Annotated in this window: 59 protein-coding genes (1 of these 59 only partly in view); 49 read left to right on the top strand and 10 right to left on the bottom strand. The window is 50.7% G+C overall.

The genetic code is table 11. The features are described from left to right. The 9 genes from IEX98_RS20575 to IEX98_RS20535 form a co-directional block, all read left to right on the top strand. A protein-coding gene (locus tag IEX98_RS20575) for a HelD family protein (protein WP_188891090.1) crosses the window boundary here: on the top strand, positions 1-1356 show its 3' portion. 741 nt of this gene lie to the left of the window's left edge; 1356 of the gene's 2097 nt are visible here — the last part of the coding sequence; the start codon falls outside the window, past its left edge; it ends in the stop codon at positions 1354-1356. A gap of 107 nt (positions 1357-1463) precedes the next feature. Further along, positions 1464-2174, top strand: coding sequence for a DsbA family protein (locus IEX98_RS20570; RefSeq protein WP_188891089.1), 711 nt, complete (start codon positions 1464-1466; stop codon positions 2172-2174). A 6-nt stretch (positions 2175-2180) separates the two neighbouring features. Continuing rightward, positions 2181-2645: a disulfide oxidoreductase gene (locus tag IEX98_RS20565; protein WP_188891088.1), complete on the top strand. Its 465-nt coding sequence runs from the start codon at positions 2181-2183 to the stop codon at positions 2643-2645. 112 nt (positions 2646-2757) lie between these two features. Next, positions 2758-3444, top strand: a complete 687-nt coding sequence (gene modB / locus IEX98_RS20560; RefSeq protein WP_188891087.1) for a molybdate ABC transporter permease subunit — start codon at positions 2758-2760, stop codon at positions 3442-3444. Positions 3445-3512: 68 nt separating this feature from the next. Then, positions 3513-4349, top strand: a complete 837-nt coding sequence (locus IEX98_RS20555) for an EcsC family protein (protein WP_188891086.1) — start codon at positions 3513-3515, stop codon at positions 4347-4349. Next, entirely contained in the window at positions 4336-5439 is a 1104-nt protein-coding gene (locus IEX98_RS20550) for a nitric oxide synthase oxygenase (RefSeq protein ID WP_188891085.1), read from the top strand. Before IEX98_RS20555 ends, IEX98_RS20550 begins: the two co-directional genes overlap by 14 nt. A 3-nt stretch (positions 5440-5442) precedes the next feature. Beyond that, positions 5443-6624, top strand: coding sequence for a DUF3900 domain-containing protein (locus IEX98_RS20545; protein WP_188891084.1), 1182 nt, complete (start codon positions 5443-5445; stop codon positions 6622-6624). Between the two features lie 98 nt (positions 6625-6722). Next, positions 6723-8009, top strand: a complete 1287-nt coding sequence (locus IEX98_RS20540; protein WP_188891083.1) for a hemolysin family protein — start codon at positions 6723-6725, stop codon at positions 8007-8009. A 204-nt stretch (positions 8010-8213) separates the two neighbouring features. After that, complete coding sequence (locus IEX98_RS20535; protein WP_229692296.1) at positions 8214-9002, top strand: undecaprenyl-diphosphate phosphatase; 789 nt, start codon at positions 8214-8216, stop codon at positions 9000-9002. Between the two features lie 22 nt (positions 9003-9024). On the opposite strand, the gene IEX98_RS20530 is transcribed toward IEX98_RS20535, so the two are convergent. Beyond that, positions 9025-9645 carry a TetR/AcrR family transcriptional regulator gene (locus tag IEX98_RS20530; RefSeq protein WP_188891081.1) on the bottom strand — a complete coding sequence of 207 codons (621 nt, stop codon included), beginning with the start codon at positions 9643-9645 and terminating at the stop codon, positions 9025-9027. Positions 9646-9824: 179 nt separating this feature from the next. Between IEX98_RS20530 and IEX98_RS20525 the strand changes: the two genes are divergently transcribed. The 3 genes from IEX98_RS20525 to IEX98_RS20515 all read left to right on the top strand — a co-directional run bounded on the left by IEX98_RS20525 (position 9825) and on the right by IEX98_RS20515 (position 13143). Next, complete coding sequence (locus IEX98_RS20525; protein ID WP_188891080.1) at positions 9825-12047, top strand: MMPL family transporter; 2223 nt, start codon at positions 9825-9827, stop codon at positions 12045-12047. 172 nt (positions 12048-12219) lie between these two features. After that, positions 12220-12798 carry a hypothetical protein gene (locus IEX98_RS20520; protein ID WP_188891079.1) on the top strand — a complete coding sequence of 193 codons (579 nt, stop codon included), beginning with the start codon at positions 12220-12222 and terminating at the stop codon, positions 12796-12798. Positions 12799-12873: 75 nt separating this feature from the next. Continuing rightward, positions 12874-13143, top strand: a complete 270-nt coding sequence (locus IEX98_RS20515) for a hypothetical protein (protein ID WP_188891078.1) — start codon at positions 12874-12876, stop codon at positions 13141-13143. 62 nt (positions 13144-13205) lie between these two features. Here IEX98_RS20515 and IEX98_RS20510 read toward each other — a convergent pair whose 3' ends face one another. Then, positions 13206-13829 (bottom strand): DedA family protein, encoded by a 624-nt coding sequence (locus IEX98_RS20510; RefSeq protein ID WP_188891077.1) that lies wholly within the window; start codon positions 13827-13829, stop codon positions 13206-13208. Between the two features lie 192 nt (positions 13830-14021). Here IEX98_RS20510 and IEX98_RS20505 point away from each other — a divergent pair, with 192 nt between their 5' ends. The 20 genes from IEX98_RS20505 to add all read left to right on the top strand — a co-directional run bounded on the left by IEX98_RS20505 (position 14022) and on the right by add (position 38293). Next, complete coding sequence (locus tag IEX98_RS20505; protein WP_188891076.1) at positions 14022-14270, top strand: hypothetical protein; 249 nt, start codon at positions 14022-14024, stop codon at positions 14268-14270. A 105-nt stretch (positions 14271-14375) separates the two neighbouring features. After that, positions 14376-15782 (top strand): MDR family MFS transporter, encoded by a 1407-nt coding sequence (locus tag IEX98_RS20500; protein WP_188891075.1) that lies wholly within the window; start codon positions 14376-14378, stop codon positions 15780-15782. Positions 15783-16393: 611 nt separating this feature from the next. Further along, positions 16394-18355, top strand: coding sequence for a copper amine oxidase N-terminal domain-containing protein (locus IEX98_RS20495; RefSeq protein ID WP_188891074.1), 1962 nt, complete (start codon positions 16394-16396; stop codon positions 18353-18355). Positions 18356-18974: 619 nt separating this feature from the next. Continuing rightward, positions 18975-20555 carry a PucR family transcriptional regulator gene (locus IEX98_RS20490; RefSeq protein WP_188891073.1) on the top strand — a complete coding sequence of 527 codons (1581 nt, stop codon included), beginning with the start codon at positions 18975-18977 and terminating at the stop codon, positions 20553-20555. A gap of 43 nt (positions 20556-20598) precedes the next feature. Further along, positions 20599-21924 carry a 5'-deoxyadenosine deaminase gene (locus tag IEX98_RS20485; protein WP_188891072.1) on the top strand — a complete coding sequence of 442 codons (1326 nt, stop codon included), beginning with the start codon at positions 20599-20601 and terminating at the stop codon, positions 21922-21924. A 46-nt stretch (positions 21925-21970) separates the two neighbouring features. Continuing rightward, positions 21971-23089: an XdhC family protein gene (locus tag IEX98_RS20480; RefSeq protein ID WP_188891071.1), complete on the top strand. Its 1119-nt coding sequence runs from the start codon at positions 21971-21973 to the stop codon at positions 23087-23089. Next, complete coding sequence (locus IEX98_RS20475; RefSeq protein ID WP_188891070.1) at positions 23010-23603, top strand: nucleotidyltransferase family protein; 594 nt, start codon at positions 23010-23012, stop codon at positions 23601-23603. Before IEX98_RS20480 ends, IEX98_RS20475 begins: the two co-directional genes overlap by 80 nt. A gap of 195 nt (positions 23604-23798) precedes the next feature. Further along, positions 23799-24938 carry a BMP family ABC transporter substrate-binding protein gene (locus IEX98_RS20470; RefSeq protein WP_188891069.1) on the top strand — a complete coding sequence of 380 codons (1140 nt, stop codon included), beginning with the start codon at positions 23799-23801 and terminating at the stop codon, positions 24936-24938. 114 nt (positions 24939-25052) lie between these two features. Then, the gene (locus IEX98_RS20465) at positions 25053-26591 is read left to right on the top strand and encodes an ABC transporter ATP-binding protein (RefSeq protein WP_188891068.1); all 1539 of its coding nucleotides are present in this window, start codon (positions 25053-25055) and stop codon (positions 26589-26591) included. Further along, positions 26588-27703 (top strand): ABC transporter permease, encoded by a 1116-nt coding sequence (locus IEX98_RS20460; RefSeq protein WP_188891067.1) that lies wholly within the window; start codon positions 26588-26590, stop codon positions 27701-27703. Before IEX98_RS20465 ends, IEX98_RS20460 begins: the two co-directional genes overlap by 4 nt. A gap of 16 nt (positions 27704-27719) precedes the next feature. Further along, positions 27720-28649 carry an ABC transporter permease gene (locus IEX98_RS20455; RefSeq protein ID WP_188891066.1) on the top strand — a complete coding sequence of 310 codons (930 nt, stop codon included), beginning with the start codon at positions 27720-27722 and terminating at the stop codon, positions 28647-28649. 40 nt (positions 28650-28689) lie between these two features. Next, positions 28690-29598, top strand: coding sequence for an FAD binding domain-containing protein (locus IEX98_RS20450; protein WP_188891065.1), 909 nt, complete (start codon positions 28690-28692; stop codon positions 29596-29598). Between the two features lie 9 nt (positions 29599-29607). Next, positions 29608-31902: a xanthine dehydrogenase subunit D gene (gene pucD / locus IEX98_RS20445; protein ID WP_188891064.1), complete on the top strand. Its 2295-nt coding sequence runs from the start codon at positions 29608-29610 to the stop codon at positions 31900-31902. Positions 31903-31909: 7 nt separating this feature from the next. Continuing rightward, the gene (locus tag IEX98_RS20440) at positions 31910-32407 is read left to right on the top strand and encodes a (2Fe-2S)-binding protein (RefSeq protein WP_188891063.1); all 498 of its coding nucleotides are present in this window, start codon (positions 31910-31912) and stop codon (positions 32405-32407) included. Then, the gene (gene uraD / locus IEX98_RS20435) at positions 32404-32901 is read left to right on the top strand and encodes a 2-oxo-4-hydroxy-4-carboxy-5-ureidoimidazoline decarboxylase (protein WP_229692295.1); all 498 of its coding nucleotides are present in this window, start codon (positions 32404-32406) and stop codon (positions 32899-32901) included. The genes IEX98_RS20440 and uraD overlap by 4 nt, the downstream gene beginning before the upstream one ends. Before the next feature lie 50 nt (positions 32902-32951). Beyond that, entirely contained in the window at positions 32952-33329 is a 378-nt protein-coding gene (uraH, locus tag IEX98_RS20430) for a hydroxyisourate hydrolase (protein ID WP_188891061.1), read from the top strand. Positions 33330-33340: 11 nt separating this feature from the next. After that, on the top strand, positions 33341-34726 hold the full coding sequence (locus IEX98_RS20425; RefSeq protein WP_229692294.1) for an allantoinase: 1386 nt from the start codon (positions 33341-33343) through the stop codon (positions 34724-34726). Between the two features lie 8 nt (positions 34727-34734). Further along, complete coding sequence (allC, locus tag IEX98_RS20420) at positions 34735-35979, top strand: allantoate deiminase (RefSeq protein WP_229692293.1); 1245 nt, start codon at positions 34735-34737, stop codon at positions 35977-35979. Continuing rightward, entirely contained in the window at positions 35976-37223 is a 1248-nt protein-coding gene (locus IEX98_RS20415; protein WP_188891059.1) for a pyridoxal-phosphate-dependent aminotransferase family protein, read from the top strand. Before allC ends, IEX98_RS20415 begins: the two co-directional genes overlap by 4 nt. A 38-nt stretch (positions 37224-37261) precedes the next feature. Next, positions 37262-38293 carry an adenosine deaminase gene (gene add, locus IEX98_RS20410; protein WP_188891058.1) on the top strand — a complete coding sequence of 344 codons (1032 nt, stop codon included), beginning with the start codon at positions 37262-37264 and terminating at the stop codon, positions 38291-38293. Positions 38294-38345: 52 nt separating this feature from the next. On the opposite strand, the gene IEX98_RS20405 is transcribed toward add, so the two are convergent. Together IEX98_RS20405 and IEX98_RS20400 are read right to left on the bottom strand one after the other, a co-directional pair. Beyond that, positions 38346-38939: a hypothetical protein gene (locus tag IEX98_RS20405; RefSeq protein WP_188891057.1), complete on the bottom strand. Its 594-nt coding sequence runs from the start codon at positions 38937-38939 to the stop codon at positions 38346-38348. A 140-nt stretch (positions 38940-39079) separates the two neighbouring features. Then, positions 39080-39280 (bottom strand): hypothetical protein, encoded by a 201-nt coding sequence (locus IEX98_RS20400; RefSeq protein ID WP_188891056.1) that lies wholly within the window; start codon positions 39278-39280, stop codon positions 39080-39082. Between the two features lie 256 nt (positions 39281-39536). On the opposite strand from IEX98_RS20400, the gene IEX98_RS20395 reads away from it, so the two are divergent. Both IEX98_RS20395 and IEX98_RS20390 read left to right on the top strand, forming a co-directional pair. Continuing rightward, positions 39537-40181 (top strand): response regulator transcription factor, encoded by a 645-nt coding sequence (locus IEX98_RS20395; RefSeq protein WP_188891055.1) that lies wholly within the window; start codon positions 39537-39539, stop codon positions 40179-40181. A 90-nt stretch (positions 40182-40271) separates the two neighbouring features. Next, positions 40272-40619, top strand: coding sequence for a c-type cytochrome (locus tag IEX98_RS20390; RefSeq protein WP_229692292.1), 348 nt, complete (start codon positions 40272-40274; stop codon positions 40617-40619). A 95-nt stretch (positions 40620-40714) separates the two neighbouring features. On the opposite strand, the gene IEX98_RS29370 is transcribed toward IEX98_RS20390, so the two are convergent. Further along, complete coding sequence (locus tag IEX98_RS29370; protein ID WP_268237838.1) at positions 40715-40846, bottom strand: hypothetical protein; 132 nt, start codon at positions 40844-40846, stop codon at positions 40715-40717. Positions 40847-41033: 187 nt separating this feature from the next. On the opposite strand from IEX98_RS29370, the gene IEX98_RS20385 reads away from it, so the two are divergent. From IEX98_RS20385 to IEX98_RS20365, 5 genes are all read left to right on the top strand, one after another. After that, positions 41034-41399 (top strand): ArsR/SmtB family transcription factor, encoded by a 366-nt coding sequence (locus IEX98_RS20385; protein ID WP_188891054.1) that lies wholly within the window; start codon positions 41034-41036, stop codon positions 41397-41399. 100 nt (positions 41400-41499) lie between these two features. Continuing rightward, positions 41500-42516 (top strand): TIR domain-containing protein, encoded by a 1017-nt coding sequence (locus IEX98_RS20380; protein WP_188891053.1) that lies wholly within the window; start codon positions 41500-41502, stop codon positions 42514-42516. Beyond that, on the top strand, positions 42513-42689 hold the full coding sequence (locus IEX98_RS20375) for a hypothetical protein (protein ID WP_188891052.1): 177 nt from the start codon (positions 42513-42515) through the stop codon (positions 42687-42689). Before IEX98_RS20380 ends, IEX98_RS20375 begins: the two co-directional genes overlap by 4 nt. A gap of 124 nt (positions 42690-42813) precedes the next feature. Then, on the top strand, positions 42814-43584 hold the full coding sequence (locus tag IEX98_RS20370) for a metallophosphoesterase (protein ID WP_188891051.1): 771 nt from the start codon (positions 42814-42816) through the stop codon (positions 43582-43584). 62 nt (positions 43585-43646) lie between these two features. Further along, the gene (locus IEX98_RS20365; protein ID WP_188891050.1) at positions 43647-43919 is read left to right on the top strand and encodes a HesB/YadR/YfhF family protein; all 273 of its coding nucleotides are present in this window, start codon (positions 43647-43649) and stop codon (positions 43917-43919) included. Positions 43920-43988: 69 nt separating this feature from the next. Here the strand turns inward: IEX98_RS20365 and IEX98_RS20360 are convergent, their stop codons facing one another. Together IEX98_RS20360 and IEX98_RS20355 are read right to left on the bottom strand one after the other, a co-directional pair. Continuing rightward, entirely contained in the window at positions 43989-44630 is a 642-nt protein-coding gene (locus IEX98_RS20360; protein WP_188891049.1) for a metal-dependent hydrolase, read from the bottom strand. A 96-nt stretch (positions 44631-44726) separates the two neighbouring features. After that, positions 44727-45038 (bottom strand): hypothetical protein, encoded by a 312-nt coding sequence (locus tag IEX98_RS20355; protein WP_188891048.1) that lies wholly within the window; start codon positions 45036-45038, stop codon positions 44727-44729. A gap of 201 nt (positions 45039-45239) precedes the next feature. Between IEX98_RS20355 and IEX98_RS20350 the strand changes: the two genes are divergently transcribed. The 3 genes from IEX98_RS20350 (at position 45240) to IEX98_RS20340 (ending at position 47583) form a co-directional block, all read left to right on the top strand. Next, entirely contained in the window at positions 45240-46223 is a 984-nt protein-coding gene (locus IEX98_RS20350; RefSeq protein ID WP_188891047.1) for a nucleoside hydrolase, read from the top strand. A gap of 2 nt (positions 46224-46225) precedes the next feature. Beyond that, a complete protein-coding gene (locus IEX98_RS20345; protein WP_188891046.1) occupies positions 46226-46738 on the top strand; it encodes an acyl-CoA thioesterase in 513 nt (170 codons plus the stop codon). A gap of 266 nt (positions 46739-47004) precedes the next feature. Then, positions 47005-47583, top strand: a complete 579-nt coding sequence (locus IEX98_RS20340) for a hypothetical protein (protein WP_188891045.1) — start codon at positions 47005-47007, stop codon at positions 47581-47583. 73 nt (positions 47584-47656) lie between these two features. On the opposite strand, the gene IEX98_RS20335 is transcribed toward IEX98_RS20340, so the two are convergent. After that, entirely contained in the window at positions 47657-48160 is a 504-nt protein-coding gene (locus IEX98_RS20335) for a C40 family peptidase (protein ID WP_188891044.1), read from the bottom strand. Between the two features lie 265 nt (positions 48161-48425). Here IEX98_RS20335 and IEX98_RS29575 point away from each other — a divergent pair, with 265 nt between their 5' ends. Continuing rightward, the gene (locus IEX98_RS29575) at positions 48426-48602 is read left to right on the top strand and encodes a GNAT family N-acetyltransferase (protein WP_188891043.1); all 177 of its coding nucleotides are present in this window, start codon (positions 48426-48428) and stop codon (positions 48600-48602) included. Positions 48603-48684: 82 nt separating this feature from the next. On the opposite strand, the gene IEX98_RS20325 is transcribed toward IEX98_RS29575, so the two are convergent. Further along, positions 48685-48903 (bottom strand): hypothetical protein, encoded by a 219-nt coding sequence (locus IEX98_RS20325; protein ID WP_188891042.1) that lies wholly within the window; start codon positions 48901-48903, stop codon positions 48685-48687. Positions 48904-49014: 111 nt separating this feature from the next. Here IEX98_RS20325 and IEX98_RS20320 point away from each other — a divergent pair, with 111 nt between their 5' ends. Genes IEX98_RS20320 through IEX98_RS20310 form a run of 3 tightly spaced genes read left to right on the top strand, consistent with a single transcriptional unit; the run spans position 49015 to position 52698 of the window. After that, the gene (locus IEX98_RS20320) at positions 49015-50127 is read left to right on the top strand and encodes a GerAB/ArcD/ProY family transporter (protein ID WP_188891041.1); all 1113 of its coding nucleotides are present in this window, start codon (positions 49015-49017) and stop codon (positions 50125-50127) included. Continuing rightward, positions 50114-51559: a spore germination protein gene (locus IEX98_RS20315; RefSeq protein WP_188891040.1), complete on the top strand. Its 1446-nt coding sequence runs from the start codon at positions 50114-50116 to the stop codon at positions 51557-51559. The genes IEX98_RS20320 and IEX98_RS20315 overlap by 14 nt, the downstream gene beginning before the upstream one ends. After that, entirely contained in the window at positions 51556-52698 is a 1143-nt protein-coding gene (locus IEX98_RS20310; protein ID WP_188891039.1) for a Ger(x)C family spore germination protein, read from the top strand. Before IEX98_RS20315 ends, IEX98_RS20310 begins: the two co-directional genes overlap by 4 nt. Positions 52699-52743: 45 nt before the next feature. Here IEX98_RS20310 and IEX98_RS20305 read toward each other — a convergent pair whose 3' ends face one another. Further along, complete coding sequence (locus IEX98_RS20305) at positions 52744-53580, bottom strand: M15 family metallopeptidase (protein ID WP_188891038.1); 837 nt, start codon at positions 53578-53580, stop codon at positions 52744-52746. 209 nt (positions 53581-53789) lie between these two features. Here IEX98_RS20305 and IEX98_RS20300 point away from each other — a divergent pair, with 209 nt between their 5' ends. Genes IEX98_RS20300 through IEX98_RS20290 form a run of 3 tightly spaced genes read left to right on the top strand, consistent with a single transcriptional unit; the run spans position 53790 to position 57116 of the window. Further along, positions 53790-54488: a winged helix-turn-helix domain-containing protein gene (locus tag IEX98_RS20300; protein WP_188891037.1), complete on the top strand. Its 699-nt coding sequence runs from the start codon at positions 53790-53792 to the stop codon at positions 54486-54488. After that, on the top strand, positions 54485-55966 hold the full coding sequence (locus tag IEX98_RS20295; protein ID WP_188891036.1) for a sensor histidine kinase: 1482 nt from the start codon (positions 54485-54487) through the stop codon (positions 55964-55966). Before IEX98_RS20300 ends, IEX98_RS20295 begins: the two co-directional genes overlap by 4 nt. Further along, positions 55959-57116: a hypothetical protein gene (locus IEX98_RS20290; protein ID WP_188891035.1), complete on the top strand. Its 1158-nt coding sequence runs from the start codon at positions 55959-55961 to the stop codon at positions 57114-57116. Before IEX98_RS20295 ends, IEX98_RS20290 begins: the two co-directional genes overlap by 8 nt. The last annotated feature ends 319 nt before the right edge of the window (positions 57117-57435 follow it).

Genomic DNA, 57435 nt, shown 5'->3' with positions numbered 1-57435 from the left:
GGAGTACTGCCGGAGCTTGGGGTAGGAGATATTCAACAGACGACGTTCGCGGACTGGGCGCTTGAGCTTCTGGAGCATGAAGTATCGCTCGCCAGCACGGCGGATACGCTTAATTATTGGTTCGAGCAGCACCGCACGGCAGAGGAGGCTGCGAATTCATCCGGCAGGCTGAAGGGATCGTTATCGTTCAAAGCGATCGTCGACCAGCGTATTGCCGAGACAGCAGACCGCATCGTACCGGTCATTCCGTTCGAGCCGCTTCCGGGGCTAGTGCTGAAGCCCGAGCAGATGCAGGAGTGGTATGACACGGATTATGGCGAAGAGACGCTGATGAAAAAACGCGACCGGCTGGCGAGCCGTATTCGCCGCTGGTTTGAGTCGGAGCTGAAAACCCGTGGAATCGCGGATAAAAAAATACGAGCCAAAGCTTCTGCCAAGCTGAACGCTTTCTTGAAGAAAATCCCTTCCTATACGGCCACTCAGCTGTATATGACGTTATTTCATGGAAAACAAGCATCCCCTGAGGTTCCGAAAGGTGTAGCGGCAGCAACGTGGTCCCGCTTGAAAGAAGGCAGAGTTGAAGGGGAGGATTTGGCTCCGCTTGCCTATATTCATTTGCGTCTGCGCGGTTTGCAAACACCGACGTATGATCATATCGTCATTGACGAAGCACAAGACTACTCACCTTTCCAACTGGAGGCGCTCCGGCTTTGTCAGACAGCGCCATCCATGACGGTGCTTGGCGACTTGCAGCAGGGGATTCACGACTATGCCGGTATCCAAAGCTGGAAGGAGCTTACGGCGCTGTTTGAAGAAGAGCGCACGGGCTACTTTGAATTGAATCGCAGCTATCGTTCAACGATGGAAATTATCGAATTCGCCAACCGGATTTTGGGTGCGATGGGCGGCGGCGTAAAGCCGGCTGTGCCTGTATTCCGCAGCGGCGATCCTGTGCTTGTTGAAGCTATCGAACCTGTCAGTTGGGCATCTGGCATCATCTCTACTGTCCGGGAATGGCAGAGCAGCGGTCTCTACGAGACGATTTCCGTCATTGGGAGAACAGCCGGACAATGCGAGATTATCTATGAAGCACTTAAAGCCGAAGGGCTGGAGCCTTCGCTCGTGCAAAGCAAGCAGCCGGAATACGGAGGCGGGTTGTCGGTCGTACCGGTCTATTTGTCGAAAGGGCTGGAGTTCGATGCCGTACTTATCGCGGACGCGGATGCCGACAGCTACGCCGATCATGACGCTAAGCTGCTCTATGTCGGCTGTACGAGAGCACTCCACAAATTAAAGCTGATTCATAGCGGGAAATTAACGGCATTAATTGCTCCAGAGCAGTTGACAACCGAATAATAAATTTGACAGTATTAAGACAACTCCTTTAGGCATATTGACTTTAAAGTGACTTGTAACTAAACTTGCTACAAAGCGCTATAATCCCGTGTCCAGGAAGGAATTGAATGGCATTGAGCAAACCGAAAAAAAAGCAATATCGTCCCAATCCGAATAAGCAATCGAAAGAGGCACAGCGAAAAGGATCGAACAAATCGCTTATTTTTCTGACATTGGCTTTTGTGGCAGTCATTGCTGTCATCATCATCGGCCTAAATCAGCAAAGCAAGCCGGCTAGTTTCGACTATGCTTCATTGCCAACGCAAGGAAGCACGGAAGCACCGGTCAAACTCGTCGAATTCGGCGATTTCAAATGTCCGTCCTGCCAATTTTTCGCACAAAATATTAAACCGCAGCTGGAGAAGGATTTCATCGATACCGGCAAAGCTTCACTTTCTTTCGTGAATTACACGTTTATCGGCCCGGATTCGGAGACAGCAGCGCTGGCTGCCGAAGCGGTTCATCAGCAAAATCCGGAAGCGTACTGGACTTACTACAAAACGTTATATGACAAACAGCAGGATGAACGAATTGAATGGGCAACACCGGAGCATCTTGTTCAACTGGCGAAGGATGCCAACCTGCCGATCGACTTTGATAAGCTGCGCAGTGACATCGACAACAAGACCTATAAGAAAAGAGTGGACAAGGATAACGAGTCTGTTCGTCCGTTGAACGTAACGGGTACGCCGACGCTGTTCATCAACGGCAAGAAGTATACCGGTTCCATGGATTACGCATCGATTAAAGCGACGATCGAAAAAACGCTGAAGGGGTAATATCCATTGAGGTATGAATCTTGGAGTCAAAGGACCGGCCTGTACTTTGCTTGGCTGGTATCGCTCGTAGCGACCGGAGGCAGTTTGTATTTCAGCGAAATCGAAGGTTTTATACCATGTGATTTGTGCTGGTACCAGCGTATATTCATGTATCCGCAAGCGATTATTCTAGGCATTGCCGCCTATCGCGGCGACCGTCGCATCGTTTGGTACACGCTGCCGCTCAGCTTGATCGGCGGACTGATTTCCCTGTACCACAACATCGAAATATGGTTTCCGAAGCTTGGCGAGGTTGCGCCTTGCCGTTCCGGCATTCCTTGCAATCAAGACTATCTCAATTGGCTGGGCTTTATTACGATTCCTCTGATGGCGCTTGTTGCATTCATCCTGATTACGATCTTCCTGCTGCAGGCGCGCGAAAGAGCGGAGCTGCAGGAAGAGCAAGAGGAAGAGCAAGAACAAGCAGAGTAACAAAATGTTCATAATGTAGGAGAAAACAGCTTCGAATGAGCCAGGCATGCTGGCTGTTCGGAGCTGTTTTCATCTATAATAGACCTATTCTACTAAATAAATATCGGAGTGAATGCGTTTGTCGGATTGGACATGGGAACAATGGACGGAGCCGCTGCTCCTATCGCTGCGCATCGCTTTGGTCGCCAGTGTTATCGTGCTTGCGCTCGGAACGCTGGTCGCTTGGCTGATGACAAGAAAACCGCAGCGCGGCGCACTATGGCTTGAGACGTTGTTCATGATGCCGCTGGTTCTGCCGCCGACAGTCGTCGGATTCCTTCTGCTTGTTTTGATAGGGCGCAAAGGGTGGATTGGGCAAGCTTATGAATGGCTGTTCGGGCAGCCTGTTATCTTTACGTGGCTGGCAGCCGTCATTGCTGCGGTCATCGTAGCGTTTCCGCTCGTCTACCAGACGATGAAAAACGGTTTTGCCTCGGTAGACAAGCACTTGTTGGAAGCGGCGCGATCCGCGGGAGCCGGTGAATGGCAAATCTTCCTCTATATTTCACTGCCCTTAACCAGTCGCTCGCTTATGACAGCCTATTTGCTCGGTTTCGCCCGCAGCTTGGGAGAGTTCGGGGCAACGCTGATGGTGGCAGGCAACATTCCAGGTGTGACGCAAACGACGCCAACCGCCATATACGTAGCCGTGGAATCGGGACGTATGGGTCTCGCTTGGACTTGGACGGGAGCAGTTGTCGTAATCTCGTTTATTATGCTCTATCTAACAGGACGAAGAAGTGACCGTCTGGATCGGTAAGCAGCCGAAGGCCGGGAATGCATCCATTTGATCGTTGATTTCGTATTGCAGGCAAAGGGGGCGCCGGAATGATAAGAGAACTGAAGGATACGGAGAAGCAGCTTGCCGATGCGCTGCGCGAGATCGAGGCATGGGAAAGCTCACAGAAGGACTTATGGTTCTGGGAGAAGCTGGGCCGGCTGCCGTTCATGCTGCTTGATAAATTGACGCCTGCCGTCATTCAGCAAAAAATCGGAGAAGCGGTTAATGAGGTTGGCGCATTCGTTCAGACCGGAGGCCGTTATCTGTTGTCGGAGAAATCGGTACTGGAGCGGTTGAGAAAGCAAATACCTGATCGGACAGAAGGGCTTGATCTGGACGGTGTTGCGCGATTGCCGCTTAGCGTCATGGATGCAACAGCCGACCAGCTGTCAGCCAGCCGATCGAAGCTGGCAACGGTGCAAGGGGCGACGACCGGCTTTGGCGGACTTTTAACATTAGCGCTCGATATTCCCGCCATATTGGGATTGTCGTTGAAAATTATACAGGAAATCGGCATCTGTTACGGCTATGATCCGAGCCTCCGCGAGGAGCGGGTATTTGCGGTGAAAATTATGCAGTTCGCCTCGTCGGATATTATAGGCAAAAAAGCCATTTTGGAAGAGTTGTCGGTGTTCGGGGGAGGCGACGGAGGGAAGCAAATGATGTCGCAGCTTCAAGGCTGGCAGGAAGCCGTCGCGCTGTATCGTGACAATTTCGGCTGGAAGAAGCTGTTTCAGATGATTCCTGTTGCAGGCATGCTATTCGGCGCGTTCATTAATAGGGGCATGTTGAATGATGTGGCCGAGGCCGCTAAGATGCTATATCGTAAGAGAAGAGTATTGCAAAAGATTGAAGAGAGCAGGGAACAGCATGATCGCATCTAGCGCTTTACTATGGTCGGAAGCAGAACAATTTATAATAGGATGTTATGCCGAGCTTGGAAAAAGTGAAGAAGAAGCCAAGCTTCGCTTGTCTGAGATTGAGCAGCAAATAGAGCGCGACGGAAGTTACACGCATACGTACGAGGAATTGCAGCATGGCGCCAGATTAGCTTGGCGCAACAGCAACCGCTGTATCGGGCGGTTGTTTTGGCAATCGTTAGAGGTTCGTGACGCAAGGGATTTAGATCAGGAAGATGAGGTTGCGGAAGCTATATTTAATCATATTAAATATGCCACGAACGGCGGGCGCGTTCGCTCGACGATTACCGTCTTTGCTCCTGAGCGGCCGAACCGGCGCATCCGTATATGGAATCATCAGCTTGTCCGTTATGCCGGTTATCAAACCGAACAAGGCGTAATTGGTGATCCTGCTTCCATTGCATTTACAGAGGCATGTACGAAGCTTGGCTGGGAAGGCAAACAGACGCCGTTTGACGTGCTGCCGCTTGTCATCCAGATTGACGATCGTCAGCCAAAGCTGTACGAGCTGCCGGAAGGTATTGCGCTAGAGGTTCCGATCGAACATCCTGAGCTGGGTGAGGCATTTCAAGCGCTGCAATTGAGATGGTATGCCGTACCGTTTATTTCGGATATGAAGCTGGAAATCGGCGGCTTGAACTATACAGCTGCACCGTTCAATGGCTGGTACATGGGAACGGAGATCGGTTCACGCAACCTGGCCGATGTGAACCGGTACCATCAGCTGCCGAAAGTGGCGGAAGCGATGGGACTGGATACGACGACAAATACGTCGCTATGGAAGGATCGTGCTATGGTGGAACTGAATGCTGCGGTCATTCATTCTTTCAAGAAGCATGGCGTGAGCATTGTGGATCATCATACGGCAGCGGAACAGTTTATGCGGTTTGAGAAGCAGGAAGAGGCGAACGGACGCGAAGTGACGGGCAGATGGTCCTGGCTTATTCCGCCGATGTCGCCATCTACAACTTCGATCTGGCATCGGGGCTTTAAAGATAAACAATTGAAGCCGACTTACAGCTATCAGGCAGCGGCTTACAATACCGGGGGTTAATTCGTGGATTTCAATATGGAGTATTTATCTTTTTTCGTCATTGTCACCGATGGCGACGACAGCGGCTCGTCCAAGCGGTACAAGCATTATCAAACGCTGGACGAGGACGATTATGAAGACAGTGAAATTAAGAAGTTTTTGGATGGAGAGTTCAAGCGGATCGTCAAGCGCAAAGTCGAACGGAATCCCAATTCGGAGAACGCGCCGACCAAAATCGGACGATTCATGGTCGAGCCCGGCTATGAGCTTGGAAGCAATCAGAACTACAATCTGTTCCAGCGCTTGCGCGATGCTGAACATAAGGAGCGGTTCATCGGCATCGCCGACGAGCTTGTCCATATTTATATGGATACAAGCGCAGTGCGAGGCGGTGCGTTTATTATTGCGAGGGCGAAGCTGAATACGTATTTCGATGAGCCGTTTTTATTTTTGCTGAAATGCGATTTTGAACCGAATATCGCCCGCATCGCCGATGAGCGCAGCTTGATTTCTCAAGTCGAAATGGCAATCAGCGCACGCAGCATCAAGTCTATTCAATATCCTCATATGCCGGAGGAAGGGATGCTGGAGCATTGGGAGCTGAAAATTCACCAAGCGTCCCACGCCCGTTATTTCGAAGACTTCTTGAAGTATGTCTCTTATGAAAAACCGCTGCCCGAAGTAATGGGCGAGCAGGTTCTTGGCATGGTTCAACAGTACATGGAGGATAAGTGGCAGGATGCGCCCGAAAGTACGGAGCGGCGGGAAGAGGAGAATGCCATTGAGGTATGGGCGAACAGTGAAAAACGTGATATCCAAGAATATTGGACGCATGAGCAGGTTGCTGCCGCATCGGCGGCGCTGGTGGAGCAGAAGCCCGATTTATCTTTCTCGTTCAAGCTGGATAGCGTTACGATGAAAGGGCTGCTGGCCGATTTCGGCACTGCTTTTCATTTCGCCAAGCATAATGGACGATACGTTGTCGTCATTGAAGGCGATTCTTTCCAATTTGATAAAGGCATGTCCCCGGTTGAGCTGCTTTCGCCGCCGGATCTGACCGATATTTTGGATGAAATCGGAACCCATCGTCGCGAGCGGGAAGAAGCACCGCAACCGCAATCGGAGCTTGAAGCCTCGCTGAACAGAGCCCAGTCAGACAATGCTGCCCATAACGAAACTTCCTCTAACGACGACGTGCCGTGGTAACCCGATAAATCCCGCTGCGGAATGTGAATGATGAGCTTTGGCTACAATAAGGGAATGCCTAGCCATCTTGCATTGCTAAAGGGGAGTTATTGCGTCACATGGTATTGAAATTGTTCTTATTTGCGATCCTGCTGCTATTTTCGGCTTTTTTCGTCGCTACGGAATTTGCGGTCGTACGATTGCGCACGAGCCGCGTTAACCAGATGGTTAACGAAGGGGCCAAAAACGCTAAATCAGTCGAAAAAGTCATTACTCATCTGGACGGCTATCTATCTGCGTGCCAGCTGGGGATTACAATAACGGCGCTGGGCCTTGGCTGGCTTGGCGAACCGACCGTACATGAGCTGCTGCATCCGCTGTTTGAACGGCTGCATCTTCAGGCAAATCTATCGAATGCTTTGTCCTTTATTATTTCTTTCGTTATTGTGACTTATTTGCATGTCGTACTAGGAGAGCTTGCCCCGAAAACACTTGCTATTATTAAAGCGGAGCAAGTCAGCCAGTTCACTTCGCCGATCATCATCTGGTTCAATAAGCTGATGTTTCCGTTCATTTGGCTGCTTAACGGCTCCGCGAACGGGCTCGTCCGCATGCTGGGCTTAAAACCGACGGGGGAGCATGAAGCGCATTCCGAGGAGGAAATCCGGCTCATTATGTCGGAGAGCTACGAAAGCGGAAAAATTAATAAAAGCGAGCTCAGCTACGTGAACCGGATCTTTGAATTCGACGAACGGCTGGCTCGTGAAATTATGGTGCCGCGCACCGACATGGTATGTCTATTCGTCGAAAAGTCGAAGGAAGAAAATATTGCGATTATCCGTAAGGAGCAATATACGCGGTTCCCTGTTGCGAGCGGAAGCAAGGACAATATCATTGGTGTCATTAATACGAAGCAGTTTTTCATGCATGATTTCGATACGCATAACTCTACCGTACGATCGCTCATGCAGCCCATGATGTCGGTGCCGGAAGTAATTCCGATTAAAAAGCTGCTGCGGCGTATGCAGCTCGAACGGGTCCATATCGCAATTCTTCTCGATGAATATGGAGGCACCTCCGGCATGATTACGATTGAAGATATTGTCGAAGAAATCGTTGGTGAAATACGTGATGAATTCGATGAGGACGAAGTGGTTGAAATCGATCAGATCGGAGACAATGTTTTTTTGGTGGACGGCAAGGCATTGATCAGCGAGGTCAACGAGGCGACAGGCAGTCATCTGGAGAGTCAAGACGTTGACTCCATCGGCGGCTGGCTGTTTAATCAAAACGCAGAGTTAAAGGTTGGCGAGCCATGGACGTATGCCGAGCTGACGTTTACTGTTCGGGTGAAGGAGAAGCATCGCATCCGCAAGGTCGAAATTATGGTGAATCGCAACAAATAAAAAACCGCTTTCCGATTGGGAAGGCCATTGAAAAGCAACTTTTTCAGAGGTCTCCTTGTCCGTGATGCGGTTTTTTGTTTGCTTTTTCGCAAATTGCGGGGGAGTGCGGGTCATATTTAAACCGCTATGCATCGTAGAATGGAAGAGGGCGGCTGGACAAGAATGACAAGCCGCCGCTTACGTTCAGGAAAGGCGGAGGTTGACGTGGGAGATTTGCTGAATGCGATCATCATGGGGATTGTGGAAGGTTTAACCGAATTTTTGCCCGTTTCATCGACGGGTCATTTAATTTTAACAGCAGATTTGCTTGGGTTTACGGATGCACGGGCGAAAACGTTCGAGGTCGTCGTTCAATTTGGTGCCGTCTTGGCAGTGCTCGTGCTGTACCGGAAAAGATTCATCCGCCTGCTGAATTTCAATCTGTCCAAAACATCGGGACTAAATGTACTCCACATTGCACTGGCTCTTATTCCGGCTGGCCTCTTCGGCGTTCTTCTGCACGGTGTTATTAAAGATTATTTGTTCAGTCCGGCAACGGTGCTAGTCGGATTGGTAGCTGGCGGGCTGCTCATGATCGCAGCGGATCGGTTGAAACGGAAAATAACGGCGGAGGAGCTGGACGATATTACGTATAGACAAGCGCTTGCTATCGGTTTGTTCCAAGTGCTTGCCTTATGGCCCGGCTTTTCACGCTCGGGCTCCACGATATCAGGCGGGATGTTTTTTGGCGCAAGCCAGAAGGCCGCCGCCGAATTCACGTTTATCGTCTCCGTGCCTATAATGGCTGGAGCAAGCGGAATAGATTTGATTAAAAGCAGGGCGTTTCTAACAGCAGCGGATTTGCCTTTGTTTCTGATCGGCTTGCTCGCTGCGTTCATTGTGGCTACGATTGCAATTGTAACCTTTCTGAATTTGATTAAAAAGCTCCGGTTATCCTGGTTTGCGTATTACCGGTTTGGACTTGCCGCTTTATTTGCGCTCCTTATTTTATAGAGCCATTGTGAAGCGTACTCGCTTATGGCTTCCGCGGGGCAAGACCGTTCCAGAAGAGTTGAATAATATCTTTGGCTGCTTGCTGCAGGCTCTCTTTGTCATTCACAATTTCTTTGCGGTTACGTACTGTCATGACGGCAATATAAGCGTGGGCGAGGAGCAGCGGATTGGCCGGGGCAATCTCTCCGTCTGCTATAGCCTGCCGGAACACGTCCTCGAGCAGCTGATTGAGGGCGTTTTCGGCATTGCGAATGCGCGTAATCTGTTCCTCGCTCAAGCCTGCGGAAGCCTCTCGCATCATCGTCTCGAAATCGACGTGGGCATTCGCCATATGCCCCTCTGCTACTTTAAGCAGCCGCTCTTGCAGCGAGCCAGGCCCTTCCATAATTCGTCTGGTCTGCTCAAGCGCGACAGAGAGGACCAGCAGTACCGATTCGGTAAACAACTGAGCTTTGTTGTTGAAATAATAATAGACGCTCGCTTTCGTTACGCCGCATGCTTGAGCGACGCCTTCCAGCGATACCTTCTCGAAGCCATGCTCCATAAATAAAAAGGCGGCGGTGCGCATAATTTGAATCATCGTCTGGTTTTTTCCATCCGCTTTAGGTCTTCCGGGTTTTCGTTTTGGCGGCTGTTCTGTCAAAGTCAGGCCCTCCTCGTTAATGTTGGCAGGTTTAGCCTAACGGCTAGCTTTATATAGCGAGTTCGCAAATTTGTAATCAAATTCGGTTGATTAATTAACCTTCCGGTATATATAATTATTTAATACACAAATCTATTGTAAACCAAATAAGACTGCAAAGGAAACGGGGATGAATCGGAATGTTGGAAAAGCTTAGCCACATCGTGGCAGGAAGACGCAGTAGATGGGTGACGCTGGCGGTATGGATCGCGTTTGCCGCGCTGCTGACCGTATTGCTGCCGCCTGTCGGCGACAAGGAAAACAATAGGGCGCCGAATTTAGAGAAGGACAGTCCGTCCGTTGTCGCAGATCATTTAATTAAAGAGAAATTCCCTAGTGAGTCCGGGGTGCCCGCATTAATCGTCTGGCACCGGGAAGGGGGGCTGACCGAGGATGATTACAAGCTCTTCCAGCAATTGTCCGCCTCACTCTCCGACAATCCGCTGGAAGCGCAGGGTGCAATTATTCCTTTCCATCAAATGCCTTTGCCTGCGCTAGCCGCTTTCACCTCTGAGGATGGAGCGACTCTGGTGCAGCCTGTTCCATTTGACGAAAGTACCGAATCCGATGTGCTGAAAACCAATTTCGAGCATATTCAGAAGGAAGTCTCTTCATGGACTAGCGAGCCCGATCCGTTCTCGGTTCCGGTGAAAGACAAGAACGCGCTAAGCGCCAGAATAAGCGGTCCGGCCGGCATATCGGTGGACGCCAGCAGCTTATTCAAAGGGGCAGATATCTCGCTGATGATCGCAACCGTGCTGCTTGTTCTCATTCTGCTGCTGCTCATATACCGCTCGCCGATACTGGCCTTTATACCGTTAATCGGCGTCGGATTTGCCTACTTGGTTACCAGTCCGCTGCTTGGCTGGATGGCGGGGGAGGGCTGGATTACAGTCGACGCCCAAGCCATCTCCATTATGACCGTTCTCCTGTTTGGCGCGGGAACCGATTATTGCTTGTTTCTCATCTCCCACTACCGTCAGGAATTGAAGTTGGACAATGACAAGCTACGTGCCTTGCGTACGGCGTTTAAGGACGCTTCCGGCGCCATAGCGATGAGCGGCTTCACCGTCGTTCTTGCTTTGATCACACTGCTGGCTGCTAAATATGGTGCTTACCAGCGTTTTGCGGTACCGTTCAGCTTGTCGATTCTTATAATGGGAATCGCTAGTCTCACGCTAGTGCCAGCCTTGCTTGCCATTTTTGGCAGAGGCTCCTTTTATCCTTTTGTTCCACGAACCGCCGAAATGGACGCTGCCCGCGCGCAAAACAAAGGCAAGCCAGTGAAGACGGAGAAGCGCAGGGAAAATCGTTTTGGCACGAAAATCGGCAAGCTAGTCGTTGCCAAGCCATGGACGGTAGTTATTGCTAGCGTGGTTGTACTGACGGCATTGGCCGGATTTACGACGCAAGTAAAATTTACGTATGACCTGTTATCGTCATTTCCGAAGGATATGCCGTCCCGAGAAGGCTTCGATGTCATTTCCGACTCATTCACCCCTGGTCAGCTAGCGCCTGTTACCGTTGTCGTCCAAACAGAAGGCAAATCGGTAGACCTGGCATCTGGTTTAGGCACGCTGCGCGAGGTGGATACAGTATCGAAGGCGGTGGCCAGCGGGCAGGATCCGAATTTGCAGTCGGTGCAACTGCTCTTCAATCTCAATCCTTACTCGGAAGAAGCAATGGATGCAATTCCGCAAATTTATGAGAAAACGGAGGCGCTGCTCGCACAGGCAGGCATAGACCACGCAGCCGATAAAGTGTGGGTCGCAGGACAGACGGCGACCCAATACGATTCGAGGGCGCTTACCAACCGGGACAATACCGTTGTGATTCCGCTTGTCATCGCGCTGATTATGCTGCTGCTCCTCATCTATTTGCGGTCGGTAACGGCGATGTTGTATTTAACCGCAACCGTCGTGCTTTCATTTGGCTCGGCGCTTGGCCTTGGCTGGATCATCCTCCATTATGTCATGGGAGTCGATGCGATTCAGGGAGCCATTCCGCTTTACTCCTTTGTATTTCTCGTTGCGCTCGGCGAGGATTACAACATCTTCATGATTTCAAGCATTTGGCGGAAACGCAAGACGATACCTTTGTCGCAAGCAATTAAGGAAGGCGTGAGCGAGACGGGAGGCGTTATTACTTCGGCCGGGCTCATTCTGGCGGCTACCTTTGCCGTGCTGGCAACGCTGCCGATCCAGGTGCTTGTACAGTTTGGCCTTATAACGGCGCTGGGCGTTCTGATGGACACGTTTATCGTGCGTCCGTTCCTTGTGCCGGCCATAACGGCGCTGCTCGGCAGACGGGCATTCTGGCCGTCTAAAGCGAATCTGATCGAACCAACGAAGAACGAAGGCTAGTTATCATACCGGCTCAATGGATCTTTGAATCTGTTGGGCCGGTTTTTTTGTGCGCTGCTGCTATGGAATGGCAGATGGCGCGCCTGTGACGGCGCATGAAACATTTTGGAGCCGGCAGCCGTCTAGAAATAAAATTGTAAAAATTAGAGAGAGATAAGGGAGGTTGTCTGCATTGAACAAAATCGCGGTCACGGCTGGCTCTATTGCCATTGCGCTCGTAATAATTGTTATAGGCGGGTTGCTGGCTCCGCAAGCGGTACAGGCTTGCTCATGCGCGGAGAGACCTGAAGTACAACAGCAAATGAAAAGCAAAGCCGCTATTTTTGCCGGGACAGTCGTTTTTACGAAAAAGAAGGCTGAGATCCCATTCGTTAGCCGCTCGTCCGATAGTCCCGTTCAGGTGAACTTTGAAGTCAGTGAAGTATGGAAGGGGCATGTTACCAATCAATTAACGGTACATACCGCTATGAGCAGCGCAAGCTGCGGCGTCGAATTCAAGGACGGTCAACAATATCTGGTTTATGCCAATGCAAAAAGCGGGGATCTCCAGGTCGATTCCTGCGGCGGAACGATGCTGCTCGCGCAAGCCGGCGCCGATCTTTCGCTCCTTGGAGGCGGCTCTGTACCGCCTGTGCTGCAAATGCCGCCCAAACAATCAAGCAGTATCCCGATTATCATCTCCATCGTTGCCGTACTGCTGCTTGCCGTTTTTATCGCGTATGCGATTAGAAGGAGACGAACGGTTAGATAAGAACCATCATTGACGAAAAATTTTATAAGGGTAAAATGAGGAAAGGACGAGTTTAGGAAGGAAGATTACCCGCGAATGAAAGTGAAAATTTTGGAAGCAAAAATGACGTATACGAAGGCCGACGGCTATGTCGGACAAGTTCAGTTCGAAATCGACGGTTCTTCGAATCAATACGAAATGACGCTGCACAGCCGCAAAGCGACAGAATGGGGCTATGGCTTATTTTTTCTGAACGAGTCAGGCGACGAGGATCAATTGCTCGCTCTCGAAGATGAACTAGAGGAAGATGATGAGCTGTTCGACTTCTTGGTCCAGGCGGCGCAAGAGAAACTGGTACGGTTATAAACGTAAAGAACCATTCGTTCCTGTGAGGTACAGGCGAATGGTTCTTTTATTGTCTCACAAGGCTATAAGTGCCGTCTCGCATTGTCTTCTTTCTTTGGCCGGTTGCGCAGCGAGAAATGCCAGAAAAGATAGGCGATAATCACAACGGCCAGCACTGCAGCAAGGAGGCCGTAATCGTAGATCAGATCACCAATCTCCTCGACGTGATCGCCGAACAAAGCTCCAATTGTGAAATAAATCGACGTCCAAATGAAAGCGGAAGGATAAGCAAATAATGAGAATCTGCTGTATTTCATTCGATTGGTGCCGGCAACAAAGGGCATGACATGGCGCAGAAAGGGAAACAGCAGCCCGATTCCCAGTGACCAGCCGCCGTATTTCGCATTCAGGTGATCCGCTTTGGAGACGAATTTTTCGATGTTCTTCTTTCGCATGAACCAGTCAAATAGTCTGGAGCCGGCGAAGCGGCCTATCGAGTAATTGAAGGTCATAGCTGATGAGATGCCGAGAAACGTCATCAGGTAGGCGGGCCCGGGCTCCAGCATGCCGGATGCGGCCAAAGCCCCCCCGGTCAGTACAACCGCTTCATTCGGAATCGGCAGACCGATCAGTCCCAGACATAGTACAAGGAATAAGGCAATATAACCGAATTGCTCAATGATCGTTAATAAATAAGAATAGCCCATATGGCTTTTTCACCCTGTCGTAAAAAAAGATTGAATAACGGACCGTGATATTGCTCTCAATAGGCTAACATAATCAATGACAATTTGAACACAGCATAAATTTGCATTTTAACCATTTCGTAACTAATAGTTGCCCAGACTACATTATAATAGCGTTGCAGTGTTATTGAGTCGAAGGGCGGGATCATTCCCATGTTACCATTTCAAAACCAAGTGGATCGGCTGCGTAAGTACGAACCGGTCTGTTATACGATATGCTTCACCTTGCTGCGCGACGAACAAAATGCCGCTTTGGCGGCGCAACAGCTATTGCTGCAGTTGTTTAACGATCATCACTTCTGGAAGCTTGAGGAGAACAAGAGAGATCGTTATGTATTACGTGCGGCAGGACCAATATGTTGCGAACAATTGAAAAACACGCGATATATGAAGACCTCGTGAACGATAGCGATTAAGGATTGATATTTCACCGATAATGGCAGATGATATTAGCATACGCATGCAGCCTATTTCTCCCATTACCGAGATTGACGGAAAGGAAATGCAATGAATAACAACAGCAATCGGCGAAGCGTCACGATCGCCCTCTTTGTCGCTACTTTTCTGGCGGCTATCGAAGGGACGATTGTAAGTACGGCTATGCCAAGCATCACCAAAGAGCTTCAAGGCATTGAGCAATACAGCTGGGTCATTTCGATTTATTTATTGGCAACGGTCATTACGACGCCAATCTACGGAAAGCTCTCCGATCTGTACGGACGAAGAAAAATGTTTATGATCGGTGCTATTATTTTTCTGGCCGGCTCTATGTTGTCTGGACTCGCCCAGTCCATGGAAGTATTAATTTTATTCCGCGCCTTGCAAGGTTTAGGAGCCGGGGCGTTGACGACGATTCCATATACTATTATAGGGGATCTTTATTCGTATGAGCAAAGAGCCAAAGTACAAGGTTGGATGTCGAGTATTTGGGGCATCGCAGGTATATCCGGGCCTTTGCTGGGCGGCTTGTTGGTCGATTATGTATCGTGGCGGGCTATCTTCTATATGAATCTGCCATTCGGTATTATCGCTATAGCGCTTCTGCTGTCTTCCTTTAAAGAAAGCTTCGAGAAGAAGAAACGGCATATCGATTATGCAGGCATCACGACCTTCTCGATCGGCATGTTCAGCTTCCTGTATGCATTGACGCTGCTCCGCAATGAGGATGGCGCCTCAGGAGCGGAACCGCTCGTTATCGGCTTGCTATTTGCGGTTGCGGCATTGTTTTTAGGTATGTTTTTCATAATTGAGAAAAAATCGCCGGAGCCGATCATCCCGCTTAAATTGTTTAAGCTGCGGACAATCAGCGCTGTCAATGGAGTCAGCTTCCTGCTGTGCGTCATCAATGTCGTTACGATCTTTTACTTGCCGCTATGGCTCCAAGGCGTGCTTGGGAAAAGCGCCACTTACTCCGGTCTGGCGATGATTCCGCTTTCCGTATCATGGCCGCTAGGCTCCATACTGGCTGGCAACTGGATTGCCAAAATCGGCTTGCGCCGAATTGCCCTTACCGGTGCATTGTTCCTTATTTGCGGTAGCCTAGGCTTTATGTTTATGAACAGCAGCACGCCAATTATACTTTTTATGTGCTACACGTTTTTGACCGGTTTATCCTTTGGTCTTTCATTGACAAGCTTTACAGTAGCCGTCTCATCTGCGGTTAATTGGGAGCTGCGCGGCGCGGCCGTTGCCAGCAACAATTTTATCCGTACGCTCGGTCAGACGATCGGCATCGCGTTCTTTGGGCTTCTCCTGCATACGGGCAGCGCGGAAACGATTGACGCTGCTCTGCTGGAGACAAGCCTGCATCGCATTTTTATCATTTTAACCGTATTATCGGTCTTTGTCTGGTTTGCCGCATTCAGCTTGCCGAAAATGCAGCAGACGGCAGAACCGCAGCCTACTAACGCATAAATGGCATGAACACATCCTGGAAAAGCGGTATCTTCCCTATGGCGGGCCCCCTCGACGATCCTTTTGTGCGGACAGCTTCGCCCGTCGAATCCGGCTTGTCGGCTTCATCCTTGCATGCGATGGAGCAGATGCTGCCGGAATGACGGATGAAATCGGTCGACGGGAACGTCGGGGCATAAACGAAGGGGAACGGGGCTTCAGCTCTATGGCCGTGATTGGCCAAGCTGGGCCTCTTGTAATTGCGCGGAGGAGACTGGTCTGGCAATCAACCAAATGTCATCACCGTGCACAAATGTAATACACCCCTTGGCTTATACGGCTTTCATTGGTGGCAATCGCCTGCGTCGCAAAATGGCGCATTCGACTGCCTTTTTGCGTTCGGGCATGGCCGTCAAATACTGCTGGTTGCAACCTCAGAACGGCTTACTGCCGTCATTTGTAAACAGATTACGGGCAGAAATGCAGCAATTTTGTCGAGAAAGCTCATTATGGATTATATCGTGTCCGCGATTTTTCGCTAATTTATTGTGCAACTTTTTCCTCCCGTTTGCGTTCATAGTTTGTCGGTTCAAATGCAGTTCAGAAAATATTACACAAAAAAGGAGATTGTAATGGGTAAAAAAGTCAGCTTAGTCGCACTTGTCGCATTGTTCCTCTTTGCCATGGCCGTTCCGGTCCAAGCGCAAGGTCAACTCCAGGATCAGTTGGTACTGATCCAAAAAACGAACCAAATGTACCATAACGGCAAACTTTTCAAAGCTTCACAGCCATTAACCGAAAAGAAGGGGGTAACTTACGTCGCCGCCCGTTCGATTGCTGAACGTCTTTACGGCAATGTTGTTTATGATTCGAAGCTGAAAGAGTACATATTGACGACAGGCCAGCAGGAGCTTCGCTACAAAGCTGGCAGTACTGCCTACAAAATCAATGGAGCTTCGACCAAGCTTGACGGTGCGCCTTTCGTACAACAGGGCACGTTAATGATTCCGCTTCGCTCGCTGCTCAAGCCTTACGGCATGAAAATCAGCAGCAACGCTGAGCAGAAGAAAATTACGCTGGATTGGACAGTGAAGCCGGTTGCGGCATTCGCAGTATCGCCAGCGACAATCTATGCTGGTGAAACAGAGGTTTCTTACATCGATAAAGCTTCCCATCCGAAAGGACTGCTCATCGCCGATGAGCGATGGGAAGGACAAGCCTCTACCTTTGACAGCCCGGGAGCTTATAAGGTAACCCGCTGGGTGCAGGATGAGAACGGTGTATGGAGCGATCCATTCTCTGTGAACGTCGTAGTCAAACAGCCGAATTTGCCGCCGGTCGCGAACTTTACGACCGATAAAAATTCGTACAAAATGGGCGAGATGATCCATTATACCGACCACAGCACCGATGACGAGAACAAGATTAAAAAGACGGAATGGACGAATAACGCCAAAGGCTTCTTCACACCAGGTCCGCAGACAATTACGCTGAAAGTTACCGATACGCATGGCGCAGTCGGCGAATTTTCGAAAACGATTATGATCGAGGATGAGACGCTGTACAGCAAGCAGGATTTCGACATGCTGTTTACTGAAGTCGGCGACAAATACCAAATCGACGGAGCAAGCGTTCTGAAGCTTCCGACGGTATCGTATGAATTGTCCGTCGTTGGTCAGCAAACGCTGATCCGCAGCAACAGCCCTGAGCATATTGACGAAGAGGGTATTTATTACTCTGATACCGCGTCGGGCAATGTTCGTTTCTTGACCCACAATCAGAATAACCGCGCTAACCCGGTTCGCATTTATATCATTGCGACCAACGAGAATGCTGAAGAAGCAACAGTAACCGAGGAACGCGTTGGCGTTGGCGGTCCTGCGCCATACGTATCGCAAACAGGCAAAGCCGCAGTCGGCAACTATCTGTTTGGCCGCACGCAGCCATCCTTGAACAAAGTAACGAAAATTCCAGCAGGCGAAAGCCGTGTCGTGCTCAGCAAACTGAGCGACGTCAAGCTGGCGCAAGACCGAGTGGTTACGATGTATTCCGACGTATCGACTTCGGCACCGATTAAATTCAGCGTCGTTGTTGTAGATGCTGACAAGGATGTTCTAGCTGAGCTTCCGCACCTGCAGCAGCTTCCGCGTGACGGCAAGCATGTTCGCGGCACGTTCCATGACGCAAACCGCAACATCCATGTACTCGATACGATTGGCAATGAGCCAGCGCGTATGATTTTGGCCGATAAAGTAGTAGACTCCCGCCTGTCCGGTTATGATGTGACGACTGGCGATATTATGTCGAACGACGGCAACAATGGTGCTTACTATGTGCTGCGCCTGTACAACGTACAGCCGCATACGCTCATTTTGCTTAATCCGCGGGGCGGACATTATGGCGGCGCATTCCTGGTCAATAATAAGCTCGTCTACACGACGACGACGACGATTTTGAGCAATGCAAACGACGTTGGTGTCCTTTACCGGACGGGAGACAGTGCTGAACAAGTAACGATTGCGTTTACACCGGCATCCGGAAGCAATCTGCCATTCAATCTGTTGTTCCTGCCTCTTCCTGAGTTGAAATATTAAGATTCGGATGCAACCGTTTTGCAAAAGAACCTTCAACCCATGTAATTGGGGTTGGAGGTTTTTTTCTTTTTCTAACCCATATAATCCCCGTCAACTTCAGCTTCTGACTCATAGGTTTAAAAGATAGACCCCTCTTATTTACCTCATATAGCGATCGTCCCATGCCACACTAGAAACAAAATGCCAAAGTGCATTTTGATGAGCCGCAAAAGGCAATAAAACATCCTCAAAATGTAAAAGTGCATTTGAAATCCGATAATTATTCCTATAAGTGGAAATTCAGATGAATCAACCTGCACTTTTACATTTTGATGCGATAAATCGTTGAGATATTGACCAACAACCTGCAGTTTTACATTTTGTTATGCCACGAGCGTAATTGGATGAGTTCAATAGCCGTCATGGAATCCACAACACCGTGCTCTGGCAGTTGTGGATTGGTTAATGAACTCAACCATACAGCTAGCAGTCAGATTCCCGTGTTATAAGTGTGTGATATTTAGGCTTGAATTGCTTCATGAAATCTGAAAATTTGAACATTTTGTATTGTGGAAAAAGGGTTTCTCGATTAATATGTTATCTAATATAACATTGAATGCCATTGAGCGGAGGTTCTGCCATGCATTTAACAGTCGAGCAGGCATTGGCGGTATATCCATTGTCGGAAGGTAAGTTAGTGGCTGGAACAGCCGGGAGAAGCCGGATCGTCAAATCTGTCAACGTCATGGATGCGCCTGACATTACGGATTGGATCAAAGAAGGGGAAATGCTGTTCACCACCGCTTATTTCATCAAAGACCAGCCTCAGGAAGCGGCGGAACTGATCTGTCGTCTAAATCAGCGAGGATCGTCCGCGCTTGGCATTAAGCTTGGCCGGTTCTGGGATGCAATTCCGGACAATTTGATTGCCAGAGCCAATGAGCTTGGTTTTCCGTTGATCGAGCTGCCCTATGCGTTTACGTTCTCTGATCAGATGAACGGATTGTTCCGGGAAGAAATGAAGCGGAATACGGGTGTGCTTCAGGATGTGCTGGATAAGCAGATTCGTCTAATGCGATTTGCGCTGAAGACGGAGAACATGAGCGAATTATTCCATGCGGTGGAAGACATTATCGGCTATCCAGTAGCGGTGGCCGGCTCGCGAGGACAGATGGTGCATAACGGAACGGAATTGGATGATAGGGAGCTGTTGGAGAGCTGGCCATGGCCGCAGCAGCAAAAGTGGATGAAAAGCGAGCGCTGGCAGGCTTATCGGATTCCGCTGATGAAGAATTCGCGCTGTACCGGTTTTGTGCTATTTTTCAATCCGCAGCTGTTTTTGTCTACGCCGGAAGAAAGCCTGTATTTGCAGGCTTCAGAGCTGCTTTCCTATCATATGAATATGAAATATGAAGATTTTTTCGAGCTGTCGGCACAAAAGGATTTTGGGGTCATCATTAAGCGTTATTTGCAAAACGGGCTGCCAATCGATACAGTTACAGACTATGCCGACCGCTGGGAAATCGATCTGCTCCGGCAAAGCTACAGCTGCGTATTGACGAATTGGACGGCATCCTCAGGGGCGGAGACGGGGCGGCTTGACCGGTTGAAATCGGATTATTTAAGCCATAGTCGACTTCAACGGCTGAATGGTTTGCATATTGTAATGGAAGAGGGGCTGTTGTCGGTATTGCCGCACGAAGGGATAACGGAAGAAGAGATTGATGCATCAATTGGAGCATGTTTCGCAACACATTTCCGGGACGCCAGTGAGATGCCCAGAGCGGCGATAAGCAGGAAGAAGAAAAAAACCGAGCAGCTGCTTGAAGCATTCGAGGAATGCAGGCAGACATTGCGGCTGGCGGGAGAATGGAAGGCTCAGCAACGGATCGTAAGGTTCGAGACGATGGATCTTGCGCTGCTCTTCGAGCATGTATCCAAGGAACGGATGGAAGCCTTTTGCAACCGATGGCTAGGCGGTGTGTTGAACAAAGCCCCGGATTATGCAGGCGAGATGCTGCGCACGCTGGAAGCTTATTTGGACAATGACGGCCAGCTTAATGAAACGGCAAAAAAACTGTTTATTCATCGCAACACAGCCACTTATCGGATCGAGAAGCTGAGTGAAATATTGAATGTCGATTTGAAAAAGATGAACGATCTGCTGCGGCTGAAAATCGCTTTTATGTTCCGCAGGCTGCTGAACAAGGACCACGCCTGATAACGGACAGCGCATAGGGATCGATGAAGAGGGAGCGGTTCTTATGGCGGCTACACTAATTCGCAATGCCATGATTATAACGATGAATGACAAAGAAGAAATTGTTGCCGGCGATGTACTCGTCATAAATGAACATATTGTCGAAATCGGCAGCGGCATCTCGCCTGAGCGGGCGGATATCGTGATTGATGCGGGAGGAAAGGTGCTGCTGCCGGGGTTCATCCAGACGCATATCCATCTTTGTCAAACGCTGTTTCGCGGCCGGGCTGATGATTTGGAGCTGATCGATTGGCTGAAACAGCGGATTTGGCCGCTGGAGGCAGCGCATAATGAGGATTCAATCTATTATTCTGCATTGCTGGGTATCGGGGAGTTGATCCGGAGCGGAACGACGACTCTATTGGATATGGAGACGGTGCATCATACGGAATCGGCATTTCAAGCCATTGCCGAGAGCGGTATACGTGCGATATCCGGCAAAGTGATGATGGATCATGGGGCGGAAGTTCCGCTAGCCTTGCAGGAGAGAACATCAGATTCCTTGACGGAAAGCGTCCGGCTGCTGGAGAAGTGGCATGGTGCAGCAGAGGGACGCATTCAATATGCTTTTTGTCCTCGTTTTGTTGTGTCCTGCACCGAAGAGCTGCTGGTCGGCGTTCGTGATTTGGCGGAGCAATACGGGGTTCGCATTCATACGCATGCATCCGAGAATACGGGTGAGATCGCGATCGTCGAAGCGGAACGCGGCATGCGGAACGTCGTGTACTTGGATCATATCGGGCTGGCCCGCCCGAATCTCATATTGGCACATAGCATTTGGCTGAATGAACAAGAAAAACGGATTATTAAGGAACGCGGCGTAAAAGTGACGCATTGTCCGGGCTCCAACTTGAAGCTGGCGTCCGGTGTTGCGGAAGTACCGGATTTGCTGGCTGCCGGCATACCGGTCGGAATTGGCGCGGATGGTGCTCCTTGCAACAATAACCTCGATATGTTTCAAGAGATGCGACTAACTGCATTTATTCAGAAAGTAAAGCATGGCCCGACTGTCATGAATGCTCGTACCGTCCTGCGGATGGCGACGATGGGCGGTGCGCAGGTGCTTGGGATGGAGGATCAGATCGGGAGTATTGAAGTCGGGAAGCTGGCGGATTGGCAGCTGCTCGATTTGGAGGATTTCCACGTCTATCCATCATTTGACGCGGACTGGTATTCCCGTGTCGTCTATGCCGCAACGAGGGGCGATGTCGATACGGTTATGATTAACGGAGAGCTTGTTATGAAAGGGCGCACCATGCTGACAATCGACAAGCCGCATGTTCTTCGCGAAGCGGACCGGTCGTTGAAAAAGTTGCTGGGACGTCTATAGAATGGTTCCAGCCCGCAATTTCTCGCTCACATCAGGAGGAGGTCCGATGGATATGCATCCAATCGTGGAAGCGGTCAAGCAACGGCGGCAGCCTGCTGCGCTTGCGACTATTATTTCGGTCAAGGGCCACTCCTACCGCAAGGCAGGGGCATCTATGCTGCTATTGGCCGATGGAGAGACGGTAGGGACGATTAGCCCTGGCTGTCTGGAGGGAGATTTGAAGGAGCGAACCCGGGAAGTTGTGCAATCCGGGAGCTGGGAGATTATTACGTATAATTTGAATGCTGACGAGGATGTCATATGGGGCGAGGCCGTTGGCTGCGGCGGTGTGATTGAGGTATTGCTTGAGGCGATGACTCCGCTGCTGCTGTCAGCATTATTGCAAATGGGAGGACGGGTATCGGAAGGCGAAACGATTCTTCTATTTCGTTATAGAAAGGGCAGTGAGCTTCGATACGAGCTGTTAAGCGAAGAGGAAGCGATTAGGGGCAGCGGGGCAAGTGCAGATATGAGAGCAAGAGTTGGAGATTTCCAATACCTGTTGACCGTTAAAATGACGCCTCGGAAGCGGGTTATTCTATTCGGCGCAGGAGCAGACAGCCCGCCCATCAGCCATCTGTTGCTGCAAAGCGGTTTCCGCGTGCTCGTGGCCGATTGGCGGTCCTCGCTGCTTGTCCCAGACCGGTTTGCCGGGGCGGAGTTGGTGTTGGGAGCACCTGCTCAATTGATTCTTGATTTGCCGCTGTGCAGTCAAGATTACGTCATCGTATGCAGCCACCAGCTTCAGCGGGATCGCGAAATGGTTGCGCTAAGTGTCCAACATGAAGTCAGTTACATTGGGGTAATGGGCTCGAGCCGGCGCATTGCCTTACTGCTGGAAGGCAAGCCCTTGCCTAGTCAGGTTCACGCGCCCATTGGACTTAATATTGGCGCTGAGGGGCCGGACGAAATTGCAGTCAGTATCGCAGCCGAGTTAATTGCTTTCCGGGCGGCGGAATGCAATGGCAAAGCGGCATTTGCGATAACAGGAGGAGAGAAGAGTGCGAGTATGCGGCATTTATTTGGCGGCGGGCAAGAGCCGCAGAATGGGGAAGCCGAAGCTGGGCATGGAGCTGGAGTCCGGCGTGCCGCTTGGCAGTCTGGGTCTGCGTACTCTATTAGATAGCGAGATAGAAGAGGTTATCGCCGTTGTTGGTCCCGGTGAGCTGCCGAGCTGGCTGAGAGAAACGGCTGACGCAGTTGGCAGACATGCGAAGCTGCGTGTTGTCGTCTGCACCAATTCAGAGAAGGGGATGTCCCAATCGATTAAGAGCGGCATAAACGCCGCACGATCCAGCCGGATGGACGCGGTGCTTGTCGGGCTTGCCGACCAGCCGTTTGTTACGGCGGAGATGGTGCGGCGTTTAATATTGGCGCTTGAAGAGCGGCCGGAGCTGGATTATGCTGCCTCCTCATCAGAGGGGGTGCTGATGCCTCCGGCTATTTTCCGTTTGTCGATGCTTCCGGCCTTGGCGGCACTGGAAGGCGACACGGGAGCCCGGAAGCTGTTCGGACAAGACGGATACCGAGGACAAGCGATCACTTATGACGGAAATGAAAGCGAAGGCGGGTTGTTGCTGGATGTCGATGATCTTAAAGATTTTCAGATAGCCATAGAAAGGTATCGCTCCAATAAGTGAATGTGATGTTCATGTAACGTAAAAAACAAGAAAAAGAAAGGTTTCGTGCATCGTGCACAATGAAACCGACCCTCATTAGAGCTTCAGACCAATTAACGTGTCATATATATTGACGTTGATATGACGCGTAAGTATATTGAAGCTACATCATCGATTTCAATCATGGTGAATAAATAGAGGGTCGGGAGGAACGGTATGAAATTCAATAATCGATTAGGGTTAGCATTATTCATCGTATTTGTACTCGTATTGGCGGGCTGTTCCAGCAATTCGAATAAAGGCAGCGCCACAAACGCGCCTTCGAGTCAACCTGCGGATGCTGCGACGGATGAGCCGGCAAAGCTGCCGCGCGTCGCATTTGTTTACATCGGGCCTCCGGGCGACGGCGGTTGGACATTCGAGCATGACAACGGCAGGAAGTATATGGAGGAGAAGCTTGGCATTAAAGCGGATACGGTCGAGAACGTACCTGAAAGTGCCGATGCGGAGCGGGTTATTACCGAGCTAGCGCAAAATCACGATATCATTTTTACAACCAGCTTTGGTTATATGGATCAAACGCTGAACGTAGCGAAGAAATTTCCAAAGGTCAAGTTCATGCACGTAGCCGGTTACAAGACGGCAGACAATATGGGCAATTATTTCGGCAAAAACTATGAAGCCAGTTACTTAAGCGGGATTGCGGCAGGCAAAATGACGAAGTCCAACATTATCGGCTACGTAGGTGCGTTTCCAATCCCGGAAGTCATTTATAACATAAACGCATTTGCGCTTGGCATCCAAAGCGTCAATCCGGACGCGAAAGTCAATGTCGTCTGGAGCAACACCTGGTATGACCCGACGACGGAACGTCAAGCCGCGATCAGCTTGCTGGATAAAGGTGCGGATGTGCTGCTCGCTTATCAGGATTCACCTGCAACGCTGCAAGCGGCGGCGGAGCGGGGTGCATTGGCCGGCGGCAACGATTCAGATATGACCCGTTATGCTCCCGAAGCCTATCTGACCAACCCGACATGGAATTGGGGGCCATATTATACGAAGGTTGTACAATCCGTTATCGACGGTACGTGGAAAAGCGAGCAGTATTCCGGCTCTCTAGCCGATGAAATGGTCGGTCTAGCTCCGCTTGGTTCTAGCATCCCTGATGATGTGAAGAAGCTGGTTGAGGATGCGAAGGCCAAAGTTCTGAATGGCGAGCTGAATGTATTCAGCGGCCCGATTACTGATGCTGCCGGCGCGGTAAAAGTAGAAGAAGGCAAAACGATGACGCTGGAAGACATCTTGGTTATGGATTGGTTCGTCAAGGGTGTGGAAGGAACGATTCCGAAAAACTGATGATCGTAGCATACCCCAACAAATCCCTTACCAAAGGGATTTGTTGGTTTATTCGCCTACAGCGCAAGGTCCAGACAAGTTTGGGAGCGAAGGCATCCTGGAGGAGGAACCACAATGAGCGAGATGTATTCTGTCGTCATGAATCAAATTGTCAAGCGATTTGGCCCGGTCATCGCCAATGATCATGTGGACTTTCGTGCGAAGACTGGCGAAATACACGCACTGTTAGGCGAGAATGGGGTAGGGAAAAGCACGATGATGTGCATGCTGTCCGGCGTCTATCGGCCGACGAGCGGGGAAATCGTTTTGCATGGCAAGCCGGTGCACATTCGTTCACCCAAGGATGCGATGAAGCTAGGCATTGGCATGGTGTTTCAAAACTTTCGGCTCGTACCGAATATGACGGCTGCCGAAAATATCGTGCTGGGCGAAGCGTCTTCCTTCTGGCGCGGTCCGAACTGGATAAAGCGCAAGCAGGAGGAAGTGGAGGCGCTGGCCCGTCATTTCGGCCTCGGTTTTCCGGTAAACCGTCCCATCTGGCAGCTATCCGTAGGTGAACAGCAGCGCGTCGAGATCGTGAAGACGTTGTACCGCGGAGCTGATCTCATTATTTTGGATGAACCGACATCAGTGCTTACGCCAGTCGAAGCTGAGCAGCTTTTCGAGACGTTGTATCAGATGAAGGCGGAGGGAAAGACGGTCATTCTGACGACGCACAAGCTTAAGGAGGTTATGGCCTCCTCCGACCGGATTTCGGTTATGCGGAAAGGGAAGCTGACGCATACGCTTGATAAAGCCGATACGAATGAGCGGGAATTGGCCCGGCTTATGGTCGGCAAAGAAATGGCGGTAGCGAAGTCGCTGGAGAGCCATTCTCCCGGCAAGCCATTGCTAATTGTAGAGAAGCTGGATGTCTATGCGGATCACGGCAGAAAAGCGCTGAACCAATTGGAGCTGCGAGTGAATGAAGGTGAAATCGTCGGTGTGGCGGGCGTAGCCGGCAACGGTCAGTCAGAGCTCGCCGAAGTGCTGACCGGGCTTCGGGCGTGGCGTAAGGGAAGCATTCGCTTCAACGGAGGGGAGCTGCACAACGGCTCCGTCCGGGGCGCTATCGAAGCGGGCATTGCCCATGTGCCTGAAAACCGGATGAAGAGCGGGCTCGCTGGAAGCTTGGGGGCAGTGGACAACTTATTGTTCAAAACGTATCGGACGAAAGAGAGATCGCGATTCGGTTTCTTGCGGACGAGTGCCAATCGCGCTTGGACGCAGTCGCTTATCGAGCAGTTCGATGTCAAGACGCCAAGCGTCGATGCCCCGGTGCGCCAGCTATCAGGCGGCAATCAGCAGAAGCTTCTGTTTGCCAGAGAAATTCATCAGGACCCGCTGCTGATGGTCGCTGTTCATCCAACACAGGGGCTGGATGTCGGAGCCTCAGAGGGGGTTCATCAATTGCTTGCGAGAATGCGCGGCGAAGGCAAAGGCGTTCTGCTCATCTCAGAGGACCTTGATGAGGTGATGCAATTGTCTGACCGGATATTGGTCATCTACAACGGACAGATGGTCGGAGAGCTGGCAAGAGGGGAAGCGAGCCGGGAACAAATCGGCATGTATATGGCTGGTTTACGGGAGTCTGGAGAGGAGCAGGCCGTATGAGCGAACCGCTGACAGCGACTAAGCTATCGAACAGTTCAGAGGAAACGGCGGGATCTAGACGGTTCTCCTTCCGTATCGAATTGGACCCATCCAGAAAGGACAGTCCGTGGTGGATAACGATTTTATCCGTCTTGCTTGCTCTCGTATTATGCGGCATCTTTATCGGAGCAAACGGCATGAATCCGGTCACCGTTTATATGAAAATGATTACCGGAGCCTTTGGCACTTCGTTTGGTTTAACCGAAACGCTGGTCAAATCGATTCCGCTGCTGCTTTGCGGCATCGGCGTCGCGATTGCTTACCGCATATCGGTATGGAACATCGGGGCCGAAGGCCAGTTTCTTGCAGGCGCGATGGCGGCAACGGCCGTAACGGTCTATTTTCCCGGCTTGCCCGGCTATCTCACCATTCCTTTGATGGTCCTCTGCGGCATAATTGGCGGGGGAATTTGGGGGTTGTTGACCGCGATCCCGAGGACGTATTTCCAAGTCAATGAACTGATTACCTCGCTGATGCTCAATTATGTGGCGATCCATGCGCTTAATTATTTCGTATTCGGCCCTTGGAAGGATCCGAAAGGGATGAACTTTCCCGGCAGTCCGATGTTTACAGAGGCGCAGTCTTTGCCGCTTGTGGGCGACACGCGGCTCCACTATGGCTTGATATTCGCCATTGCGGGCGTCTTGCTGTATGCCTTTCTTATTCGTTACACCCGTTGGGGCTATGAACTGCGGCTGATCGGGGCTAATCCGGAGGCGGCGAGAAATGCAGGCATTCGAATCAGCCGCCATATATTGCTAGTCATGCTGATCAGCGGCGGGATGGCAGGTTTGGCGGGAATGAGCGAGGTTTCGGGAGTTACACATCGGCTTATGTACGGCATATCGCCCGGCTACGGATACACGGCCATCATCGTGGCATGGCTGGCTAAGTTGAACCCCTTAGCGCTCATTGTCTCGTCCTTTTTATTCGGCGGCTTAATTGTAGGCGGGTACAGCGTGCAGACGATTGGACTGCCGTCCTCGATTTCATCGATGATGCAAGGGGCGATTTTATTTTGTCTCATTGCTGGCGGCATGGCGTATAAATTCCGAATTCGGAGAAACGGTTGAGAGGGGCGCAAACGGTATGGAACTTATTACGCAATTGCTTGTAGCCGCCGTTTCCTCCGGCACGCCGCTGCTCATCGCAACGCTTGGCGGCATATTAATTGAGCGATCAGGCATCATTCAGCTTGGCGCAGAAGGGCTTATGCTGATGGGGGCCGTTATCGCCTGCATCACTTATTTGAATACGGGAAGCCTGGGTATAACCATTGCAGCGACCTTTGCCATCAGCGCTGTTCTTGGTGTTATTCATGCCTTTCTATGCGTGACACTTCGGGCAAACCAGATTGTCAGCGGACTCGCCATGACGTTGTTCGGGGCGGGGCTTAGCGCTTATTTGGGTAAATCGATTGCAGGACAGCCGGTTACGGGAGCCGTCCCAAAGCTGGATCTGCCATGGCTGGAGCCGATTCCGGTTGTTGGCTCGATGTTCGCTCACCTTGATCTGTTCACATGGCTTAGCTTCCTGCTCGTTATCGGCATGCATCTGTATATTCATCGCACTTCATGGGGTTTGCATTTGCGGGCCATCGGCGACAATCCGCCAACAGCTGATGTGATGGGGCTGCGTGTGCAGACGCTGCGATACAGCTATGTCATCGCCGGTTCCATGCTGATTGGTCTGGCAGGCGCCGATATGCTGCTTGTATACTCGCCAACCTGGATCGAAGGCTTAACGGCGGGCAGAGGCTGGATCGCGGTCGCACTTATTATCTTCGCAAGATGGAATCCGGTCCGCGCTTTATTTTGCGCTTATTTCTTTGGTGCGCTAGATACGCTAGGTTTCCGCATACAGTTAATTGGGAGCGATATCCCGTCTTATTTTTTAAAAATGATTCCTTATATCGTGACGATTCTTGTTCTTATGTTTCTGGGCTGGCGCAACCGCAACAAACCGTCGGGAGCTCCTGAAGCGCTAGGAAGTCCTTATATTCGGGAGCAGCGTTTCTAGCGATTAGTCAATTCTGGAAGCCGGGAGGAGGGGCAGAACCATGGGTGCAAATAGGCAAAGCTTACATGCAGAACCGCTTGTACGACACCCGCAGCATGCGGAGGAGGCCTGGCAGATGAAGCGGCTGTGGGGAGCGACAGCCTCGTACACTGCTGGCGGCACGCTGCTTCGGACGCAATGGGAGTCGGGGCTTGCGCCGGTCCCGGCATATTTGATTGATTTGAGCGGCATTGCCGAGCTTCACGGCATCCATGATGAAGCAGACGGCAATTGGCGAATTGGCCCGATGACGACGTTGACGAGCTGCCGCAGTCATCTTGGGCTCCAGACCGCCCATCCGCTCCTAACGGAAGCGGTCCGCAACATTGCGGCACCTTCTGTGCGCAACTTGGCGACATTAGGAGGAAATATCGTCTCGGCCGTTGGGGATGCACTCCCTGCTCTGCTGGCCTGCAACTCCGTTCTGCAATGGCGGACTGAACAGGGGATCACAGATCAGGCGCTGACGGAGTGGCTTGAGGCGGAACAACTGCAAAGCGCGTGGAAGGAAAGGCTGCTCGTAGGGATACAGCTTCCGCGGCAAACTTCAATTTCGCAAACGAAGCGAATTCTCGCTTATCATAAAGTAGGCCGGCGCGAGGCGTTCACGCCTTCCGTCGTGACCGTTGCAATTAACGGGCAACTTGGCGATGACGGCATTTGGCGAGACATCCGAATAGCGGCAGGAGGCGGTCAAACGAGGCCGCGAAGGCTGGAGCATACAGAAGCGCTGCTAATGGAAAACCCGAGTAACAGCCCATCGCTTGCTGTCGTTTACCAATCGCTGCTGGCAGAATTCAAACCGAAGGGAGATTCATTTGCCTCGGCGGATTATCGCAGGCGAACGGCGGCGAATTTGATCGTATCCGAGCTATGGAAGGCAGCGAAGCGGCTGACAGAGGAAAGGTAGGCGAAGGCGATGCTGTTGAATCGAAGCAATAGCGGCAAACGTTGGCGAGTCCGCCCTGACGGTCCCGGCAAGGTTACAGGCAGCATGGCTTATTTAACCGATTTCTCGGCGGAAGGCATGCTCTATGGACGTGTGCTGCGGAGCCCGCATCCACATGCCCGTATCAAAGCGATTCGCACAGAAAGAGCGAAGGAACTAGCCGGCGTGCATGCCGTTCTGACAGCGGCAGATGTGCCCGGATTGAACCGGTTTGGAATCGCGGTCCCGGATCAGCCTGTTTTTTGCGAGGACATCGTCCGCTATATCGGCGATGCTGTTGCGGCAGTTGCTGCTGACACGGCGGAGCTGGCAGCGCTGGCACTGGAGCTTATTGAGGTCGATTACGAGGTTCTGGAAGTGGTTGACGATGCCGAACGTGCACTTGCTCCAGAATCTCCGCAGCTGCATCCTCAAGGAAATGTGCTGCATCGCTCGGCATATTGTGCAGGCGAGGCCCAGCGAGGATTTGAATGCTGCGCGCATATCGTTGAGGAGACATACTGCACACCCCGGCAAATGCATACGTACATGGAGACGGAGGGCGGCTTGTTCGTGCTTGGCGAAGACGGCCGATTAAACGTCTACGCTCCGACGCAGCACGGGTTTATGGACCGGATGCAGCTTTCCCGTATTTTGGCGATGCCGCAAGCCGATATTCGCATCGTCTCCAGTCCGATTGGCGGATCCTTCGGAGGCAAGGACGAACTAAACGTTCAGCCCTATGGCGCTCTGCTCGCCATTGCATCGAACCGGCCGGTGAAAATTCACAACTCCCGCTGGGAATCGGTCAGAGCAGGACTCAAGCGTCATCCGATGAAAATTACGATGAAGACAGGTGTGGACGGCAACGGCAAGCTAATCGCTCATCAAGTATCGATTATCGCAGACACCGGTCCATACGCTACGCTTGGCGCGGAAGTGCTGAGATTTGCGGTAGAGCATGTAATTGGTCCTTACCGCTACGAGCATATCAAGGTAGATGGCGTATCTGTGTTTACGAATAACGGCATGTCAGGGGAGTTTCGGGGCTTTGGCGGCAACCAGGCGATTTTTGCCCTGGAGGGACAATTAGACCGGCTTGCCGAAAAGCTAGGCATCGATCCGTGGATGCTGCGGCTGCGCAATATGAGAATGCCGGATGATGCCGGTCCGTTCGGACAGCCGATAGCCGCGACGGAAGGCGCTCAGCAAGTATGGCAAGCGCTCCAAGCAAGCCGATTATGGCAAGAGCGTGCGTCCGCAGGGATGGGCTCCTCATTCTCTGCGACAACGAGCGAGGAGCCATGGATCAGCATAGGCTATGGCGCCGCATTCACGATGCATGGCGCCGGTCTTGGCGTCGGCATACCCGATCCTGCAGGAGGCCGGCTTACGCTTGCAGCGGACGGCCGGATTGAGGCCGTGTTTGGCTATGAGGAATTTGGGCAAGGACTTCTCGCTTCGCTGGAGCAGATGCTGATTGAGCAATTCGGCTTCGCTGCAAGCGATATCCGCATGATTATCGGCGATACCGACGTCGTGCCGGACAGCGGCTCGACAACCGCTTCCCGGGCGACGAGCATGTTATGGAAGTCGCTGCAAAACTTACGGCCTATGTTTCAAGCGAAAGCGCTGGAGGCAGCGTCCCGGCTTCTCGCATTGCCGGCGGCAAAGCTGAGGCTGGGGGAGGGCGGCATTTGGCAGCAGGAGGAGCAGATGCTGCTGCTCACCTATGCAGACCTTGCCATGTACAGCAAGGAGCGGATTAGCTGTACGACGAGGTTCCACTTTCCAACCTCGCCGGTTGATCGCGTAGGGGCGCATTTCCTCTACACGTACTCTGCAGTCGCTGTCAAAATCAGCGTCAACCGGCTGACCGGGCGGGTTCGGCTGCTGGATCAGTACCATGCCGTGGCGGCAGGTCCAGTGATCAATCCGCAAGGTTTTCTCGGTCAGATCGAGGGCGGAAGCAGTATGGCACTTGGTTTCACGCTAACCGAAGAGGCCGTCATGGAGAACGGATTGTATTTGACGAAAAACCTGGATACGTATCTGGTCCCTACGATAGCGGAGCATCGCGGGACGGTTGAGGTGGAGCCGATCGAGGATTTGCCGGATTTCGATCAGTACGGTCCAAGGGGCATCGGTGAGGTAGGCTCCGTTACGCTTGCGCCGGCTATTGCATCAGCTGTCCATGCTGCGACCGGCGTACGGATCTCGAAGCTGCCCATACAGCCGGAGCTTTTACAATTACAGGATATTGAATCTTTCTTGCAAAGGCGGTGACTCGGCGATGAGCCTGGATCAATATGCTGCACCGGCTGTGCATCTGATGGTAAATGGTCAAGACATGACGATTGACGTAGCGCCATCCAAGCGGCTGCTTGCCATTCTCCGGGAAGAGCTGGGACTAACCGGTCCCAAGCGCTCCTGTGAGATCGGTAGGTGCGGAGCGTGTATCGTTCTCGTCGACGGAGCACCGATAAACGCTTGTCTGGCGATGGCTTATCAATGCGCAGGCAAGCATATTACGACGGTTGAAGGCGTTGCGCAGGAAGGAGAGGGAGAGCTTGACCCTGTTCAGCGTGCTTTTCTGGAGGAGGGCGGCTTTCAATGCGGTTATTGCACGCCGGGAATGGTCATAACGGTAAAGGCGTTGTTGTCGCATACACCCGACCCCAACGAGGATGAGATTGAAGAGGCGCTCTCTGGCAACATATGCCGGTGTACCGGATACGGGGGCATTAAGAGAGCAATCAAGCAGGCTGTGAAATGGAGGAACGGATATTGATTCAGTTATCGGAAGTAAATGGAATGACCCAAGCGGAATTTGTTCTGGCTTTGGGTGCTATATTCGAAAACTCGCCATGGGTGGCGGAGGCGGCCTGGGCACTCAGGCCATTCCAGAGCCGTTCTGAGCTTCATGAGACGATGCTGCGCATCATTAAGGAAATGCCGGAGGCGCAGATTCATGCCTTTTTCCGAATGCATCCCGATTTGGCGACGAGGCTCAGTATCGGCGAGTATTCGACACGCGAGCAGCAGGGGGCGGGTCTTGACCGGCTGTCCCCGGAGGAATTCGAGGAGTTCGCAGCTGCAAACCGGCAGTATATGGAGCGATTTGGGTTTCCTTTCATCTATGCGGTGCGCGGCAGCAATAAATCAGCAATCTGGTCAGCGCTGCAGGAGCGGCTTACCCATACGCTCGAGCAAGAAGCAGAAGAAGCGATGAGAAATATTGCAAAAATTACGTCGTTTCGGATAGGGGATCTCATAGAAGAGTAGCTGCCGTAATTGTTCTAATGGAGCTGGAGGAGCATAAGGGGGTTGTCGATATGTCAGCATCAAACGGTAAAATTACGACCCATGTGCTGGACGTCTCGTTGGGGAAACCGGTAGGCGGCATGGCGATCGAGCTATGGCGGATTGCAGAGAATGAGGCGCCCCAGTTGGCCGTCGTGTCGGAGACGAACAGCGATGGCAGGCTGGATGCCCCTCTGCTGCAAGGCCAGCGAATACAAGGGGGCGTCTATGAAATTGTTTTTGCAGCAGGCGATTACTTGTTGCGAGGTGATCATCCATTTGCGGTAAAGGGCCGTCGGCCGCTGTTTGATCGCATCCCCATCCGGTTCTATGTTCATGACGTACAAGAGCATTATCATATCCCGCTGCTAGTTGCTCCCGGCGGCTATAGTACGTATCGCGGAAGCTAGGAGGCTGATCCATGATGAATGGGCCATTTGACCGGATTGTTAAAAATGGAACCGTCGTGCTGCCCGGCGGGACGCGCAAGCTCGATATCGGAATAGCGGATGGGAAAATCGCCGCTTTATCCGAATCGCTGGCGTCTTCCGAACCGTGGGCGGGACAGGTGATGGATGCGGAAGGCTGCTATGTATTGCCCGGGATGATCGATATACATGTTCATTTCAATGAACCGGGCTTACATGACTGGGAGGGCTTCGAGAGCGGCTCCGCCTCGCTTGCTGCCGGAGGGATTACGAGCTACGCGGATATGCCGCTGAATGGAAATCCGCCGACCGTAACGCCAGACGTCTTGCGTTTGAAACAAGAGCGGGCGGCGCAAAGCTCAGTCGTCGATTATTTGTTCTGGGGCGGGCTGATGCCGGGCAAGCTTGATCAGCTGGAGGCGATGTCGAAGGCTGGCGTTATTGGCTTCAAGGCGTTTATGTCCAGTCCGGGAGGCGAAGGCGAGAGCCGGTTTCGCGAAACCGACGACTGGACGCTGCTGGAAGGGATGAAGCGGATTGCGAAGCTGGGCGGTTTCGTAGCGCTCCACGCGGAGAGTGATTCCATCACCGCGCATCTCGCTGCCGAAGCAGTGGCTGCCGGGAGGCTGGATGCGCGAGCATTCATCGCCTCCAGGCCGCCGATCGCAGAGCTGGAGGCGGTCAACAAAGCTCTGCTGTTCGCCGAAATTACCGGCTGTCCGCTCCATTTTGTTCATATCAGCACCGTCGAGGCCGTCGAAATGATTGTCCGGGCGAAGGCTAATGGACTAGAGGTTACCGTGGAAACATGTCCGCACTATTTATACTTCACCGAAGAGGATATGGCAGAGCAGGGGCCCGTCGCCAAATGTGCGCCGCCCCTACGAACCGTCGAACAGAAGGAAGGACTGTGGCGTTTGATTGCCGAGGGTAAGCTTGATATTATCGCGTCGGATCATTCGCCTTGTCCGCCTGAACTGAAATTCGGACAGGACAGAAGCTTTTTCGATGTATGGGGCGGCATATCTGGTGCGCAGAGCAGCATGGAGCTGATCCTTCACGAAGGGTGGATCAAGAGGGGCATTGCGATCGATAAGCTTTCCGCACTAATGTCGGCAGGGCCGGCGAAGCGTTTCGGCTTATATCCGCAAAAAGGAGCGATTGCTATCGGCTCGGACGCCGATCTGGCTATTATTCATCCCGATCACCCGTATACGCTTCGCGATGCGGATTTGTTTTATCGTCATAAGCATAGTCCGTATTCCGGAAAACAATTCAATTGCAAAGTGGCGGCGACACTTGTGCGCGGAGAGCTTGTGTATGTTGAAGGTCAAGGGGTGAAGGGCGGATTCCGGGGACGGGGGCTGATGTCAGGATGAGATCGCCGATGAAGCAGGAGACAGCAGCATTCGTATCGGAGCTTCTTGCCGAATTGTCGGAATTCGGCCATGACGGCAGTGGCGGCGTAACCCGGCTGCTTTATTCGGAGGCTTGGCAAAACGCGCAAGCATATTTATCAAATCGGATGAAGGAGCAGGGCCTGAATGTTCGTGTGGACCGCGTCGGCAATTTATACGGCCGGCTTGAGGGATCAAATCGCAACGCTCCCGTCGTGCTGACCGGCTCGCATATTGATTCTGTCGTCTCAGGGGGCCGTTATGACGGGACTTATGGCATTGCAGCAGGGCTGGCTGCCCTTGCCTACTTGAAGGAGACGTATGGCGAGCCGCTGCATACGCTGGAGCTCGTTTCCTTTTGCGAAGAGGAGGGAAGCCGTTTTCCGCTTGCTTACTGGGGATCCGGCAACGCGACCGGTATCTATGAATGGGACAGCGGCGAAGGCGTATATGACAGCGATGGAATCAGTCTCCGGCAAGCGATGGAGGGAGCAGGCTTCGGCAGGGCTGATCTGCCCGATTGCAGAAGGAGCGACATTGGCGCGTTCGTAGAGCTGCATATCGAGCAAGGGCCGGTGCTGGAGAAACAGCGTAAACGGCTAGGCATCGTCGACGCTATCGTCGGCCAGCGGCGTTATGCTGTGACCGTGCAAGGAGAGGCCAATCATGCCGGTACTACGCCGATGAATATGCGCAAGGATGCGCTGCTCGGTGTATCGGAGATGATTATGCAACTGGAGGCTGATGCGATTATATGCGGCGAGCCGTTGGTAGCAACGGTCGGCAGAATTGATTGCGCGCCCAATACGCCGAATGTGATACCGGGATCAGTTGGCTTTACGGTCGATATCCGGCATTCCGAGGAACAGCTATTGCAGCAGTTCAGCGAATCGATACTGGATAAATTCAAAGAAATCGCCAAATGGAGAGGTCTGGAGGTATCGATCTCGCCATGGCTTGAAGCAAAGTCCGCGCCCATGCATCAGGCTTTAACCGACCGCTTGGAACGGATTTCTCAGGACTTATCATTGACTTGCCGGCGCATTTCAAGCGGGGCTGGTCATGATGCGCAGTTATTTACAGCCATTTGTCCGACTGCTATGCTTTTTGTACCAAGCAAGGCTGGAATTAGCCATTCGCCATTGGAATATACGTCGCCGGAAGAGCTTGCCGACGGCGTGTCGGTCCTTGCGGCGTTTTTATACGAGTTAGCCTATGAGGGGAAATTGCCATGAAACAATATCAAGAGCTATCGCCTTCACCGCGCACCATTATGACACCCGGCCCCGTCGAGGTAGATCCAAGAGTGCTGCGGGCGCTGTCCTATCCGATACTTGGTCAATTCGATCCCGAGTTCACGGCGTTAATGAACGACACGATGGAGATGCTTCGTTTGCTGTTCCGAACGGACAATCAATGGGCTTTTCCCGTCGATGGCACATCGAGATCGGGCATTGAGGCCGTACTGACCAGTCTGATCGAGCCGGGTGAGAAAGCGCTAGTGCCGATTTATGGCCGGTTTGGCCATTTGCTCTATGAAATTGCGGAGAGATGCGGAGCAGAGGTTATCGCCGTGGAGAAAGAATGGGGAGGCGTGTTTGATCCGGAAGAGGTAATTGCCGTGATAAGACGTGAAAAGCCGGCGCTAGTGCTGATAGTGCATGGCGAAACGTCTACTGGCCGTATGCAGCCGCTGCAGGAAATCGGCAAGGTTTGCAGAGAGCTTGGCGTTTTGTTTGTCGTCGATGCCGTTGCTACAATTGGCGGCGTTCCGGTAGAGACGGACGCTTGGCATATAGACGCGGTTATCGGCGGTACGCAAAAATGCTTGTCCGTCCCATCTGGAATGGCACCTATTACGTACAACGATATCGCGGAGCGAAAAATCACCGCTCGCAAAAAGGTAGAACGCGGTCTCCGTACCCCCGGTGGGGAAGACTGGGATAAAGCTGCGAGACCCGCTATACAAAGCAACTACTTCGACATTAGTCAGCTTCAAGATTATTGGGGACCCGCAAGGCTTAATCATCATACCGAAATGACGTCCATGCTGTACGGGCTGCGGGAAGGGCTGCGCCTTGTATTGGCCGAAGGGCTTGATGAACGGTTTGCACGCCATCGTCTCCATGAAGCGGCGCTTGTCGCCGGCATTGAAGCGATGGGTCTGCCTCTTTACGGCGATCCAGCCTGCAAGCTGCCGGTCGTCACCTGTGTCGCCATTCCGGAAGGAATGGACGGGGACTTGGTTCGCAGCATGCTGCTCCACCAATTCGGTATTGAAATCGCCAGTTCGTTTGGGGTGCTGAAAGGCCGGATATGGCGCATCGGAACGATGGGCTACAGCTGCAATCAGAAAAACGTGCTGCATCTGCTGGGGGCGTTCGAAGCCGTCCTCATCCGGCAGGGTGCTTCTCTTAAAGCGGGAGCCGGCGTACAGGCTGCGCTCGACGTCTATGAAAACAAGAGCAGGCGGGAATAGATTCTAAACAAACTAGAAGCGAAGGGAGCGATAGCGCGATGGATGACAAAAGAGTGGAGCAACTGAAGCGGCTTCCGAAAATCGATCTTCATCTGCATCTGGATGGAAGCGTAAAGCCGGAAACGATTCGAGCGCTAGCTCATCAGCAGGGAAAAGCGCTCCCGGAAGGTAATCATCTATTATCTCGAATGCAAATCGATGAGGATTGCGCCGATCTGCGCGAATATTTAAGCAAATTCGATTTCGTGCTGCCGTTTCTGCAAACGGCGGAGGCGTTGGAACGTGTCGCATTTGAAGTTGTTGAACAGGCCGCTAATCAAGGCTGCATCTATATAGAGGTCAGATATGCGCCTCTTCTTCATACGAAGGAGGGGTTGTGCGTCGAGGATGTCATCGGGCATGTTCGCGAGGGTTTGCGCCGCGGAGAGCGGCAATTCGGTGTCATTGCGAGAGCGATCGTAATTTGTATGCGGCATGACCGTTATGACCGTAATGAAGCCGTCATTAGAGCCGCTGCCAGCCGATATGGAGACGGGGTAGCTGCTGTTGATCTTGCCGGTGATGAAGCAGGATTTCCGCCGAAGCTTCATCGTCCGTTATTCGAGTTAGCCCGCCGCTTGGGCTTGCCCGTAACGATTCATGCCGGGGAAGCGGGAGGCGCGGAAAATGTTATTGAAGCCATCGCTCATCTTGGCGCCGTCCGAATTGGGCACGGCGTTCGGATTGACGGTCACTCTGAAGCGATGGAATTGGTGCGATCGACACGGACGCCACTGGAGCTTTGTCCCATTAGTAATATGCAGACGAAGGCGGTCTCCTCCTGGGAGGCATATCCTCTAAAACGGTTTTTGGACAGCGGTATAGCGGTAACAGTGAACACCGACAACTTAACGGTATCGGGAACGACGATCACGCTGGAATATATCATGTTGATGAGGCATTGCGGACTGACTCTTCAAGACATTGGCAAGCTCATTCGCAACGGAGCGGAGGCTTCGTTTCTTGAGGAGCCTTTGAAGACCGGTTTAATAGAGAGAGTTAACCGCCAACTGGCAGAGCAAGGGCTATAGAGGCGTCGTACTGCAACTTATTCATATAGTTGTAAGGCTTTTAAAGAATCGATTAGTTTGTATCTGTTGTCAAAAGCTGTGTAATGTCGTGTATCCATTCTCCGTTTTCATCCGCCAGCCGGGTATTCCATCCTAGCCATGATGCCTCTTTAAAATTTTTATTCTGGTCATCTACAAACCAAACGTTGTTTGAATGATGGAGCTTGTTATGAACGAGCTTATAGATTTGGGGATTAGGCTTACAATAACCGGTCTGACTCGATAGGGTGATGCTGCTTAGATGTTTTTTAATGGGGTCTATAATCGGTCGAATCCATTCGATACGATGATTGCTTAACAGATGGATATTTGCATACTGGCTCCATTCCGGCACTTTTTGAATAGCTGGCAGCGGAGTAATAGTTGAAAGAAGAACATCTTTTGCCTGTTCTCTATGAATTGCCGGGAAATGCTTGCAAAGCAGCTCCCAAAACTCGGCTTCAGCAAGCTTTCCTGTCCACAGCTCTTCACGTATTTCTTTTTTAAATCGGGTAAGTCTATCGTATGGTACATCGTAGTCTTCGGATAGTTTTCTCCAAAAGAAGGGAGAAAAGTTGGCGGCCAGCACGCCTGCAATATCGAGAATTAGTTCGTACTTTCTAGTCATACTTGCACCCCGCAAAATAAGAATCAGATTTCCGCCAACTGAGATGTAATACGTACAGCGCAAAGCGCAAGAAACGAGGAGCCTTCAGCCCCTGATTCTTGCGCTTTTTTCATTCTGCCGTGTTGGAATGGCATTGTCCGTTATGCAGCGCCCCGGATAGACAGCCAGACTGCTATGCCGGCAACGGCAACTGTAACGAGAGCAACGAATGCAAAATAGCCGGCTTTAGTTTTAGAAGCGGTATGTTTGTCGTAGAAGTCGGGTGTTCGGTGAAAAGCACCGATCCATAGCTCTCCGGTCAAATTAAGTACGACAAGAAAAAAACGACGAATAAGCTTCATTCAAGATCGCCTCCTGTTTCGACGATATATACAAATAATAGCTTATTTACCAACTTGAAGTAAACCTCTGGCAGGTGACGTTATCTAAATCTAATAAATTGGCGGTATTCACAAATTTGTTCTTTGGACGCCACTCATTTGTCACCCGATTCCTTCTGACAGGCATTTGTTCGGCTAATATTGTCCGTATAATGAGGGGAATGATCCGCATATGGCTACAACGACTACGACATAGATGGAGAAGGGGATGATGACGATGCAGAAAGTGCGGGTCCTCATCGTGGATGATCATCACCATGCGCGAGAGGAAATGAGGAATGTTCTTGAGAAGGATTCCTTATTCGAAATTGTGGCCGAAGCCCAAAACGGGCAAAACGCCATTCAATCAGCGGAACGGATGCTGCCGGATTTGATTTTAATGACTGTTGATAGGAGCAGAACGGATGATTTAGATGCTACTAAAAAGATCAAATTAGAATATCCGTTTGTCAAAATAGTCTGGGTAACAGCCACAGATGATATTACTCATTTCTTTGAAGCGTTGAAGAACGGCGCGCAAGGCTATTTGGTGAAGCATTTCAGCGCTGGCACTTGGCTTGAATATTTGCGAGCGATCGTATTGGACGACGAGCCTATGCCTAGAGAGTTCGCAGTACGTATTATGAATAGCTTCTCGCCTGCTTATGAGCCTCGCGACGAAGATACGCCGCTGACTCCAAGAGAAAAGGAGCTTCTATGTTTAGTAGCTGACGGCTTGGCGAATCGGGACATTGCCAAGAAGCTGGTCATTTCGGAGCATACGGTCAAAAATCATTTAAAGAATATTTTGCAGAAGCTGCATTTGGACAACCGGGTTCAACTTGCGCGATATGCGTATGAGCGGGGTTACTGCTTCGTTTAATGGAGGGCTTTCTAATAAATTGACCAGAGATAGCCAATGCTAACTAGCGATTACGCAGAAGAGAACAAGCCGGGATGGAGCGGAGTGGACATGTATAAAGGATACGTTGTGATGCTGTGTGCATTCTTGTTTATCGCCGTGCTTTCCGCATGCGGGAGCGAAGCGGCAGTTGCACATGATGAAGCCGATGATCAGTTGCACATGACGAACAATGATACAGCGGAAACGCTCTATAAAAACCAGTGTTTGTCTTGTCATGGCGTTGAGTTGGAAGGCGGCCGATCCGGGCCTGGTTTGCAGCATATCGGCAGTACGATGACGGAGGAGCAGATCGCCGCTATCATTGCAAATGGGAAAGGCGGCATGCCGGCATTCGGCAGAAGATTGTCTGAGAGCGAAATTCAAAGTTTGGCCAAGTGGCTGTCGGAGCATCATTAGTCAGACCGCCGAGAAGCGTCAGAGAGATTATGATCTCTTTGACGCTTCTTTCATTTCTTATGACGGAAATAATAGCCATTTTTATTTTATCGGAGTTAGTGTAAAGAACGGAGCGCCTCATCTTGCAACTCATCATCGTCACGAATTGCTTTCGAGCCTGCCACTACCAAATACAACACCCCGAATACGAATAATGCGCCTAAAAGGGTCATGTATGCAGCTGCCATGTCTTGATCGCCTCCTTTCCAAACTAGTATAAAAGAAAAAGAGAAATCGTTTCATGACTCAAAGTGGCTATTTTTCAACAATTATCGTCATCGAATGTTCACGATACAATAATTGTTGCGTCGCCTGAGCAAGGAGAAGAGCATTCTGATATAATAAGCCTACGGAAAAATGAAGGTGGTGCGCCAATTGGAAAAACTAATCGATGAGCAATGCGAGGACAACTGTATCGGAACGGAGCCGGACGGCGACAACCTGACTAAGGCTCGGGTGGATGAACAAACGGCGGTTGAGCTGGCCGAGCTGTTCAAGGCGCTTGGCGATCCGACCCGGGTGAAAATGATCTATGCGCTGCTGGAACAGGAGCTATGCGTTCATGATCTGTGCGTCGTGCTGGATATGGCGCAGTCAGCGGTCTCGCATCAGCTTCGCTATTTGCGTAATGTACGCATAGTGAAGCGGCGCAAAGCAGGTAAAACCGTCTATTATTCGTTGGACGATGATCATGTGAAAGAAATTTTTACGCAAACGCTGCAGCATTTGCATCATAGCTGACATAAATATAAATATCGATCTTCCTACCAGCGACTCCTTCTCGTTTCCTTATTTTGCTAGTATAATGAAACGTAAACTGCCGCTGCAAAGGAGTTCGAACGTGACGAAGCCAAAGCTGTTTATTGGATCATCCAGGGAAGCAATCAAATATGTGAACGCGATTCATCGCGCTTTGAACCGTGTAGCGGAGGTTACGCCTTGGCATGCGGGAGCTTTCAAAGCTAATGATTACGCGATCGAGGCGCTGGAGCGCCAGCTGCAGACTTGCGATTATGCGGTCTTCGTACTGGCAGCCGATGATCTGGTCATGATGAGAGGCAAAGCTTTTCTTGCGCCAAGGGACAATACGGTATTTGAGATGGGCATGTTCTGGGGACGGCTGAAACGAACCCGCGTGTTTTTTCTCATACCGGAGCAAGTATCATCGGAACGGGAAGGGATCGCTATCGATGAGTTTCATCTGCCTTCTGATTTGCTGGGATTGACCGTACTCCGCTACGAGGAGCGTTCCGATGGCAATTTCGACGCCGCAGTCAACCTGGCCTGCGATGAGATTGCCGATCGAATTCGGGCGCAGGGGCATTTTCCAGATCCAGCCATTCGGGCCGCAGCCTATGAATCCGAGCTGAAGCGCAAGCAAAGCTTGCTGCATTTTTTTATAGCATTCAACCAAAACACGTTCAGCGAGCATGAGCATCACCCGTATGAGCGGTTGTACGAGGCCATTCGCAATGGTTACGATGCCTCTCCGCTGGAAGGCTACCGTGTAACCGGCGCTGCGTTATGGCAGGCTGATCTGGATGGCATGCGGCAAATTGCCGGCAATGTCGGCAAAGGGCGCTTTTTCCCGTATCATACGAATGAAGGGAAAAAAGAAGGAGAGTCTCCCGTTCTCGTAGTGGACGCGTTCTTGAATAGCACGATGCGCTTCTTGCGAATGGGAAAGCTGGTTGCGGCTGGTTATTTACTGTGTTATCCTGTGGGTAAGGATTTTGTCGTAACCGTTCATTTGGCTGGAGCACGCACCGTAACAGACGAGGAGCTTGGAATACTCGCCGAACGGAACAGCGAATTAATGGACACCGTGAACTATTTGCTGGGAGGCGATTCACAATGAACAAGAGCAGAGGAAATCGTGAGAACCACACTGCCCGACTTATTCGCAAACCTGCCCGTGGCGAACAGCAATCCAATTCGGTATTCGTCGCGCCGTCGGTTGACGGTCGAGACCGGGAATATACAGTGGTGCTGGAACGCAAAGCAATTTATAAAAAGCCCTCATTTCTATAATCGAACCTTGAATGATTAGCTCCGGGATGCTCCGGGGCTTTTTTTTGATGCGATTCGCTTGCGAGGGGCGGTGTCTTGAATGGGCAGCCGCGATAAGGTATGCTTTTGATAGGGTGATACGTGGATGGTCTATATGATTGCGGCAGCATTAGCGGTTGCGCTGCTTTACTTCCTGTTTATATTTCCGACCCAATGGCTGAAGGTCGAACGGGTTCAGTACCCGGCAGGTCTTGGGATGAAAGTGCTGCATATTAGCGATCTGCATGTAGAGAAAATCAGAATAAGCGCCGCGAGAATAAAAAGATTGATTGAGACAGAGCGTCCATCGTATATTTTTATTACCGGGGACTTTACGCAAAATGGCAAGTATTTGCCGAAGGTCCGTGTTTATCTGGAAGCGATCGCCGGCTGCGGCATTCCCGTATTTGCTGTACTTGGCAATCATGATCACCGGCTGGCCGCGGGGCAAATGAAGCAGCTAGTCAAGCTTATGAAAGACACCGGTGTTCAATTGCTAAGCAATCGAAGCTACGATGCAGGTGAATTTATGTTAGTCGGTATTGACGATTCTGGCAGCAAGAAGAGCAAACCGAAATTAGCGTTTCAAGGCGCGAACCGGGGCAAGCCCATTATCGTGCTAACCCATGACCCGAATCTGGTGCTTCAGCTAACTCATCGTTATAAGTATTTGATGGCTGGACATTTTCACGGCATGCAATTTAACGTACCGTTTCTATTCCGTTACATTAACAAGGGAAAGCTGGCAGCCGCCGGTATCGTGAAAGGGCTGCATGAAGGGGAGCAGGGCGCTTATTACATATCCAAAGGAATCAGCCAGGCTGGACCTAATGCCCGCTTTCTCGTTCGCAGCGAAGTGACGATACACGAGTTATAGCTTGATGGCCATCTGGCCTTGCTTATCATGAACGTATAACAGCATCGGAAGGGGTGAACAGAATGAAAATGAGCGTAACATCAGCTGCAACGGCTTGTTTTATGGAAGAATGGGGCTTCAAGCCAGCGGACAGCGTACGTATTTACGTACGGTACAGCGGCGGAGGAGAGGATGCCTTTTCGTTCGGCATCATGAAAGATACAGCAAGATACCCGGCAGTTAGCACGGTGCAGGATGGTATTCATTTTTACATGGAAGAGAACGACGCTTGGTATATGGACGGCAAGGATCTGACCATTGATCTGCGCAATGAAAATATCGTCTTCGTTAAATAAAGAAAGGCTTTTCTCACAGGGACTGTGTATGATCCCTTGAGAAAAGCCTTTTTCTTGCGGCTGCGCAAGCTAGCGCAGCTTGATCGATTTTTTGAATAGCGGGTAGAACCATTTCACGCCGCTTGGCGTTAGCGTGTCAGCGATTAGGTGGGAGAGATAGCCGAGAACAGCGATTCGCATCAGCCCTTCCAGCTGAAGCTCGCGCTCAAGCCCGAGCCCGATGGCGCCCCAGGCGATCACCGCCCATACCGTATGCGTCATTCCGCGATGCTTCAGCCATGGCGCGATGCCGACAAATAGGCCAAAACCGATAAGCCAAGTCATGTTCGCCATAAATCCGGCGTACATCATTCCGCAGCCAACGGCGGTAACCAAGGCGTTGCGTATCGTTCCGCGTCCGGCAAACAAACCGGCCAATACGACGGCAACGGAAAAGATCGCCAGCTTCATGTTGAAATACTGGTCGGCGGCATACAAATAGGCGACAGCGCCTACGAGCAGCCACCCGCCTCCTTGAATGAGGGAGTAGATGAGCTTCGACAGCTTGCTCAGCTTGGAGCTCAGAATGCTAGGACCGTCCAAATCCGCGCTGAGGGCAGACACACCGGCTACTGCAACGTAGACGGCGGCATTCATAGCCGAGAATGGGTAATAAACGGCGGCGGCAGCGCCGATGGCGACTCCGATCGCCAAATGAGTAGAGCCTTTCATATTGCCTCCCGTGACTGACTATGGCGTCAAACGTATGTTCGCATCCCTATTATAACGTCATAATAAGGGAGAAAACAATAGGGAGCCGGCAACTAGCTATTCGCGTGGGCGCTGCAGTCGGGCGCTGATTTCTTCAGTGACGATGAATGCAAGCTCTTCGTTGTCGAACAAAGACAGCACCTGAAGCACCGTATCGTCATCAATATCGCCGGCTTCCTCGCGAGGAGCGGTAAGCGCGAGCGCCTCTTGGAGTGCGGCGTTGTCTGGCTGGCGAGGGTAAGCACGAGCGTATAGTTCGGCGGCCTCGAGTCCATGGTTGACACACCATTGTGCGAAAACGAGGATCATCGTCTGTTCGTCTCGGCGGTAGGCGTCAATAATAAATTGATCCCGTTCATTGGCGTTCATTTGAGCGTTCCCCTTATTAGTGATAATATGAAGCATATTATAACATGGTTTGACGGGACGGAGGATAGGTCCGCCTCGCTTCGAACTAAAGCTGGTTCACGAAATGGCCGAGCCGTTGGATTGCAAGCAACGATTTCCTTTGGAAACCATGCTTGCATCGTATACAATGGAGGCATACATAGGAGAGGAGTCCAAACACATATGACGGACAGAAAAAAAAGAATCATACTGGATGTAGACACAGGAATTGACGATGCGGTGGCGGTATTATACGCGCTGCTTTCACCGGATATTGAACTCGTGGGCATTACCACGGTTTTCGGTAATATCGAGGTAGAGCAAGCGACGGAAAACACACTGCGTCTTATAAAATTGGCCAATTGCGGCTATGAGGTGCCGGTTGCAATGGGCGCCGCAAAACCGCTGGCACGCCATTATAGCGGACCAGTGCCGCATATCCATGGCAATAACGGAATCGGCGATGTGGAGCTGCCAAAATCCGAGCAGAAGCCCCTTGAAGAGTCGGCAGACGATTTCATTATCCGTAAGGCGCATGAGCTGCCTGGCGAACTGATCATCGTACCCGTAGGCAGAATGACCAACGTAGCAGCTGCGGTTCAAAAGGATCCGTCGATTGCGAAGCTGATCAACCGGGTTGTTATTATGGGCGGCACCGTATTTGCGCCGGGCAACGTCACGCCGGTCAGTGAAGCCAACTTCTGGGGTGATCCGGAGGCGGCAGCTGTTCTGTTCAATTCCGAGCTGCCAATTACAGTAGTCGGCCTGGACGTAACGATGAAAGTAAAGCTGACGCGTCAGCATCTGGAGCAGCTGCTGCAGAACGCGCCATCTGAGAAGCGGGATGTTGCCCTGTTCCTGCAGCAGTCGATGGACCGCTATATTCAATTCTACGGGGAGTCAAATGGTTTCCTGGGCGCTTGTGCGATGCATGATCCGCTTGCCGTGCTGGTTGCCGTTGATCCTTCACTCGTACGGACACAAACACTGAAGGCGGTAATCGACTGCGGGCATGATCTGACCGCAGGTATGATTATTACCGATCGCCGTTTCAATTCCGTTATCGGCAGAGAAATTGATTTCTGCCTGGAGGTTGAAGAGGAACGCTCGCTCAGTCAGCTGCTGTCCGTATTTGCCGCTCCTGCTGCGGCGGAGAGGACTGTATAGTCATGGAGCAACGTTATTCACGCGAATCAAGGTGCTACAAGACGTCCCGTGTATTCCCGACAGACGTCAACAATCACAATACATTATTTGGCGGCAAGCTTATGCAATTTATTGACGACATCGCTTCAATTGCGGCTACGAAGCATTGCCGCCGTACGGTCGTTACGGCATCTACGGATTCCGTTGACTTTCTGCAGCCGATCCGGCCTACCGATTATGTGAGTCTGGAGTCGTACGTTACTTGGAACGGCAGAACGTCTGTTGAGGTGTTCGTCAAGGTGATTAAAGAAGATTTGCTGAGCGGTGAGCGGAAGGTTGCGGCGACGTCGTTTCTAACGTTCGTGGCGCTGGACGAGAATAACAAGCCGATTCCGGTGCCGCGGGTTATTCCGGAATCCGAAGAAGAGCTGAAGCTGTTCGAGACAGCTCCGCAGCGCTCCGAGATGCGCCGTCAGCGAAGAGAAGAAAGTAAAAAATTCGCCGGCTATTTGACCGTAACACCACCTTGGATATAAAAAAATAAAGGCGCAGCCTATGGCTGCGCCTTTATTACGAGTTGAATCAAAGTGTAAACGACTAAGGCAAGCGCTGCGCAAATGCCCAGAATCGTGAATACCGCTCTGCGGCCATTCATATGATGCACCAACTTTCTTGGACTAGCCTAGCTATTCTTCTATTATATACGAACCGGGAAAGAAAGTCATAAGTACTGGCGCTCAAATTGGCCTCTTGCTGCGAAAGTTATTATAATGGACTTATCGGCAAGAGAGGAATGAGAGCAATGGAAGCGGAAGATACGAAGATGATCACACAAGAAGAATTTGCAACGGTATCCGAACTGTTTCGCAAGGCATACCCTTACTTTGTTCATGAAATAGAGCGGGTAGAGGAGGAACGCGGCAAGCTGAATGATTTCCAGCTTATGCTGGCAGTAAGCCGCGCTAAGGAGAGCCTTGCCATTGTGAATTGGGATTACCGCAAAATGATCAATATGGTATTTGACGGTTACGTCGATATTTATAAGGAGTTGGGCCGCAAAGAGGCGGACGAATGGGCAATTGTCACCTTCGGCTGCAGCAGGTATATAAAGCGTACAGACGGATTCGCTACCGTTGCTGAGGAAGCGAAGCAGGTTGAATATGATGAGGAAAGCTTGCGGATTTTACTCAATGAATTGTCGCTTCAGATGGAAGCGAAGGAGGCAGAGCTGCTGCACCTTTATGAAGAATTTAACCGGCTGCAGAGGATCGCAGAGACGTTGAAGACCAAGCCCCCTGTTTCAGATCCGCCGCCAGATGGTGAGGAAGCTGTCCAGCAGCAGGAGGAAAAGGATGATGAGTCAGCGAAAGACGATCATTAAACAAATAACCTCCAGGACCCAGGTCCTGGAGGTTATTTGTTATCGTTATGTCGGATTGTTTAAAGCTGAATAACTACAGGACGCGGCGTGCCGTAACGTAGGTCTTGTCCCACGCGCTGCCGCTAAAGTTCGAGATCGTGACGCCAACGCCAACTTTATACGTATGAAGAAGCTTGTTGTTGCCCATGTAGATGCTAACATGATTGATAACGCCGTCACGGTTCGTATCGGAGAATATCAAATCACCGGCTTTCAGGTTGGCTCTCGATACGAACTTGCCGACCTTTGATTGCTGCTGGGAGGAGCGGGGAAGGCTGACTCCATGTTTTTTGAAAACATATTGTGTGAACGAGGAGCAGTCGAAATAGGACGTGCTGCCAGCTGTTGCGCCGTGCTTATATGGTTTGCCGAGCAGGGTTTTGCCTGTGGCGATAATTTGATTTGCTTTCGTACTGCTGCTGACTGCTGCATGCGCCTGTTGTGGAGCTGCGATAACCGCGCCGCTGAATGCAATCGATAAGCTGATGCCGACACCGGCGATAACTTTAATCATTTTTGGGGTTGTGTTTCTTTTCATAGGGAGAACCTCCTAAGTATGTTTGCCAAGTAGGCATGAAGTCTAGTTGCTGATTTAACTAGAGCTAGCATAACACAGCAAAAACAGGCATTATTTACTAATGGGAAGTTGAAACCTTATGAAATATGGACTAAATCTGCATTATTAAAATAAAATGAAAGATCATTAATTTTGGACCAATTGACAAAATCATCATTGTAAGGGTTTGCTATTAACGTTTTGTAAGAAAAGCAGGTGAAATTGAATAGATTATCCATGTATAATAATGGGTCCTGATGAATTAATAGGTTTTGAAACAATAAATCGGGAGCCTTTTGGTGAAACATATAACTACGTGTTATTAGATCAGTTATTTATTTCGCTAGAGCATCGGAGTATAGGAATTGGCAAACAGCTGTTTTTGAAAATGGCAGAAGCAGCCAGAGAGTTTTCGTTATCCTAAGCGTAATAAAAGGGATAGGAAAGAGGGAGATACCGGTTGCTATTGAATCGGTTTCTCCCTTTTTATTTGGGCAGCTTCATATTTAGCTATTCTCATTTTGCTTCTTTTGTTTTTTGGTATACCAGTCTGCTAACAGGAGCGACAACAGAATAGGGGTATGTGTTACGAGGTTAACAATTAGAAAGGCCCAGGGAAGCTTGGAAATGCTTAAATACATGGCACTATGAGGTATATACAGCAGCAGTGCCAGCAGCCAGAAGGCTGAAAGAATATACGCCCACACATAGGCTTTCGACTTCATATTCAGCCCTCCTTTACTGCTACCATTGTTCCCCGATTGAAGGCTTTATAACGTGAATAATTTACAGCGCCGGGGACAGACTGAGGTTATTAAGAAAGGGATAATTTCACTATGATGCGTCAAACTACCATTTCGAATCAACAGATGATGGCTCTTCTCGTGATTTCCACCGTTGGTACCGCCAGTCTATATGCTCCTGCGATTTTGACGCAATATGCGAGCAGGGATTCCTGGGTCCTCGTATTGCTTGGCGGCGTGGTGGGCATTTTGAATGTGCTTGTTTTTCTACAATTAAATAAATGGTATCCGGGTAAAAGCATCATTGCGATCTCCAGGCAAGTGCTGGGCGGATGGCTCGGGGGACTTTTCTCGTTCTTGTTCTTCTTTTATTTTCTGGACATTACGTCTTGGGTACTGCGGGAATACGCCCAGTTTTTCATCATTGCACTCAATCCAATGATTCCGCAAAACGGCTATATGATCGTGGGCATCATTATGTGCGCATATGCCGTATTTCACGGTTTGGAGGTCATTGCCCGCGTAGCGCTGCTTATACTTGGCATATCCGTCATGACCTTTTTGTTTATTTACATCTTGCTCGTTAGTCAATATCACTTCGAATATTTGCTTCCGGTTATGGAGAACGGATTTTGGAGTTCATTTAAGGGAAGCTTTGTGGTTATCTCCTGGTTTGGTGACATGATGTTTATATCGATGATCATTCAATATGTGAAACGGACGAAGAAAACGGTCCCTTATGCCATTATAGGCATTGGGATTTCATTTGCGCTGCTGATGATGGCCGTTGTAGGCTGTATCGTTGTTTTTGGCGGGAAGGGGGCGAGCACCTTTACGTACCCCATCGTTAGCCTGATTCAAAATATTAAGCTGTTTCGGGATATCGAAAGGCTTGACGCGATCCTGATCGCGATATGGGTAATGAGCTCGTTCGTCAAAGTAACGGTCTATTTCTGGTCCGCGCTTCAAGCGCTCACCGAATGGCTGCATATCAGCCGTCCGAGGCTGTTTATTCCGCCGCTGGCAGTTGCCGTCGTCATTTGTGCCCGGTTTAAAATATGGGGACTCATTGAGATGAGCAGCCTGTACGATCGGCAAGCTTGGTATTTTTTAATTTTTCAATTGGTTCTGCCTATTGTGCTGTTCCTTGTTGCAGCTGCGAGACAAAATTCGATCCCGGAGGAGAAATCTTATGGAAGCGGATGAACAACGGTTCACATCAAATATGGCAGAAAATAAACAGCTATTATCTGAGCGAATGTACCATACGGAAGATTTAATGATGAATGATATCGAGGGGCAAAATGGGGAAGGACAGATAACAATTTGCCATTTGACCGGCCTCGCTAACGAGGAGATGCTGCGGCAGGTTTACGCCTTTTACCCCGATCATGTTTCACTGCTGCGGACAGTAACGAGTGAATCTGAAATTCGCACCATTTCCGAGGCTGCGAAAGAATTGGCCAGCGGCAATACGGTACTGCTTTATCACAATAAGCAGTACGGCATTTCAATTGATACGCTGAGTGTTCAACTGCGCAGTGTGGAGGAGCCTGTCAGTGAAGCAGCGGTGAAGGGGGCCCGCAGCGGATTCACCGAATCATTTCGCAATAACCTAGCCTTAATCCGTTATCATTGTCCGTCTCCTGATTTGAAAATCGAATTTAAGGATGCGGGCGTCGTTACCAGGACAACGATGGCGGTCATTTCCATCGGAGGATTAACAAATCCTGCGCTTCTGGAAGAGGTTCATCGGCGGCTTCAGGAAATTCCTGTCGACATTATCCCCGGAGATAACACAGTGGAGGAATGGATCGTCGACAATAGAGGGACGCTGCTGCCGCTCATCGAGACGACCGAAAGGCCGGACAGAGTAGTCGCCGCTCTGCTAGAGGGGCGTATCGCGATCATCATTCAAGGCTCGCCTTTTGCGCTGATGCTGCCGTACGTATTTCTTCAGGCGTTTCAAGTCAGCGAGGACTATGCATGGAATTATTATATCGGCTCCAGCATTCGCTTCATGCGATTGATGTGCGCCTTTATCGGCGCGCTGCTGCCCGGCTTCTATGTGGCGACAGTCACTTTTCACCACGAGCTTGTACCCACCTCCCTGCTGCAAAGCATTGCATCTGCGCGTGAGCCTGTTCCTTTTCCCGCAGTTATTGAAAGCTTCGCCATGATGATCGCTTTCGAAATTATGCGGGAAGCGGGAGTCCGTATGCCTAAGCAAGTCGGTCAGGCAGTCAGTATCGTAGGCGCTTTGATTCTCGGTCAAGCAGCCGTACAAGCCGGAATCGTATCGCCCATTATGGTCATTGTAGCGGCCTTAACAGGTATCGCTACCTTCACGCTGCCTTCCACCGCGATAAATTATGTCATTCGGATTATTCAATTCGGCATAACGTTCATGGCTTCCGTGCTAGGATATGTCGGTATCGTAGCAGCCGTTATTATGCTCATGACCTATTTGGCCTCGTTGCGATCATTCGGCGTGCCGTACTTGTCGCCGGCTGCTCCGTTTGACTTTGAGCAGCTGGCGGATATCGTCATTAGAAGGCCAAGTACATTCAACAATAAGCGTCCCGGCTTATTCCATCCGCTCCGCCGACGGAGATTTCGGGAAGGAACACGAAGATGAGCAGCCGCAAGTTTAGACTGCTGGGATTGCTCGCGATGTCTGTGGCTGTTCTGCTTATTGGCGCCTGCGACGGAAGCCTGGAATTGAATGAGATTCATATTGTCCATTCTATTGCGATCGATAAAGGGGAGAATGCCCCGATTCGTGTGACGGCGGAGATAGCCAAAATCGTAACCGGCGGACAACAGCCCAAAGGGATGCAAAGCGATAGTTTTTATTTATCCCATGAGGGAGAGAATGCATTCGAAGCTGCCCGATTAATGAGAAATAAATCCGACCGCATGCTTTTGTGGGGACATACGTCTGTTATTCTGTTCAGCAAAGATGTCATGAAGGATGGCTTGTCTCCGCATATAGAGTCGATCCGGCGTTTAAGACAATTCCGCAACTCGACGCTGCTCTATATGACGGAGGGAAAGGCATATGAGAGGCTCCAAATGTCAGCTCCTAATTCGATGATTACGTCCCAAGTTCTCAAAGGATTGGCCGAAAACGGCAAAGCGACCGCAATGACGATGAAAGTGTCTCTTATTGACGTATATAGAGATTACATCAATGAGTTTCGGGATATCGCAATCCCGGCAATCTTGCAGGTTAAAGACTCGGAGGAAAATAAGCGTATTCTTCAAGCGACAGGCTTATATATTTTTCAAAAGGATCACCTGGCCGGGACTCTGTCGCCGGGTCAAACGAAAGCTTTTATGCGAGCGAGCAATCAGATGTCGGGTTCTCTTGAAAAAATACCTTGTGGCTCCGGTCAACAAATTTCGTTCGAAAATATTAATAATAATTCGAAAATGCATGTGACCCTCGATTCGAAGCGGCAACCCCAAGTTTCCTTCGACATTAACGCCGATTTGACGATTACAGATATGCCATGCAAGGAATTTGACATTACGCCAGTGATGATTCATGCCTGGGAAGATCAATTAAACCTAAAAATTGCAGAAGATATCCGTAAATTCATTCGTTACACTCAGAAACGCCATACGGATTTACTAGGCGTCGGGGAATGGATTCACCGCAAGCATCCGCAGGTTTGGAAAACGATGAAAGAGGACTGGCCAGAGCAATACAGCCGCATACAGCCGAAGATTGAAGTGCATACGAGAATCGATCATTCGAATTTCATTACGTAACATGAGCAAGAGACCGCAGCGAGCAGGAGCGGTCTCTTTACTCATTTATTTGTGTACCGCGGCCTTAACCGAATCCGTATACTCCTCGAACGTCAACCCGCTCTCATGCATGTCCGAAGCGGCATCCAGTCCTACATATCTTAAATGCCAAGGCTCATACTTATAACCTGTAATGTCATCTTTGTCTTTGGGATACCGGATAATAAATCCATATTCATGGGCATGGTCCGCAAGCCAACCGGCTTCAGCCGTATCTGCGAAGCAGTCGGATGCGCTGCATTTGCCGTCAGCTCCGGCAACATCAATCGCGAGTCCTGTCTCGTGCTCGCTTGTCCCCGGAAAAGCGCTATAGGTACGGGCTTTCTCCAGTCCATCTTTTTGCACATAACCTTCGAACAGCTGTTTTTGCCTGCTGTGCGAACGGTAGGCGGATACGCCGGCTAGCGGCAGCCCGTCCTTACTCGCCGCTTGAAACAATTGCTCTAGCGCGTCAGTGGCTTCCTTCACCATCTTGCGTTTATCAATACGTTCATTGAACGTGAACTTTACATCGGGATATACGAGATTTGCCGGGGTGTAGTCTTCCGGCAGTTTATTGTGCTTGTTCACCAGCACGGTGACGGATTCTGCATGAGCGACTGTCGCAATGTCTTCGGGTGTTTGCTGGCCGTCTGGCTTATTCGATCCCGTCTGTTCGTTTTTGTCCCCTTCCGGCTTATTCGGCACGTTGCCGCTGCCTGCATTCGAAGAAGGTTTCTCTGTAACGGGTGAATTCCCGGCGGTGTTGTCCGCTGGCAGCTCTTGCTTGGGGCTGCCGCAGGCAGACAACATAAGGATGACGATGATAATAACGATGGATGATGGCATAATTCTTTTTAACATTTGACTTCTCCTTTTATCGTTGGGGATTTCCCGGAATAAGAGAAGTTTACCGATTGCTTGTTTCTATCCAACCCGCAAATGTAATCGAAAAGCCGCCAAGTTGTATCCAAATTGTAAAATCATTCGAAATGGCGAATGATACGAAGAGATTCCGATACGGTCATGCTAATATGGATACAAAGTTTATTTCAAAGTTTCATGGAGGCTTCATGCGAAAACAAACGATATTGGTCGTAGAGGATGAAACGGCGCTGGCGGAGCTGCTGATCTACGCGCTTAAAAGAGAAGGTTATTCCGCAATTCATGCCGGAACGGGGCGTCTGGCGGAGGAGAAGGTGCGGCAGGAGAAGCCCGATCTTATTTTGCTGGATCTCATGCTGCCAGACTTGAGCGGATTCGACTTTTGCAAAACCGCCTCGTTGGAGAAATGGAACATTCCCATTATTATGTTAACGGCGAAATCGGATATGGTGGATAAATTACTTGGCATGGAGATGGGCGCCGACGATTATATGACGAAGCCGTTTGACGTGCGGGAAGTGATCGTGCGAATTAAAGCAGTATTTCGTCGAATAGAGCTCGCCACCGCGCTGGCAAAAGGCGAAGCGGAGGCTTCGATTGATATAAAGGATCACATCCGGCTTATTAAGCGGCAAAGAGTCGTATTAAAGGATGGGGAAAAGGTTGAGCTGAAAAGCAAAGAGTTCGATTTACTGATGTTTTTGGCTGAGAATCGGAGAAGCGTGTTTACCCGGGCGCAGCTTTTGGACCATGTCTGGGGCTATGATTTCCCGGGCGATACGCGGACGGTAGATATTCATGTTCAGAGACTTCGCAAAAAACTGGACCGCGAAGGGGAGGAGTCGATTATCGAGACGATTTTTGCCGTAGGGTACAAGCTGCCATGAAGCTGATTTCCGGAATGAGACTGACGATCCGGCACAAAATGCTGCTTTCCTTTACGCTGGTCGTATTCGCCGGATTGCTGTCGCTGCTTCTCGTATCGGTTACGATCACGGAGCAGAATGTATCCCGTCTTATCAATCAAGACGTCGTTCAGCTTAAGAAGTCTATCGATTTGTATATCGGCCAATATTATTTGAGCAAAAATGTAACGCTGGATCAGCAGTCTTTCCAGACAGAAGCGGATAGCTTGGTTAAGGAATTAAGCGCGTCCGTCAGCGCTCCAATCTCGGTATATGATGCGGAGGGGAAGGGGCTGTCCCGCTTAAACAGTGAGGAGCTTCCTGCTTCAGATGATTTCGCTGAATCGATGGGCGGCAAGATCGCCTATTCGGTTATTCGCTCCGGTTCGTCTTCCGTCGTCAGCCTCTCCAGTCCTGTCGAATCAAACGGCAAGCTCATCGGTATTGTTCATCTGAAGAAAAATTACTCCGAGCTTGATGCGTTCACGAACCGTTTTCTTACCGCGATCCGCTGGTTTGCGGTCGCAATCTTCGTACTCGTCTTCTTGACCGCATGGTTGTTAGCCAATCGGATTACAAAGCCGGTAGCCAGGCTAGCGAAGAGTGTGAAGCGGGTTGCTGAAGGCATTTACGAGCCTGTTCCGGTGCGCGGAGGAAATGACGAAATTATGGAGTTGACGCAAGGCTATAACTTGATGATGGAGCAAATTCAAGAGCAAATTGCCATGATTGAACGGGAACGCGATGCGCTGCAGATCACGCAGCAGATGAGCAAAACATTTTTCGATAACGTCACGCATGAGTTAAAAACGCCGCTTACGACGATACGCGGGTACGCGCAAATTATGGAGGAGAACGGTTTTCAGGACAAACCGTTTTTTGATAAGGGTATGCGCTACATTATTGATGAGAGCAAGCGGCTGAACGAGAAGGTCGTTCAGCTTCTGCTGTTCTCTACGGCTGGCTCCGAGCAGATTGCGTACCGTTTTGAACGTGTCGGACTGTCCGCACTTGCAGGCAGCGTATGCGAAGACATGGCTGTCAGGGGCGATAAGTATGGGATTCAAATACACTTTCTTGCGGATGAAGAACCGCTGTATATTCGGGGAGACCGGGAAAAGCTGCGCGAAATGCTGCTTAATGTACTCGACAATGCGGTTAAATATGGCGGTGTACATTCGAAGATTACAGTGGCGCTTAGCCGTAATGGCGCTGACCGCTGCCTTATCCGGGTAGCAGATCAAGGAGCGGGTATTCCGGAGGAGAATCTCTCGCATCTGTTCGAGCCGTATTATCGACTGGCAAGCGCTAACTCAGATGAGGAGAGGGGCAGTGCCGGATTGGGTCTTGCGATCGTCCAGACAATTGCCCAGCGGCATGGCGGTCAAGTTGTGATTGAAAGCGCTCCGGGCAAAGGCACTTGCGTAACGATGGAATTAGGAGGCGTTCTGAATGTCTAAGCAGGGGCGTTTGGACTCGTTCTGGGGTCGGCTGATGGTGTTGACGGCACTTTCAGTCCTGGTAGCTGCACTGTTCCTAGGTGCGGGCGAATGGTATTTGCGTGCGATGAACCGGGATAAGACCATCATACTTGATCGTTCGCTGTTTGAAGAAAACGGATTGAACCGGATCGACCGGATGATTAAACGGTATAGTCCTGACTCGATATATGAGCTGCAAACGCTGAGAAATGGGACCGTACTCGTTTTGTCGCAAAAACAGGATGAGAAGTCTAGCGGCAGCGCGCTGTCGATCTTTGACTTGGCGGGAAACAGCCTGATTCCATTAGTAGAGAAGGAAGATGTCGTTCATATTGTGGCATCGCCGGATGGGAACAGCATCCTGTACCAAACCTTTCGCGACAATCAGCCTGAGACTGTCTGGTACGACGCTGCCGAGAAAAGAGAGAAAGGAAGATGGACGGAGTGGGGCAATTGGACGCTCATGCCCGATGATCGGCATTCTGTGGAGCTCTATCACAATTACATTCGTGTCCGTGATCTGGAGACGAGTGAGAGTCGTCTGATTGCCAAGGTTGAGGACTATAGAATGAATATACCTAAAAAGGATCAATTGTCCGGGTCGTTTGTAAAACAGTTAATGACCCTAGCGCTTTCGCCAGACCGGACACATGTCTTCATGCCGTTTTATCGTCCAGCAACAACGGATAGTGAAGGAGAAGATATAATTTATAACATTGACCTGAATTCGGGCGCGATGGAGACGATAGCGGTCAATGGAGTCGTCGGCGATATTTACGACATTCGGCCATGGGGCAAGAGCAATGTTGCGTTATCCGGGCGAATTGGCGGGGTAGAAGGCATTTATTCCGTTACTAGTGAAGGGCAGCCTAAGCTGTTAAAAGAAGGTCTATATGATCAGATGACATATAATCCGGTTAGCAACATGCTGGCCTATACGGCCAGAGGCGATGGCCGGTCCAGAGTGATGGCGGCCACGTTGGACGATAAGGGGTTGACGGATGAATTTACCGTCTACGACAATTTGGGCTATATCCATTCGCTGCAGTGGAGCGCAGACGGAGAGACGCTGCTGGCTGTAACGGATGAAAGTACGGGCAGCAATGTTTTTCAGTTCCGCATGAAGTAGCAGTATTCTAACCTTGCTAGAATGGATTCGCTGCGCGTTTTGGTTCATGCTGCCGTTCTTGATTCCTTGACCTCATCGTCTTCGCGATGAACAATGGATGGAATCTTCAAAATGGCAACCTGAACTCAAACCGCTCCGCTCATCCTCTTGTCAGGTCCTATTCATGCTGGCGAGCTACATGCTGGAATGGATCAAAATGCAAATCTGCAGTTTGTAAAAGGTTTTTTCTATGATTTATCGTGTCAAAATGCAAAAGCGGTTAGGCCCCCGTAATCCGGAGTTTTACCCTACAAATAACAGGTGCTTGAAGAAAAGCTCA

Source organism: Paenibacillus radicis (ex Gao et al. 2016), from assembly GCF_014641555.1.
Taxonomy (GTDB): Bacteria; Bacillota; Bacilli; order Paenibacillales; family Paenibacillaceae; genus Pristimantibacillus; species Pristimantibacillus radicis.
This window is presented reverse-complemented; position numbering and strand designations above follow the sequence as displayed.

Coding starts and splice junctions, on each gene's coding strand:
- IEX98_RS20570 (WP_188891089.1), top strand. CDS start 1,464: ATGGCATTGAGCAAACCGAAAAAAAAGCAATATCGTCCCAATCCGAAT.
- modB (WP_188891087.1), top strand. CDS start 2,758: ATGCGTTTGTCGGATTGGACATGGGAACAATGGACGGAGCCGCTGCTC.
- IEX98_RS20555 (WP_188891086.1), top strand. CDS start 3,513: ATGATAAGAGAACTGAAGGATACGGAGAAGCAGCTTGCCGATGCGCTG.
- IEX98_RS20550 (WP_188891085.1), top strand. CDS start 4,336: ATGATCGCATCTAGCGCTTTACTATGGTCGGAAGCAGAACAATTTATA.
- IEX98_RS20540 (WP_188891083.1), top strand. CDS start 6,723: ATGGTATTGAAATTGTTCTTATTTGCGATCCTGCTGCTATTTTCGGCT.
- IEX98_RS20525 (WP_188891080.1), top strand. CDS start 9,825: ATGTTGGAAAAGCTTAGCCACATCGTGGCAGGAAGACGCAGTAGATGG.
- IEX98_RS20515 (WP_188891078.1), top strand. CDS start 12,874: ATGAAAGTGAAAATTTTGGAAGCAAAAATGACGTATACGAAGGCCGAC.
- IEX98_RS20510 (WP_188891077.1), bottom strand. CDS start 13,829: ATGGGCTATTCTTATTTATTAACGATCATTGAGCAATTCGGTTATATT.
- IEX98_RS20505 (WP_188891076.1), top strand. CDS start 14,022: ATGTTACCATTTCAAAACCAAGTGGATCGGCTGCGTAAGTACGAACCG.
- IEX98_RS20500 (WP_188891075.1), top strand. CDS start 14,376: ATGAATAACAACAGCAATCGGCGAAGCGTCACGATCGCCCTCTTTGTC.
- IEX98_RS20495 (WP_188891074.1), top strand. CDS start 16,394: ATGGGTAAAAAAGTCAGCTTAGTCGCACTTGTCGCATTGTTCCTCTTT.
- IEX98_RS20490 (WP_188891073.1), top strand. CDS start 18,975: ATGCATTTAACAGTCGAGCAGGCATTGGCGGTATATCCATTGTCGGAA.
- IEX98_RS20485 (WP_188891072.1), top strand. CDS start 20,599: ATGGCGGCTACACTAATTCGCAATGCCATGATTATAACGATGAATGAC.
- IEX98_RS20480 (WP_188891071.1), top strand. CDS start 21,971: ATGGATATGCATCCAATCGTGGAAGCGGTCAAGCAACGGCGGCAGCCT.
- IEX98_RS20475 (WP_188891070.1), top strand. CDS start 23,010: ATGGGGAAGCCGAAGCTGGGCATGGAGCTGGAGTCCGGCGTGCCGCTT.
- IEX98_RS20470 (WP_188891069.1), top strand. CDS start 23,799: ATGAAATTCAATAATCGATTAGGGTTAGCATTATTCATCGTATTTGTA.
- IEX98_RS20465 (WP_188891068.1), top strand. CDS start 25,053: ATGAGCGAGATGTATTCTGTCGTCATGAATCAAATTGTCAAGCGATTT.
- IEX98_RS20460 (WP_188891067.1), top strand. CDS start 26,588: ATGAGCGAACCGCTGACAGCGACTAAGCTATCGAACAGTTCAGAGGAA.
- IEX98_RS20455 (WP_188891066.1), top strand. CDS start 27,720: ATGGAACTTATTACGCAATTGCTTGTAGCCGCCGTTTCCTCCGGCACG.
- IEX98_RS20450 (WP_188891065.1), top strand. CDS start 28,690: ATGGGTGCAAATAGGCAAAGCTTACATGCAGAACCGCTTGTACGACAC.
- pucD (WP_188891064.1), top strand. CDS start 29,608: ATGCTGTTGAATCGAAGCAATAGCGGCAAACGTTGGCGAGTCCGCCCT.
- IEX98_RS20440 (WP_188891063.1), top strand. CDS start 31,910: ATGAGCCTGGATCAATATGCTGCACCGGCTGTGCATCTGATGGTAAAT.
- uraH (WP_188891061.1), top strand. CDS start 32,952: ATGTCAGCATCAAACGGTAAAATTACGACCCATGTGCTGGACGTCTCG.
- IEX98_RS20425 (WP_229692294.1), top strand. CDS start 33,341: ATGATGAATGGGCCATTTGACCGGATTGTTAAAAATGGAACCGTCGTG.
- allC (WP_229692293.1), top strand. CDS start 34,735: ATGAAGCAGGAGACAGCAGCATTCGTATCGGAGCTTCTTGCCGAATTG.
- IEX98_RS20415 (WP_188891059.1), top strand. CDS start 35,976: ATGAAACAATATCAAGAGCTATCGCCTTCACCGCGCACCATTATGACA.
- add (WP_188891058.1), top strand. CDS start 37,262: ATGGATGACAAAAGAGTGGAGCAACTGAAGCGGCTTCCGAAAATCGAT.
- IEX98_RS20405 (WP_188891057.1), bottom strand. CDS start 38,939: ATGACTAGAAAGTACGAACTAATTCTCGATATTGCAGGCGTGCTGGCC.
- IEX98_RS20400 (WP_188891056.1), bottom strand. CDS start 39,280: ATGAAGCTTATTCGTCGTTTTTTTCTTGTCGTACTTAATTTGACCGGA.
- IEX98_RS20395 (WP_188891055.1), top strand. CDS start 39,537: ATGCAGAAAGTGCGGGTCCTCATCGTGGATGATCATCACCATGCGCGA.
- IEX98_RS20390 (WP_229692292.1), top strand. CDS start 40,272: ATGTATAAAGGATACGTTGTGATGCTGTGTGCATTCTTGTTTATCGCC.
- IEX98_RS29370 (WP_268237838.1), bottom strand. CDS start 40,846: ATGGCAGCTGCATACATGACCCTTTTAGGCGCATTATTCGTATTCGGG.
- IEX98_RS20375 (WP_188891052.1), top strand. CDS start 42,513: ATGAACAAGAGCAGAGGAAATCGTGAGAACCACACTGCCCGACTTATT.
- IEX98_RS20370 (WP_188891051.1), top strand. CDS start 42,814: ATGGTCTATATGATTGCGGCAGCATTAGCGGTTGCGCTGCTTTACTTC.
- IEX98_RS20365 (WP_188891050.1), top strand. CDS start 43,647: ATGAAAATGAGCGTAACATCAGCTGCAACGGCTTGTTTTATGGAAGAA.
- IEX98_RS20360 (WP_188891049.1), bottom strand. CDS start 44,630: ATGAAAGGCTCTACTCATTTGGCGATCGGAGTCGCCATCGGCGCTGCC.
- IEX98_RS20355 (WP_188891048.1), bottom strand. CDS start 45,038: ATGAACGCCAATGAACGGGATCAATTTATTATTGACGCCTACCGCCGA.
- IEX98_RS20350 (WP_188891047.1), top strand. CDS start 45,240: ATGACGGACAGAAAAAAAAGAATCATACTGGATGTAGACACAGGAATT.
- IEX98_RS20345 (WP_188891046.1), top strand. CDS start 46,226: ATGGAGCAACGTTATTCACGCGAATCAAGGTGCTACAAGACGTCCCGT.
- IEX98_RS20340 (WP_188891045.1), top strand. CDS start 47,005: ATGGAAGCGGAAGATACGAAGATGATCACACAAGAAGAATTTGCAACG.
- IEX98_RS20335 (WP_188891044.1), bottom strand. CDS start 48,160: ATGAAAAGAAACACAACCCCAAAAATGATTAAAGTTATCGCCGGTGTC.
- IEX98_RS29575 (WP_188891043.1), top strand. CDS start 48,426: ATGGGTCCTGATGAATTAATAGGTTTTGAAACAATAAATCGGGAGCCT.
- IEX98_RS20325 (WP_188891042.1), bottom strand. CDS start 48,903: ATGAAGTCGAAAGCCTATGTGTGGGCGTATATTCTTTCAGCCTTCTGG.
- IEX98_RS20320 (WP_188891041.1), top strand. CDS start 49,015: ATGATGCGTCAAACTACCATTTCGAATCAACAGATGATGGCTCTTCTC.
- IEX98_RS20315 (WP_188891040.1), top strand. CDS start 50,114: ATGGAAGCGGATGAACAACGGTTCACATCAAATATGGCAGAAAATAAA.
- IEX98_RS20310 (WP_188891039.1), top strand. CDS start 51,556: ATGAGCAGCCGCAAGTTTAGACTGCTGGGATTGCTCGCGATGTCTGTG.
- IEX98_RS20305 (WP_188891038.1), bottom strand. CDS start 53,580: ATGTTAAAAAGAATTATGCCATCATCCATCGTTATTATCATCGTCATC.
- IEX98_RS20300 (WP_188891037.1), top strand. CDS start 53,790: ATGCGAAAACAAACGATATTGGTCGTAGAGGATGAAACGGCGCTGGCG.
- IEX98_RS20295 (WP_188891036.1), top strand. CDS start 54,485: ATGAAGCTGATTTCCGGAATGAGACTGACGATCCGGCACAAAATGCTG.
- IEX98_RS20290 (WP_188891035.1), top strand. CDS start 55,959: ATGTCTAAGCAGGGGCGTTTGGACTCGTTCTGGGGTCGGCTGATGGTG.